Origin of the sequence: Agromyces sp. ISL-38 (genome assembly GCF_018613935.1) — a bacterium.
Lineage (GTDB): Bacteria > Actinomycetota > Actinomycetes > Actinomycetales > Microbacteriaceae > Agromyces.
This window is the reverse complement of record NZ_JAGGPF010000009.1, coordinates 396,867-452,829: the sequence shown is the minus strand read 5'-3', so window position 1 is coordinate 452,829 and position 55,963 is coordinate 396,867. Positions and strand designations below refer to the sequence as shown.

The window sequence follows — 55,963 nt, the reverse complement described above, 5'->3', positions numbered from 1 at the left end:
ACGATGCCGAACAGGTTCGTCCAGTGGTTCGGCACGGGGCGGCGGCGCAACTCCGCCCACCGGTGCGAAGCTCGTCGCCCGAACCTGGTCGCCGCCAGGCGCTCCGCGAGCCGATCGCTCACGGTGCGCCGCTGCTTGTGCTCGACAGTCATCGTTCCTCCTTGGCATCCTCACTACTAGTTAAGACACCGCAGAGAGCAGAAACGTGACATCCGTGCCGGGAAGGTTCTCCGCGGACTACCGTGGAGTCGTGTCCGTTCCTGCGACCGACGCACGGGCCGCTCACGCCGATGGCGTGCAGCGCCTTCTCGAGAGCTACCGGGCAGTGCCCGCGACCGCCTCGGTCCGGCTCGCCAAGCCGACGTCGAACCTGTTCCGTTCGCGCGCGGCCACCGGCGCTCCCGGTCTGGATACGTCGGGCCTCACGCGCGTCATCACGGTCGACGCCGAGGCGCGAACCGCCGACGTGGCCGGCATGTGCACCTACGAGGATCTCGTCGCGGCGGCGCTGACCTACGGGCTCGCGCCGCTGGTGGTGCCGCAACTGAAGACCATCACCCTCGGCGGCGCCGTGACCGGCCTCGGCATCGAGTCGACGTCGTTCCGCAACGGCCTGCCGCACGAGTCGGTGCTCGAGCTCGACGTCCTGACGGGCGCCGGCGAGGTGCTCACCGCATCGCCCGTCGAGCACCCCGATCTGTACCGCGCCTTCCCCAACTCGTACGGCACGCTGGGCTACTCGGTGCGCCTGCGCATCGAACTGGAGCCCGTGAAGCCGTTCGTCGCGCTCACGCACCTGCGGTTCCACTCACTCACCGACCTGGTCGCAACGATGGACCGCATCGTCGGGAGTGGCACCCTGCACGGGGTTCCCGTCGACTACCTCGACGGCGTGGTGTTCAGCGCCGACGAGAGCTACCTGTGCGTCGGCGTGCAGACCGCGACATCCGGCCCGGTCAGCGACTACACCGGCCAGCAGATCTACTACCGCTCGATCCAGCACGACGAGGGCGCCAAGCATGACCGGCTCACGATTCACGACTACCTGTGGCGTTGGGACACCGACTGGTTCTGGTGCTCGGAAGCGTTCGGCGCGCAGCATCCGCTGATCCGACGATTCTGGCCGCGGCGGTATCGGCGCAGCAGCTTCTACTCGAAGCTCATGCGCTACGAACAGCGATTCGACCTCGGCGACCGCATCGAGAAGCTCAAGGGCCGCCCGTCGCGTGAACGCGTGATCCAAGACGTCGAGGTGCCGATCGAGCGGTGCGCCGAGTTCCTCGACTGGTTCCTCGCCAGTGTGCCGATCGAGCCGATCTGGCTGTGCCCGCTGCGCGTGCGCGACGACGAGGGCTGGCCGCTCTACCCGATGCGGCCGCAGCAGACCTACGTCAACGTCGGCTTCTGGTCGACGGTGCCGGTTGGGTCGATCGCGGGGGAGACAAACCGGCTGATCGAACGCAAGGTCAGCGAAGTCGACGGGCACAAGTCGCTGTACTCCGACTCCTACTACTCGCCCGAGGAGTTCGACGAGCTCTACGGCGGGCAGACCTATCGGAACGTGAAGCAGCGGTACGACCCCGATTCACGGCTCCTCGACCTCTATGCGAAGGCGGTGCAACGACGATGACCTCGTTCAAGGAACACGCGGCGGAACAGGCTGAGAATGCGAAGAAGGCGGATGCCTCGGAGCCGGATGCCCCAGTGGGAGCGGATGCCTCGGAGAAGGCGGATGCCGCTGGCAAGCTCACCCTCGCCGAGATCCTCGAGATCCTCACCGCCGGCCGACTCCCGCTGAGATTCACGGCCTACGACGGCAGCTCGGCCGGACCACCGGACGCCACGTTCGGGCTCGATCTGAAGACGCCTCGCGGAACGACCTATCTCGCCACCGGCCGCGGCGATCTCGGCCTGGCCCGGGCGTACATCGCCGGCGACCTCGAGGCCCACGGCGTGCACCCCGGCGACCCCTACGAGCTGCTCAAGGCGCTCGCCGACGACCTTGTCTTCAAGCTGCCGTCGCCGCGGGTGATGGCCCAGATCTTCCGCTCCATCGGGGTCGAGCACCTGCGACCGATCGCGCCGCCGCCGCAGGAGGTGCCGCCACGCTGGCGCCGCATCGCCCGGGGACTGCGGCACAGCAAGACCCGTGATGCTGAAGCGATCCACCACCACTACGACGTCTCGAACACCTTCTACGAGTGGGTGCTCGGGCCGTCGATGACCTACACCTGCGCGTGCTACCCGCGCTCCGACGCGTCCCTCGACGAAGCGCAGGAGAACAAGTACCGGCTGGTGTTCGAGAAGCTTCGGCTGAAGCCCGGCGACCGGTTGCTCGACGTGGGCTGCGGGTGGGGCGGCATGGTGCGCTATGCGGCCCGCCGCGGCGTCAGGGCCCTCGGCGTGACGCTCTCGGAGGAGCAGACCTCGTGGGCGCAGCAGGCCATCGCCGACGAGGGCCTCACCGAGCTGGCCGAGGTTCGCTACGGCGACTACCGCGACATCGCGGAGACCGGCTTCGATGCGGTGTCGTCGATCGGGCTGCTCGAGCACATCGGCGTGCGCAACTACTCGTCGTACTTCACGTTCCTGCAGTCCCGGATGCGGCCCGGCGCGCTGTTGCTCAACCACTGCATCACGCGACCCGACAACCGGCACGAACCGTCGACCCGGGGTTTCATCGACCGCTACGTCTTCCCCGACGGCGAGCTCACCGGCTCGGGCCGCATCATCAGCGAAGCGCAGGATGTCGGCTTAGAGGTGCTGCACGAGGAGAACCTGCGCCCCCACTACGCGATGACTTTGCGCGACTGGTGCGCCAACCTCGTGGAGCACTGGGATGAAGCGGTGGCCGAGGTCGGGCTGCCCACCGCGAAGGTGTGGGGTCTGTACATGGCCGGGTCACGGCTCGCCTTCGAGACCGGTGGGATCCAGTTGCACCAGGTGCTCGCGGTGAAGCCCGGCGCCGGCGACGGCGACGGCGGGGTGCCGCTGCGACCGTGGTGGACGCCTTAGAGGAGCGTGGTCGCGACCTGCGAGAGGATCTGCACGATCGGGGATGCAAGCACCACGATCGAGACCGCCGTGAATACGGTCGCAAGTCCCGCCAGGGCAGTCACGCCCGCGAGTCGAGCGAGCGTCGAGTGAGGTGTGGAGTGGTTCACGTCGACGACGCTACCGACGGCCATTCTCGAGCGAATCAGTCTGCGGGAGCATCCCGCGTCAACCTTTCGGCTGACGGGCAGCAGCGGATGAGGCAGTTTCGAGCGACACGCCGGGTCGGATGCCTCGACGCGCCGCAGCGCCCGCGATTCTTCCTCATCCGCTGCCGAGGGTCACGACCGGGAGCGCTGCGAGGTCGGCAGGGTGCGCAGTGAGGCGCGTCGGGATCGGGGTGCCCCGGTCGGCGCGGATGAGGCAGTTTCGAGCCACACGCCGGGTCGGATGCCTCGACGCGCCGCAGCGCTCGCGAATCTGCCTCATCCGCTGCTGGGAGTCACGACCGGGAGACGAGGGCGGATGCTGCGGCATCCGCTGTCCCGATCACCCTGCGGCGCTCAGCCGGCGAGCACCGCGTCGAGACTCTCGCGCACGATCGCGAGGCCGCGCGCGAGCTCGTCTTCGGTGATGGTGAGCGCGGGCAGGAACTTCAGCACCTCGTCGAAGGCGCCGGAGGTCTCGATGACGAGGCCTCGCCGGAATGCCTCGGCCGAGATGCGGCCGGCGAGGCCGCGATCGCCGTCGCACGCGAGGCCGTACATGAGCCCGCGTCCGCGCACGACGAAGCCGAGCTCGGGGTGCGCGGCGGCGATCTGCTCGAGTTCGGCGGCGAGCAGCGCCGACTTCGCGGCCACGCCGTCGACGAGCGCCGAGTCGGCCCAGTAGGTCTCGAGTGCGACGCGTGCCGAGACGAACGCAAGGTTGTTGCCGCGGAACGTGCCGGTGTGCGCGCCCGGCTTCCAGACATCGACGTCGGGGCGCAGCAGCACGAGCGACATCGGCAGGCCCGAGCCCGAGATCGACTTCGACACCGTCACGACGTCGGGCACGATGCCCGCCGCCTCGAAGGAGAAGAAGGCGCCGGTCCGGCCGATGCCGGCCTGGATCTCATCGAGGATCAGCAGGATGCCGCGGGCCGCCGTGAGTTCGCGAAGGCGCTGCAGCCATGGCACGCTCGCGACGTTGATGCCGCCCTCGCCCTGCACGGCCTCGACGATGACGGCCGCGGGCAGGTCGAGTCCGCTGCCCGGGTCGTCGAGCATCTTCTCGAGCAGGTCGAGGGTGTCGACATCGGGGCCGAGGTATCCGTCGTAGGGCAGGCGCACGATGTCGTCGAGGCCGACGCCGGCCGCGCTGCGGTAGTGACTGTTGCCCGTCGCCGCGAGCGCGCCGAGGCTCAGACCGTGGAACGCGTTCGTGAAGGCGACGATGGTCGAGCGGCCGGTGGCCTGGCGAACGACCTTGAGTGCCGCTTCGACCGCGTTCGTGCCGGTCGGGCCGGTGAACTGCAGCTTGTGGTCGAGCCCGCGCGGCTCGAGCACGAGACGCTCGAACGCCTCGATGAACGCCTTCTTGGCCGAGGTCGCCATGTCGAGACCGTGGATGATGCCGTCGCGCTCGAGGTACTCGATGATCGCGCGGGTGAACGCGGGATTGTTGTGCCCGTAGTTGAGCACGCCCGCGCCGGCGAAGAAATCGAGGTACTCACGGCCGTCGACGTCGATCAGGGTCGAGCCGACCGCGCGATCGAACACGGTGGGGAACGCACGGATGTACCCGCGCACCTCGGACTCCCGGCGGTCGAAAACATCCAGGGCGGCGGCGTCGCTCATGGCAGGCGTGCTCCTCTTCGGGTGGGATGACGGTGCATCGAGCTTATGCGGCGTCGAGGGGTTCAGCTGGGCAGCACCCGTGAGAGGAAGTCCCGCATCCTCGCCGCCGCATCAGGGAAGCGCGTCTCGACGTCGACGAATGCGTGTCGAGCTGTCTGGTCGAGTGACGTCATGCGAACTCCTCCGTCGGCGTGTCTGCGATGAAGCGGTGCAAGGTCGATCCGCATGCAAACAGCAAATCGCGGATCGTCATCGATCTCAACGGCAACGGCACCGGCATGGCCGGCCGCGTGTTCCGCTCAGCTGGAACACTTGCAGTGTGCGTCTCCAACTCTTGGTCGTTCCGATCGTGGTCGCCGCCGTCGTCATGGGGTGGGCGGAGCTGGTGCATTGGCGGGCGAGTCGCCGACGACTCGGGACTGCTGCACAGCCGGGCACTTCGGAGGCCGTGGTCGTGCTCGGCTTCAAGAATCGCGGTACGCGCGCCAACTACGTGAACCGCTATCGAGTGCGTGCCGGGCTTCGCTCCCAGGAGCCGTCCGCGACCGAGAGCGTGCTCGTCTTGTGCGGCGGTGCAGTAGCAAGCGACATTTCCGAGGCGGAGCTGATGGCACGCTACGCCCGCGACGAACGCGGATACACCGGCCCGATCCGACTGGATCGCGACAGCTCCACCACGTGGGAGAACATTCAGAACGCCATCCCGCTGGTCGAGCACGCGGACACGATCAAGATCGTGTCCAACTCTCTCCACGCCGAGAAGGGCCGAGCCTACTTGTGGAGGTTGCGGCCGGACCTCGCCGAACGACTCGTGCGCGCAAGGGACTACCGGTTCGGAGAGCTCGCTCTGGTCAAACCGATCGCGGCCGTCATCGGGCTGAGGAATCTCCGCGGTCAGTGATCGCGCCGGTCGCGCTCGCCGGATTCGAAGCGCTCGCCGCCGCGACGCACGCCTCGAGGGCGACCCACGCGAGCATGGCGCACTTCACGCGCATGACGTATTTCGAGACCCCGTGGAAGGCGATCGCGTCGCCGAGGAGCTCTTCATTCGCCTCGCCCGCTCCCTTCGAGCGCATCATCGAACGGAACTCGTCGACGAGCGCCCGCACGCGATCGAGGTCGGCGCCGGTCGCGAGCTCGGTGAGGGCCGACGCCGAGGCCATCGAGATGCTGCATCCGTCGCCGGTCCAGCCGATGGCTTCGAGCACGGTTCCGGATGCGTCGAGGTGGATGCCCATGGTGATCTCGTCGCCGCACGTGGGATTCAGCTCGTGGTGGGTGGCGTGCGGTTCAGCGAGCTCGCCGTCGCCGAGCCGGCGGCGGGAGTGGTCGAGGATCAGCTCCTGGTAGAGGCCCGACAGGTCGCTCATGCGTCGACTCCGAAGAATCCGCGCACCTCGGCGAGTGCCGCGGCGAAGCGGTGGATCTCGTCGGAGGTTGTGTAGACATAGGCACTCGCCCGCGTGGTCGCCCGAAGCCCGAGGCGCCGGTGCAGCGGCTGCGCGCAGTGGTGGCCGACTCGCACGGCGATGCCTTGCGAGTCGAGGAACTGGCCGACATCGTGCGCGTGCACGCCCGGCACGTCGACGCTCGCGAGGGCCGCGCGCTCGATTCCGGCACCGGGACCGATGAGCCGGATGCCGGGAATCCGCGCCGTCTCGTCGACGAGCAACTCAGCCAGCGCCGACTCCTGCGCGTGCACCTGCTCCATGCCGAGCGTGTCGAGGTAGCGCACGGCCTCGGCCAGCGCGACGGCCTGCGACACCGGTTGCGTGCCGGCCTCGAACCGCTGCGGCGAGGGCAGGAACGACGCCGACTCCATCGTCACGGTCGTGATCGTCGAGCCGCCGGTGCGCGCCGGCGGCAGGGCGTCGAGCAGGTGCTCTCGACCGTAGAGCACGCCGATGCCGGTCGGTCCGAGCATCTTGTGCGCCGAGAACGCGGCGAAGTCGACCCCGAGCGAGGCGAAGTCGATCGGCCGGTGCGGCACCGACTGGCAGGCGTCGAGCAGCACGAGCGCGCCGTGTCGGTGGGCGAGCTCGACGACGTCGCCGACCGGCGCCACGAACCCCGTGACGTTCGAGACGTGGCCGAATGCAACGAAGCGCGTGCGCGGTCCGATGACGGATGCCGCGTCGTCGATGTTCCACGTGCCGTCGTCGTGCACGGGGATCCACCGCAGCGTCGCGCCGGTCTTCGCCGCAAGCCGCTGCCACGGGATGAGGTCGGCGTGGTGCTCGGCCTCGGTGACCACGATCTCGTCGTCGGCGCCCAGCCGGAAGACGCCGGCCTCGGGGCCGCCGAGGCCGGCCGCGGCATCCGCCATGCCGAGCGCGACCATGTTGATCGCATCGGTGGCGTTCGCGGTCCACACGATCTCGCGGGGCCCGGCGCCCACGAAGCGGGCCACCGTCTCGCGAGCCTCCTCGAACGCGGTCGTCGAGGTGCCCACGAGCGTGCTCGCTCCGCGATGCACGGCGGCGTTGGAGTGCTCGAGGTAGGCGCGTTCGGCATCGAGCACCGCGATCGGGCGCTGCGCGGTCGCCGCCGAGTCGAGGTAGGCGAGCGGATGCCCATTGAGCTCTTGGTCGAGGTACGGGAAGTCCTCGCGAATCGCCGTCGGCAGCAGATCGTCGACGGTGGTCGTCGGGTCGAGGGTCACGGTTCCTCCCGGAATGCCGCGGACGGAGGCGGATCTCCGAAGCGGCTACCTTCCAGTCTGACGCAGATCGGCCGAGTGAGTGCCGTATGCCGCATGCCGTATGCCCGTCGAACCTCGGGCGACTCGGAAGGCACAGGAGATCACCGCCACGTTGCGTTGGCGCCACGCGTCACTTCACGATGCGGAAGCGGAGGTGCGTCGCGGCATCCGTGACGGGGCACTCGGTGCGTTCGAGCCGTACGTGCTCAGACGGCGAGTCGCTCACCCCTGACCGGGCACCTCGAGGAGCTCGTAGATCTCGATCGAGGAGCCGTCCATCGTGAGGTGCGGGTGGTTTTCGAGCATGCGCTTGAGTGCGTCGGTCGAGTCGGCCTGCATGATCGAGTAGCCGCCGACGAATCCGCCCGCCGATCCGGCCGATCCCGCCGATCCGACCGCTGAACCCGCTGGACCGACTGACCCGACGGCGGTCGTCGGAGTTCCGAATTCGACTAGTGCAGAGCCGGCCCGGTTGGCCCACTCCGTCCACGCGTCCATGCCGGCCTGAGCCTCGTCGGGTGGTTCGTTCGCCATCTGTTCTTCAGGGGAGGTTGCTCGGTCGGCTCGCGGAATTTGCGGCATCCGGGTCGGCCGTGCGGCGGAGTCCGAGGCGGAAGCGGTCTGGTCCGTCATGAATCGGGATACCGTCGAGGTATGCCCCCCAGCGCGAGCGAGCGCGATGATGAGGTCGACCTGATCATCGACGCTTGGTCACGACGTCTTCCCGGTGTCGACCTGACGCCGCTCGACGTGATGTCGCGCCTCCGGCGCGTGGCGAACCGGCTCGGCCGGCTGCGGGCGAGCGTGTTCAGCGAGGCCGGGCTCGCTGCCTGGGAGTTCGACGTTCTCGCGGCGCTCGGGAGGGCGGAATCGCCGCATGAACTCAGCCCCGCCCAACTGATCGAGGCCACGATGATCGGCAGCGCGGCGATGACGAATCGACTCGACAACCTCGTGCGTCGTGGTCTCGTCGAGCGACTCCCGCACCCGCGTGACCGTCGCAGCGTGCTCATCCGCCTCACCTCCGAGGGGGCGACGCGTGTGGACGATGCCATGCGGCGTCTCGCCCACCGTGAGGCCGAGGAGTTGCGCGGCCTCAGCCGTGAAGAGCAGGCAACGCTCGCCCGATTGCTTCGTCGTCTCGTGCAGGAGTCCGTGCAGGACTCGGAGTAGGACTGACGGATGACGCTGCCGCTGGGTAGGGTGACGAGCATGTCGGAACAGAGCATGCCGGCGGCGATCCAGGCGTTCGTCGACGCGACCAACCGGGGGGACTCCGAGGGGTTCGTCGCCGCCTTCAGCGCAGACGCGTACCTCAACGACTGGGGACGCGAGTTCCACGGCCGTGACGGCGTCGCGAGCTGGAACGAGACCGACAACATCGGCAGGCAGGCGCACTTCGAGGTGCATGGCATTCGGCCGGGGAGGATCGACGGCCAGTACCTGCTGACCGTGACCGTGTCGGGCAACGGGTACAACGGACCCGGCACGTTCACGTTCCAGCTGAGCGACGGGCTCATCTCGCGATTCATCATCGCGTAGCGCTGGCGTCAGTCTTCGGTCTCGAAGTACAGGTGGGCGTGGAGGCGGCAGCGCTCGTTGAACGGCGCTCGGCAGTTCAGGCACTCGTTCGTCGCGAGGTAGGACTCGATCGTGAGCTCGGTTCCGCAGGCACCGCAGAGCACGGCCTCCTGGTTGCGTTCGCCGAGCGGCCACTGCTCAGCGGGGTGATCCGCCGTCTCGGCATGGCACAGGTGGCACGGGTAGTACTCGTTGCAGCACGCGAACTTGATCGCGACGATGTCGACGGCGGTCTGGTAGTGCACACACCGGGTCATCTCGTCGATGACCGGTCCGAGTACGCGCGGCGACACTCGCGACTCACGCCGGATTGATTCGGGCATGATGACCATCATCGCAGAGCACCCCATACGGCGGTTCAGGCGGAGTGGTACCACCGCAGTACCCGCAGGGCGCGGAGGGTGTTCCAGCGACTGGGCTCACCTTCCGGAGCGTCGACGGGGAAGTGCACCTCGCCGGGCCGCGGCATGCCGGCCCGCCATCGTCCGTCGTTGCCGCGCTCGCGGAGCACGAGCTCGATCGCGTCGGAGACTCGGCGGTCGGGGCGATCACCGGTGGCGCGGAAGTAGTCGAGCGCTCGCAGCACGTCGTAGTACCAGTACGGCGGGAATGAGAGGTTCACATATCGCGGCAGGACGATCGCCCCAGTCGACTGCCGCCGGAACAGGTTGCGTTGCAGCAGGTACTCCTCGCCGCGACGGCGGGCATCGGTGACCGCGGCATCCGCGTCTCCGACAGCACGCTCGTACTCCTGCAACCCCTCCAGCACGCACAGCGTCGTGTCGAATGACGACCGCTTCGATTTGGGGGCGTCGCAGTTCCAGCCGCCGTCGTAGAGCTGTTCCTGCAGCAGCAGCTCGACGATGCGGTCGCTGCCCTCGCCGAGCTCGCCGAAATACGTCGCGAGGGCGAGCACGCCGCCGTTCACGCACGGTTCGATCTCGCCGTGGAAGTACGGTCGGTCGTCCCACTCGCGCCAGGTCACGCCGTCGCGAACCCGGCTCACGGCCGCGCGAACGGGCGCGGCATCCGGATCGATGCCAAGCCGCCGCAGCAGGTGCAGTGTCCAGGTGACGCTGGTGCGCTCGCGATTCGCGCCGTACACGTCACCGCTCCAGTAGCCATCTTCGCGTTGCAGCGCGAGCAACCCGGCTGCCCATCCCTCGAGGGCGGCGCGGGATCGCTCTGCCGCAACCGCTTCGGCCGGCGCGTCGAGCAGGTCGTGCATGACCTGCCAGCGGATCGACGGATCGGCGTCGAGGAGCCAGTCGGTGACGTCCATGCGCCTATCGTGGCGAACTTCGTTCCGTGCGGCCAGAGGGTGGACAAGCCGGAGTTTTCGGCTTCGAAAATTGCGACATGAAGGACCAGCTCGAACGCCCGGAACCCGACACGCCAGGCGGCCGTCGGCGACCCGATCTACGATGGCAGTGTCACGCCCGATCCTTCGACGGGAGTCGCCATGGTCCAGGTCCGAGTCCTCGGCATTGCGCTCGATGCCGCGCAGCAGCACATCGTGCTGCTCAAGCCGCTGCTCGACGATGGCGCCGCTGCGCGCGTCCTGCCGATCTGGATCGGCGCTCAGGAGGCGACTTCCATCCTCATCGCCGTCGAGGGTGAGCAGGCGCCCCGGCCGTTGTCGCACGACCTCATGAAGACGCTGCTCGACACCGTCGACGCCACGGTGGATCGCGTGGAGGTGACCCGCATCGAGGACGGCACGTTCTACGCCGAGATCACCCTCACCACCACCTTCGGCACGCGGGTGATCGACGCGCGCCCGTCGGATGCCGTCGCGCTCGCCGTGCGCGCAGAGGCGCCGCTCTTCGTCGCCGACCAGGTGTTCGACGAGGCCGGGATCCCCGCCGAGTTCACGGAGCAGCCCGCCGAAGAGGAGGAGGAGGTCGACAAGTTCAAGCAGTTCCTCGACGAGGTGGATCCCGAGGACTTCCAGGGCTGACGCGCCGGCAGCGCAGGTCAGCGCAAGTCGAGCCGCATGAGCACGCGCGGAAAGCCGTTCAGCACCGAGTCGGTGTCGGCCGCCTTCGTGAACCCGGCCTTCTCGAACAGCTTGCGGGTGCCGGCGTAGGCCATCGTGAGGTCGATCTTCTCGCCTTTGTTGTCGAGCGGGTAGCCCTCGATGGCGGGTGCGCCGTGGTCGCGGGCGAACTCGACAGCGCCCTCGAGCAGGTGATGAGAGATGCCCTCGCCGCGATGCCCCGGACGCACACGGATGCACCACACCGACCACACCTCGAGGTCGTCGACGTGCGGGATCCTGCGGTTGCGAGCGAAGCTCGTGTCGGCGCGCGGGTGCACTGCCGCCCAGCCCACCACCTCGTCGCCGTCATAGGCGAGGACGCCGGGCGGAGGGTCTTGCTGCACCAGCTGCTGCACGAGCTCACCACGCGCAGGGCCTTTGAGCGCGAGGTTCTCCTTCGAGGGGATGCGGTAGCTCAGGCACCAGCACACGTTCGCATCGGGCCGCTTGGGCCCGACCATCGCCTTCACGTCGACGAACACGGTCGCGGGGCGCACCTCGATCGCCATGTATTCAGCTTGCCACCGGCATCCGACAGTCGCGCCGGTACTGGAGGTGCAGCGCAACGGCGTGCAGGGCGCATGCCACCATGGAATCTGACAGTGCGGGGGATCGAGTGAGGGGATCGCATGGCTGATCGCGCGGCGGTGGCGCGGTGAGCGACGCCTCGACGTTCCCGGGCGGCACTGCTGTCTCGTGGCTCGACGTCTACGACACCGAGTCGATCGACGGGCTCCGCGGCGGGAGCCCGCACATGCACCTCGTGTCGGCGGAATCCTACGTGGTCGTCGGCGGTCGGGGCCGGCTCCAGACGCTCAACCGTTCGGGTGTGCAGGAGACGCAGCTCGAGCCGGGCGTCGTCGTGTGGTTCACACCCGGCACCGTGCATCGAGCGATCAACGACGGCGACCTGCGCGTGCTCGTGCTCATGCAGAACGCCGGATTGCCCGAGGCGGGCGACGCGGTGATGACCTTCCCGGCCGAGCAGCTCGTCGACGCCGCGACGTATCTGTCGGTAGGTCAGCTGCCCGAGCGGTCGACGGAGTCCGAGCGCCAAGCGGATGCCGACCGGCGCCGGGATCTCGCCGTGCAGGGGTTCCTCGAGCTTCGCGCCGCGGCAGCGGTGGGCGACTTCGCGCCCTTCGAGGCGTTCGCCGCCGCGGCGGCTCGGATCGTGCAGCCGCGTGTCGGAGAGTGGCAGGACATCTGGGACGGCGTCGTCGGCGCGCAAGCCGACGAGACCCGGCGCTCGATGGCCGGCCTCGCGCAGGGCGATTGGAGCTCCTTGCTCGCGGCGGGCGTCTACGAGGCATCCGCGAACCCGGGTGATCGGCGATTCGGCATGTGCGGGCGACTCCGCACCTACCAGCTCGGGGCAGAGTCGCTCGGGTCGTCGCCGCTCGGTGCGCGACCGTAGGCAATGCTGTTCAGCATGACGATCACGTGGGAATGGCGCGGAGCCGTTCGGAACGAAGAGATCAACGGGCTGCACGCGGAGGGCTTCGACCATGCACAAGCCGCTGACGATTGGACTGACCGGCTTTCGCGCCTGAGCCTGGGTTGGGTCACCGCGCGCGACGATCAGGGGCTCGTGGGCTTCGTCAACGTGATCTGGGATGGTCACGCGCACGCGTTCATCGAAGACACTCTGGTGGCATCTCGAGCTCGCCGACGGGGCATCGGGAAGCGACTCGTCGCGGTTGCCACGGAGCATTCCAGGGAGGCAGGCTGCGAGTGGCTCCACGTCGACTTCGACGATCACCTGAAGAGCTTCTACTTCGATGCATGCGGGTTCCGACCCACGAGCGCTGGCCTGATCCAGCTCTCCGGACCCCGGTGATCGAGTAGCGCCGCGCGAAGCGCGACGCGTATCGAGATCACCTCGACGTGGTTTCGATACGCCTGCTTCGCTGGCTACTCAACCACCGGGTCACCGCGCACGTCTCTCACGAGCTGGTGCAGCTCGGGGAAGCTGCGCGACGCCGTGACCCACAGCGCGTGCGAGTCGACGCGGTCGTAGTGGTGCACCAGGAAGTCGCGGTTGCGGGCCGCCTGAGACCAGAGCGGGTCGTCGAAACGCGCCGGATCTGCGGCGGTCAGCCGCTTCGAGAGGTCGCCCACGCGGTTCGAGAGCGCCTCGAAGGCGAGTGGCAACGCAGGGTCGCGGTCGAACTCGTCGCGTCCGCGTGCGACCAGGAGAGCGGCGACGTCGAGCGTGGCCGTCAGGTCGCTGAGCCAGCGCTCCACGCGCTCGGCCGGCCTCACAGGTCGATTGCCTCGTCGAGCACCGCTCGATCGCGGTCGGCGTCGAGTGAGCGGCGCGAGACGACGTCGACCGCTCGCTCGAACAGCGACTCCATGTCGAGCTCGAACTGGGCGATGTCGAAGAGCGACGCGTCATCCTGCGGGTCGACCAGGAGATCGACGTCGCTCGACGGAGTCTCGTCGCCTCGGGCGACCGAGCCGAAGACTTGGACCGACGAGATGCGGTTGGCCCGCGCGAGGCGCTCGATGACTGCTCGGCGGCGGCGGAGGTCGTCGAGCAGGCGGTGTCCGCGCGGGCCTGGCCGGGCGGCGGTTTCCTGTCCAGCGGCGAGCTGGCTCGAGACGAACCGCTCGTAGGGAATCAGGACCGCCTCAGGCCGGCGGTGCGATCCGATGACAACCGGAGTGGCATCCGGTCCGAGTTCGCGGAAGTTGCGAAGCATGACCGAGAGCGCTGAGCGCGCCTCGGCAACCGGCAGGACGACGTCTGGGTCCGTCGGGGGAGCCTTGGTCATGGCATCAATGTTATCAAACATGTACATAAATATGTACAGCATCGCGATGTCGGTGGTTTCGATACGCGTCGGGCTGCGCCCGGCGCTACTCAGCCGCCGGGGGTGATGATCTCGACGTCGCTCTGGCGCAGGGCCTCTTCGAGGTCGGGCGGCGGGGCGGCATCCGTGATGAAGTAGTCGGCGCGGCCGAGCTCGGCGACCTGGGCGAACAGTCGCCGCCCGAACTTCGAGGAGTCGGCGAGCACCGCCACGCGCGTGGCGCGCGACATCATCTCGGCCATCATGGCCGCGTCGCCGAGGTTGCTCGTGGAGTAGCCGCCGGTCGGTGACACCGCGCCCACCGCGATGAGCGCGAGGTCGCACTGCAGGTCGATCTCGCCGCCGCCCGCGGCGACCTTGAAGCTGATCGGGCCGGTGGTGGCCTGCGTGATCGAGCGCACCGAGCCCCCGAAGACGTAGAGGTCTCGGAAGACCTTCGGCGAGATCTCGGCCGGGATGCGCAGGTTGTTCGTGGCGATCGTGAGCTCGCGGTGGTTGCGCAGATGCCGGGCGACGGCGAGCGTCGTGGTGCCCGCGTTGAGCATGATGACGGCGCCGTCGGGGATGAGCTCGGCGGCGAGCTCGGCGATGCGTTCCTTCTCCTCGGCCTGCATGTGCAGTCGCACGTCGAGGCCGCGGTCGGTGCGCGGAGTGGCCGTGGCGCTCACCGCGCCACCGTGGGTGCGCACGAGCACGCCCTCGGCATCGAGCTGGTCGAGGTCGCGGCGGATGGTGTCGATCGAGACGCCGTAGCGCTCGGCGAGCATGGCGACGGTCACCTGCCCGCTCGCCGAGACGTAGTCGGCGAGGTCGGCTCGACGGCCGGCTGGCAGATGTCGCACGTGTTCCCCCGGGGATTCGCTTCTGGGCGCTGCCATAAGCAACTTCTAGCACACTTGCGCCTTGTGAGCGCTTGTGTTGAGCGTATATCAGCAAGACAGAGCACAAAACAGCATCGCCGATTTGGCTCGCCTTGAACATGAGGGCCGCGGATGCACCGACTACGCGGCATCCGATCCCTATTGACCGATCCGTTCTGAGAGGACTAGCATCCAGAAGTCGCATCAATGCGCAAATAACAGCGCAATACTGCAAATCTCAGAATGGAGAATCATGAGCAAAGAGGCTCACGACCGGCGGCGGACCCTTCGGGTTCTCGGAACGTCGGTCGCAGCGGTGGCACTGTTCGCGACTGCGGGATGCAGCGCGAGCAGCGACAGCGGATCGGGCGACGGCGACGTCGTACTCGAATTCGCGCAATGGTGGGAGCCGGAACTACCCGACGGCGCCTTCCGTGAACTGATGGACGAGTTCGAGGCAGAGAACCCGGGCATCACGGTCGAATTGCTCAGCGGGCCGTACGCCTCCACGAAGGAACAGCTGTTCGCCGGCGCCGCAGCCGGCACCATGTCCGACGTCGTCGGCCTCGACGGCGCCTGGGTGAGCGACTTCGCCAACCAGGGCGCGATCGCCGACCTGACCGAACTCATGGGCGAGAGCGACTACGACGACAGCGAACTGGCAAGCCAGATCCAGGTCGATGGCGCCACCTACATGATCCCGGTCGTCAACTTCGTCTACCCGATGTTCACGAACGACGACCTGCTCGCCCAGGCGGGCGTGGCCGCCGCACCCACCAACCGCACCGAGTTCACGGCCGCCGCGAACGCCGTCGCCGGCCTCGGCGAGGACACGAGCGGCTGGATCCTTCCACTCTCGCTCGAGGCGCCCAACGGAATCCAGAACGACGTCATGTCGTGGGTCTGGGCGACCGGCGGCAGCATGCTCGACGACGACGGCCAGCCCGATGTCACCAACAGCGACGTGACGAGCGCCGTCGAGTACGTCAAGGGCCTGTGGGACGACGGTGCGATCGCGCCCGGCGCCTTCACCATGAAGGAGCAGGACAAGGTCGAGGAGTTCACCAACGGCCGAGTGGGCATGATGATCGACTCGCTCGCGCACATCAACCTCATTCGCGAGTCCAACCCCGACCTGAACTTCAGCATCTCGGCGCTGCCCGCAGATGACGGGTTCGACGGCGAGCGGGGCATCCCCTACGCCTCATGGGGCATCGGCGTGGCCGACAGCTCGGAGCACAAGGCCGAGGCGTTCAAGCTCGTGGAGTTCCTCATGAGCGAGAAAACGAACTCGAAGCTGTCGTCGATCGCGAACGCGTTCCCGGGCAACACCGAGTCGGTTCCCGACTTCGTTGCCGAAGACGAGCTCTTCGCGACGGCGTTCGAGATCTACCAGAACGGATACCCCGCCAACGAGTTCACCGGCCTGCCGGTGGCGGAACAGCTCATGCGGCTCTTCGACGAGCAGTTCCAGGTGCTCCTGGACGGCGGCCAATCGGTCGACGAGATGCTCGAGAAGACCCAAGAAGCATGGCTCGCCGAATTCTGACCCGTGCAGAGGCACGAGGCCGCGCCACGGTCACGCACCGTGGCGCGGTCTCCCCGCAGGAGGCTGACCTGATGATGATCACCACCACCACCACTCTCACCGAGAGCGCGGAACCCTCCGCGCCGCCACCGACACCCACCCCGATGCAGGGGCCCGCGCGACGACGTCGTCTCGGCCACCCCGGCGAGCCCTACGCCTTCATCGCCCCCACGGCGGTGCTCATGCTCGTGCTGATGATCGTGCCCATCGTGCTCGTCATCGGCTACTCGTTCATGGACAACGTCATCACGAAGAAGAACCCCGAGTTCGTCGGGATCGAGAACTTCGTGGAGGTGCTGACCGACGGGGTGTTCGCAACCGCACTCGGCAACACGCTGTTCTTCACGATCGTGAGCGTGGTTGCGCACCTGCTGCTCGGCCTCGGCTTCTCGATGCTGCTCAACAGCCCCCTCGTCAGCCGCGCGAGCCGGGCGGTGTTCCGGGTGATCTACATCCTGCCGTGGCTGTTCACCGCGGCGGTGATCGCCGTGCTCTGGCGGATGCTGCTGAATCCCAACGGCGTCGTCAACTACCTGCTCTCCAGCGATGTCGAGTGGCTCTCGTCACCGTCGCTGGCTCTCGGCGCCGTGACGTTCATCAACATCTGGGCCGGCTACCCGTTCTTCATGATCAGCCTGCTCGCAGGCCTGCAGGGCATCCCGGCCGACCTGTACGAGGCGGCGACGGTCGACGGTGCGAACGGCTGGCAGCGCTTCCGCAACGTCACGCTTCCGCAGTTGCGCCCGATCATCATCAGCATGACGCTGCTCGACCTCATCTGGACCTCGCAGCAGTTCGCGCTCATCTGGATGACGACCGGCGGCGGGCCCATCCACGTCACCGAGATGCTGAGCACCTTCACCTACAAGCTCGCCTTCAGCCGGTACGAGTTCGCGCTCGCCTCAACGAGCGCGGTCATCATCCTGCTGCTCTCGATGGTGCTGGCCTTCTTCTACGTACGACACCAGCGGGCGAGGGACTGAGCCATGACCACCACCACCATCTCGCGCACGCGGCAACGCATGACCAAGAAGGTCCTCGTGATCCTCGGACTCCTCGCCGGCGCGGCGTTCGCGGGCTTCCCCGTGCTCTGGATGCTCGCGATCTCGTTCAAGTCGAACACCGAGATCTTCGAGTACCCGCCGCGCCTCGTCACCGAGAGCTTCTCGTTCGACGCCTACGTGACGATTCTCACCGACCCCGAGAAGGTGCGGTTCTTCGTCAATAGCTACGTGGTGTCGCTCTCGGTCACCGCGTTCACGCTCGTGGTGGCGATCCTCGCCGCCTACGCGTTCAGCCGCTTCGAGTTCCGCTTCAAGCGCCCGCTCAACATGATCATCGTGAGCGTGCAGGCCGTGCCGCCGATCACCCTGCTCATCCCGTACTTCGGGCTCATGGTGACGCTCGGGCTCTACAACACCTACCCGGGGCTCATCCTCACGTACATGGTGTTCACGCTGCCCTACGCGATCATCATGATGACCGGCTACTTCAACACCCTGCCGCGCGAGCTCGACGAGGCCGTGCGCGTCGACGGCGCCGGCTCGATGACGGCGCTCTGGCGCATCCTCGTGCCGATCTCGGTGCCGGGCATCGTGTCGGTGGGCGTGTACACGTTCATGATCGCGTGGAACGAATACCTCTTCGCGCTCACCCTCACGAAGACGCAGGACATGCGCACCGTGCCGATCGGCATCCAACTCCTCATGGGACAGCACTCCTATGAGTGGAACGAAATGATGGCGATGAGCATCCTCGGTTCGGTTCCGGTGCTGATCCTCTTCCTCTTCTTCCAGCGCTACTTCATCGGCGGGCTGACCTCCGGGTCGGTCAAGAGCTGACGCCCGCCCACGACCAACTACCGAAAACAAGGAGACCCAGCAGTGCTCATCAATGGCAACGACCTTCTCACCGTGGCGAACGAGAACGACTTCGCGGTGCCCGCCTTCAACATCAGCGACTATGCGATGTTCAACGGCGTCATCGACATCAGCGAGGAGAAGAACGCGCCGCTCATCGTCGCGATCCACCCCGACGAAGTGAGCCACCTCGGGGTGGACCTCATCCAGGCCATCCGCGCGCGTGCCCATCGCGCCTCGGTGCCCGTCGTCATCCACTGGGATCACGGCGGCAGCTTCGAGCAGATGCTCACCGCCATCCAGAGCGGCTTCACCTCGGTCATGATCGACAAGTCGATGTCGCCGTTCGACGAGAACGTGGCGATGACGAAGCGCGTGGTCGACGCGGCGCATGTCGTGGGCCTCTCGGTCGAGGGCGAGCTCGGCACGATCGGCAAGACCGACAATGAGGCCGAAGACGGCACCGACGACATCATCTACACGGTTCCGGATGACGCGGTGCGATTCGTCGAGCAGACGGGCGTCGACAGTCTCGCCATCGCGATCGGCACCTCGCACGGCATCTATCCCGCGAGCATGAAGCCCGCGCTGAAGCTCGACCTGCTGCGCGAGATCAAGGCGGCCGTGGGGATTCCGCTCGTGTTGCACGGCGGCTCGAACAACCCTGATGACGAGATCGGGCGATCGGTGAAGCTCGGCATCAACAAGATCAACATCTCGAGCGACATCAAGGTGGCCTATCACGACAAGATGCGCGAAGTGCTGGCCGACACATCGCTGCGCGAGCCGAACTCCATCCAGCCGCCGTGCATCGCGGCGATGCAGGTCGTCGCAGCCCAGAAGATCGACTTGTTCGACGCGGCCGGCAAGGCTGCGCTGTACTAGGAGCGGCGCTGTGCTGTGTCGGAACGGCGAGGCGTCGACCCATCGGAGCGGAGGGCGATGAACGAGCGAGTACTCGGGCTCGGCGGCACCGTCGACTACGAGATCGCGTGGAACAGCGCGGTGATCGAAGACCTCGTCGACCTCTACGGAATCGGTGCCGCCGAGCTCGACGCCCGCCTCGCGGTGGTCGACGAGCGGAGCCTCGTCGTGACGTTGCTCGCATTCCTGCGCGACGGTGTCGGGGGAGAGCGATTCGTCGCCTCCTCCGACATCGTCGAGGCCTTCGCCGCCCGGTTCGACACGCGCATCACCCTCGGTGGCACGCCGGTGCGCGCGGCGATCGCCATGCACAGCCTCGGGATGACGAGTCTCGTGCACCTCGTGAGCATCGACGACCACGTGCGCGCGCTGCTGCCCGAGGGCATCGAGTACGTGTGCAGCGCGATCGCCGATTCCACGGATCCGCACCTCATCGTGCAGTACGCGCCAGGTGCCGCGGTGCGTCGCGGCGACCTCGACCTCGTGGCGCCGCATCCGAACCGCATCATCTACACGAACGACCCGCCGAACCGCGAGCTCGTGCTCAGCGACGCCCTCGCCACGACGCTCGCCGATGCCCGGGTGTTCCTCGTCTCGGGTTTCAACACGATTCAGGATGCCGCGGTGCTCGACGCACGCGTCGGGCAGATCCGCCGCCACCTCGCCGAGCTGCCCGCCGAGGCCGTGGCGATCTACGAGGACGCCGGCTATCACGAGCCCGCGTTCAGCCATGTCGTGCGCGACGCCCTCGTCGACGCCGTCGACGTGTACAGCCTCAATGAAGACGAGCTCTTCGCCTACCTCGGGCGCACCATCGACCTGCTCGATGCGTCGGCGATCGAGGCCGCGCTCGCCGAGGCATCCGCCCTCATTCCCGCCGCGTGCCTCGTGATCCACACCAAGTACTGGTCGCTCGCCCTCGGTGAGACCGCGGCCGACTACGCCGATGCCCTGCGCGGCGGCATCGTGATGGCGAGCACCCGCTACCTCATCGGCGACGGGCACACGGCTGCCGACTACGCCCGCACCGGCGCGCTGCCCGAGAAGCCCGAGGGCTCGGCCGTCGCGGCCGAGCTCGAGGCGCGCTTCGAAGGCCGCCTCGTCTGCCGCGCGGCGCTCGTGCTCGAGACCGACCGGCCCGCCACGATCGGGCTCGGCGACACCTTCATCGGCGGCTTCATCGCCGCCCTCACGCCGAGCCGGGTTCGCCTATGAGCGTGCTCGTCCTGCCCTCGAACCGACCGCCCGAGCGCTTCTATCGCGGCGGCCGGCGCATCACGGACTTCCGCGGCGAGCAGCCCGCCGGCGATCACGAGCCAGAGGACTGGGTCGCGTCGGTCACGACGCTCGCGGGGGAGTCGAGCCTCGGTCTCAGCACCCTGCCCGACGGGCGCCTGCTCGCCGACGCGATCGTCGCCGATCCGTTCGGGTGGCTCGGCGAGGCGCACGTCTCGCGATGGGGCGCCGACCCGATGCTGCTCGTGAAGCTCCTCGACGCCGGCCAGCGCTTGCCCGTGCACGCCCACCCGCCGCGCGACTTCGCCCGGCACCACCTCGGCCGCGCGCACGGCAAGGCAGAGGCGTGGTACATCCTGCAGGGCGGCGAGGTGCACCTGGGCTTGGTGCGCGACGTGGGCGGGATCGAGCTCTTCGGACTCGTGGAGCAGCGCGATGGAGATCGGATGCTGGGCCTCTTGCACTGCGTGAGCGTCGCGCCGGGTGACGTCGTCTACGTGCCGCCGGGCGTGCTGCACGCCATCGGCGAGGGCGTGCTGCTCGTCGAGCTGCAGGAGCCTGAGGATCTCTCGATCCTCGTGGAGTGGGAAGGCTTCGACCTCGACGGTGCTCGCGACGGTCACCTCGGGCTCGGCTTCCCGGTCGCCCTGCAGGCGGTAGAGCGTCGCCGCCGCAGCCCTGAGGAGATCGCGCGGCTCGTGCGGCCGGCGGGGGCGGGGGAGTCGGTGCTTCCGGCTGTGGCAGATCCGTACTTCCTCCTCGAGCGTGCGGCGGTCGATGGCGACGTGGAGCTCGAGCGGGGCTTCGCGGTGCTCGTCGTGACCGACGGCTCGCTCACGCTGGAAACCGCGGACGGCGGGCTCCCGCTGCCGCGCGGCACGACGGCGCTCGCCCCGTACGCGGCGGGACCGCTGCGCATCTCGGGTCGCGGCGAGTTGCTCGCGTGTCGGCCCCCGCGCCCCCCGGCGCTACTCAACCACCGGAGTTCACGCGAATGATCTCCTGCTGGTAGGGGGCGACGACGGCGCCGGAGATGCGGCAGTCGAGCAGCAGGAATCGGCGCTCGGCGACCGGTTCGCCGTTCCACTCGTCGAGGCGATCGAGGTCGGCGAGCGTGCGCACGACGACACCCTCGGCGCCGACCGCAGCCGCGAGCCCCGCAAAGTCGGTCTCGGGAATCCGCATCGGTGCCTCGGCGAGCCCCATGAGCCCGTAGAGGTTCACCTCGGCGCTGTACGCGGCGTCGTTCCAGACGACGGCGATGCCGCGGCCCGCGGCGGTGCGCACGGCGGTCTCGAGGTCGGCCAGTGCCATGAGCCCGCCGCCGTCGCCGGTCGTGAGCACGATCGCGGCATCCGGATCGGCGGCTGCCGCGCCCGCGACGCTCGGGAAGCCGAGGCCGATCGACTGGAACGCCGTGCCCACCATGATCATCCGGTCGGGTGAGGCGACGGGCCAGTACATGTTCGCCCAGCCGATGAAGTGCCCGCCGTCCGAGACGACGACGCGATCCTCGGGGAGCAGCTCGGCGAGCCGGGCGGCGACGCTGCGCGGGTCGAGGCGCCCGTCGGCGGCGAGGCCGTCGCCGGCCGGCAGGGCCGCGAGCGCAGCGACGTCGACCGACTCGCGCCATCCCGACGGGGCTGCGCCGAGTGCGAGCAGCTCGGCGACGAGCGCGCGGGCGACGATGGCGGCATCCCCGCGAACGTAGCTGCCGACGTGCGGATGCGTCGCGGCGGGCGCCACGTCGACCTGCACGACCCGCGTGCCGGGCGAGAAGAGCTCGCCGAAGCGCATCGTGAACTGGTTGAGCGAAGCGCCGAACACCACCGCGACGTCGGCCTGGCGCACGAGCTCCATCGCGCCCTCGGCGCCGAAGCCGCCAGTGACGCCGAGGTCGTGGCGGCTGTCGGGGAAGACGCCGCGCCCGAGGGCCGTCGACGCGGTGAAGGCGCCCGTGGCTGCGGCGAGTTCGCCGAGGGCCTCACCGGCGCCGGCGAGCCACGCGCCGCGACCGGCGAGGAGGAAGGGGCGCTTCGCGCCCGCGAGTGCCTGGGCCGCCTCGGCGACGGCGCGGGTCGCGAACTCGCCCGAGGGAGCCATCGGGCGCGGGAGCCGGGGCTCCGGGGCCGCGCCGGGCTCGCCTGCCTCGAGGCCGCCGACGTCGTAGGGGATCGCCAGCACCGCGGGCATGCGGTAGGCGAGGGCGTGCTCGATCGCGATGACGGTCGTCGCAGCGGCATCCGTTCGGCCGACGGTATAGGTGCGTGCACCCACGGCCGACGCGAGCGCGATCTGGTCGACGTCCCACGGGCGCCGTCCCGAAGTGGGCTCGTCGCCGACGACGAGCACGAGCGGCACGCGCGCCTGTGCGGCCTCGGCGAGCGCTGTGAGCGTGTTCGTGAAACCGGCGCCGTAGGTCGCGGTGGCGGCGGCGAGCCGGCCCGAGGCGCGGAAGTACGCGTCGGCCGCGACGACGCCGCCGACCTCGTGGCGCACGGCGGTGAACCGCGCGCCGGTCTCGCGTTCGAGCGCGTCGAGGAACCAGGCGTTGCCGTTGCCCATGACGCCGAAGACGTGGTCGACGTGGGCGGCGAGGGTGCGGGCGACGTGCGAGGAGACGGAGGGCATGACGAAGCCTTTCGAGACGATGACGGATGCGGGTTCCGTATGTGTCTCGCGCGAACCGCTCGTGGCGGGGTCGGCTTCGTGCCCATTTTTCGGGCACCGGCGCGTCGTGCGCCTGGACGGGACGAGTATACGACGAGGTGAACTCCCTGACCGAAGAGTCGGATTCAGGGTCGCCGGCGACCGGGAACGGAATCGCGAGCGCGGCTGCCCGGTTGCACCCACCATGAGAGCCATCGTCTACAGCCGCACCGGGGATTCGTCGGTGATCGAACTGTCGGAGCGGGAGATCGCGGAGCCGGGCCCAGGCGAAATCCGGGTGCGGGTCGTCGTGTCGGGCGTGAACCCGACGGACTGGAAGGCGCGCCGCGGGTCGGGGTCGGCCGCGGCGACCGGTGAGACCGTGCCCAACCAGGACGGCGCCGGCGTGGTCGACGCGGTGGGCCAGGGCGTCACCGACTTCGCCGTGGGCGACCGCGTGTGGCTGGCGATCTCGGGCTGGAAGCGTCCGGTGTCGGGCACCGCCCAGGAGGTCACGATCACCCTCGCCGAGCGGGCCTTCCCGCTGCCCGACGAGGTGTCGTTCGATGTCGGGGCGAGTCTCGGCGTTCCCGCGGTCACGGCGCACCGCGCCCTGACCGTGTCTGAGGATGCGCCGGCACGGCTGCACACCGGCGCACTGGATGGAAAGACCGTGCTGGTGGCCGGGGGAGCGGGCGCCGTCGGGCACGCCGCGATCCAGCTCGCCAGATGGGCCGGCGCGACGGTGATCACCACGGTGAGCGGCGAGGAGAAGGCGACCCTCGCCACAGCTGCGGGCGCCCACCATGTCGTCAACTATCGCGATGCGGATGCCGCGGGCCGGATCCGGGCGATCGTGCCCCACGGCGTCGATATCGTCGTCGAAGTGGCTGCCGGTGCGAACGCCGAACTCAACCATGCCGTGGCGCACGAACGCTCGACGATCGCCAGCTACGCCAACGACGGGGGCGCGCCGGTGGCGCTCGATTTCGGCCGGGCGATCATGCTGAACCTCCGGTACCAGTTCGTGCTGATCTACACGATGGGCGCGGATGCGTGGATCGCGGCCGGCGAAGACGTGACGGCCGCCGCGCGCGACGGAGCCCTGGCGATCGGCCCGGAGGCGGGACTCCCGCTGCATCGGTATGTGCTCGAGCAGACCGCGGCCGCCCACGACGCGGTCGGGGGCGGAGTCGTCGGCAAGGTGCTCATCGACGTCGCGCCGGAGTGAGGCCGACGCGCCGCGGGGACCGCGTCGCGTCGGCCCCGCAGCGGCGGTCGGGCTGACGCCGCTACGCCGGGCGCCTGCATTCACCCTCCGCGCGTGGGTCGGGCCGGGGCTCCGACGAGCTGCTCGATCCGGTCGGCGGCGAGCGGGGCGCCACCCTCGCGCTGCATCGCCTCGCCGAACGCCTTGGCGGCTGGCTTCAGTGCCCGCGCCCGGTGCACGGCGTCTCGCAGCGCCTCGGGCGTCAGCTTCTTCTTGGGCAGGAACACCCCGACGCCCGCCGCCTCAGCGCGGCGCCCGACCTCGGCCTGGTCGCGTCCCCACGGCACCACGACCACCGGCACCCCGGCGGTGAGCGCCTTCTGGGTGGCTCCCATTCCGCCGTGGGTCACGACCACCTCGGCATGGGGCAACAGGTGCGAGTGCGGCACGAACTCCTCGACCCGGGCGTTCACAGGCACCGGGAACGACCCGGCGCCCGCGGGCATGGTCGCGACCACCTCGACGTCTTCGTCGGCGAGGGCGGCGAGCGACACCTGCACGAGCGCGCCGTCGTCCTGGAACTCCGACGACGTGGTCACGAGCACGACGGGCCGACTGATCGAATCGATCCACGTCGGTCGCTCGGTCGGCGGATCCCAGACGATCGGCCCGATGAAGCAGAACGAGTCGGGCCAGTCGGTGCGCGGGTATTCGAACGCCTTCGACGTGAGGTAGAGCACGAGCGGCGACCGGGTGTACACGTCGGTGACGTCACGAATCGGCGGGACGCCCGCGTCCCGCCGAACCTCATTGATCGGCGGCAGGATGGCGCGTGCGAAGCCGGCGTAGATGATCGGACGCAGCAGGCGATCCCGGAGTCGGCCGATGGCCCGTTCGGCTGGCTTGAAGCCGGGACCGAATGGCGGCACTTCCTTGGACGGCAGTGGGCTCGGGAAGTGCTGGAGGATCGCCCACGGCCCGCCCCAGGCTTCGGCCGCTACGGCCGCACCCCAGGTGTTCGTGTCGATGAGGAGCGCATCGGGGGACTCAGCGTCGATCGCCCGTCTGATCTCGGGAATCTCGAGCACCGCCCTGCGAGTCATGACGTGGATCCCACGCTCGATCGCCTTCATCTGCGTCGGCGCGCGGTAGTCGTCATGGGTGATCGCCTCGATCTCGGGCGAGATCGGGTCGGCCGTGAAGCCGAGCTCGCGCATCCGCGGCACCTCGGCGGCGATCGTGCGCAATACGACCCTGTGCCCGCGACGTTGCAGCTCGAGCAGGATCGGCACGGTTGGGAACAGGTGCCCGCGGGCGGGCGAGGTGTAGGCGAGGACCTTCATGAGAGCACTCCCTTCAGGAGTCCGGTGAGCGCCAGTTCTGTCTGGCGCCGGGAGAGGCCCTGCTGTCGTCGCAGCAGGTACCACGTGAAGACATCGCACATCGCCAGCAATTGGGCGTGCAGGCGTTCGCGCCCGACTCCGATGCGGGCGTCGAGCCAAGGGGAGAAGACGGATCGCACCCAGTCGGAGTGGAACTGCTTGCCCACGGCGGTCGCCTCGGCGTAGGGGGGCACCCGTTCTTCCTGGCGCAGGAGCAGCATGGCCAGGTCGCCCATCCGCTCGTAGTGCTCTACGAGATTCGCAACCGTGCCGACGATGTCGCCCATCGGCGCGTCGCCACGCTGTGCCGACACCTGCGACGTGACCGGCGAGATGAGTGCCCGTACGAGGCCGTCTTTGGATCCGAACCGGCGGATCACCGTCTGCACGGTCACCTCGGCGTCGGAGGCGATCGCGTCGAGCGTTACATCGTCGTAGTAGCGGGTCGAGAGCAGTGCGAACGCCGCTGCCTGGATCCGCTCGCCGGTCTCCCGCGCCGCATCCGCCCGGGCCGTCATCGTGTACTGACGGGCTTTCATGTTAGTGATACTAATACGAAAATACGCCCAGCGAAAGAGCGGATGCCGCAGCCAGGCCACCTCGCACCGCGGGTGTTCGTCGGCGCCTAGGGGCGCCCATGTGAGGGATCACATTCGAGACCAGCGAAGCAGCGTCGCCGAGTTCAAGGGCTGCGACGCATCAACGACACAATGTTGTGCTTGCAGATTGTGAGCGATAACATCGCGCTTGTCATATCTGCGACCCCGTCCGCGATGCCGGGGCCCATCCGAAGGATTGCGCAATGAAGCACAACGTCGTTCGACGAACCCTGGCGGTGGTGACCTCCGCCCTCCTCGGCGTCTCGGTCGCGGTCACGGCCACCCAACCCGCGTTCGCAGTACCCGACGAACGTCTCGTCGCCCATTACACGCTCGACGAGACGAGCGGCGCGGTCGCCGCCGACCTGTCGGGCAACGGTCGGGACGCCACCATCGTGGGCGGCCCGACCCTCACCGGGGGCGAGGGCGTGCGGCTCGACGGGGTCGACGATCATGTGCGGCTGCCGAACAACATCCTCGCCGGCCTCACCTCCATCACCGTGAGCACCGAGGTGCTCATCCGCACGACGCAGTCCACGCCGTACTTCATCTACGGCATGGGCAACACCTCGTCGGGCACCGGCAACGGCTACCTGTTCTCCACCGGGAACGCCTACCGGTCGTCGATCGCGTCGGGCAACTGGTCGACCGAGCAGACCGTGAACAGCGGCGCGAACCTCGCGCGCGGCGTGTGGAAGACGATCACCTACACGCTCGACGACCCCTCGAACACGGCGCGGATCTACCTCGACGGCGTGCAGGTGGCGCAGAACACGAACGTGACGATCACGCCCGGTTCGATCGGGAACGGCGTCACGGCCGCGAACTACCTCGGCCGATCCGTGTACACCGCCGACCGGTACCTCGCGGGGAGCCTTCGCGACTTCCGCATCTACGACGTGGCACTCACCGCCCAGGAGGTGGCGGCGCTGCAGCCCGCCGACCAGGTCAAGGTCGACCGCGACCTCGCGGTGCTCGACCTCGGCGATCTCTCCGCCGTTCAGGGCAACCTGACGCTCCCCACGTCGGGACCGAACGGCGCCGCCATCGCGTGGGCGTCGAGCGACCCCGAGGCGGTCTCGGCGTCGGGCGTCGTCACGCGGCCCGCGGCATCCGACGGCGACGCATCCGTCACGCTCACCGCCACCGTCACTCGCGGTGGCGCCACCGGCACGAAGCAGTTCGAGGCGACCGTGATCGCCGAGGAGGACGACCAGGCCATCGTCGACGCGGCGGCCGCTGCGCTCGTGATCACGAACGTCGGCGACGTGCGCGGCAACCTCACGCTTCCCGGTGCGCCGGCCGGCACCCAGGTCGCCTGGGCGTCGCCGGCACCGGCGACCATCGCGACCGACGGCGTGGTCGTGCGCCCCGATTCCGACACCGATGTGACGCTCACCGCCACGGTCACCCGCAACGGGGCGACGGCCACGCGCGAGTTCGTCGCGACCGTGCGCGCAGCAGTGGCGCTCGAGCCGTTCGAGGGCTATGCGTTCTCCTACTTCACCGGCAACTCGATCGCCGGCGAGAACATCTACTTCGCCGCGAGCAACGGCAACAACGCGCTCGACTGGACCGAGCTCAACGGCGGACAGCCCACGCTCACCTCGAAGTACGGCACGAAGGGCCTGCGCGATCCGTTCATCATCCGCTCGCCCGAGGGCGACACCTTCTACCTGATCGCGACCGACCTCTCGATCGGCAGCGGCACCAGCTGGGACGCCTCGCAGCGCCAGGGCTCGTTGCACCTCGAGGTGTGGGAATCGCACGACCTGGTGAACTGGTCGGAGCAGCGGCACGTGAAGGTCTCGCCCGACACGGCCGGCAACACGTGGGCGCCCGAGGCGTACTACGACGAGTCGATCGGCGCGTTCGTGGTGTTCTGGGCATCGAAGCTCTACGCCGAGAACGACCCGGGTCACACCGGCAGCACCTACAACCGGATGCTGTACGCGACCACGCGTGACTTCGTGACCTTCAGCGAGCCGCAGATCTGGCAGGACGGCATGTCGCGCATCGACTCGACCGTGATCAAGGACGGTGACACGTACCACCGGTTCACGAAGGACGAGGGCGCCGGCAGCACCGGATGCAGTGACATCATCCAGGAGACGTCGACCGAGCTGCGCGCGCCTCTGACGTCGTGGACGATGATCGACTCGTGCATCGGCCGCGACGCGGGCACGAGCGCCGTCGAAGGGCCGACGGTCTTCCACTCGAACCCGGGCGACGTCAACGGTGACAAGACCTACCTCTTCGTCGACGAGTTCGGCGGCCGCGGGTACATCCCGCTCGAGACCGCCGACATCGCCACGCCCGACTGGAAGGTCGCGGCGAACTACGACCTGCCCGCGAGCCCGCGGCACGGCACCGTCCTCCCGGTGACCGCGGCCGAGCTCGAGCGGCTCACGGCCGGCCCGCCGCCGGTCGAGGCCAATGAAGACGGCGAGATCCTGCGCTACGACTTCACGGATGCCGCCGGCACGGTCGTGACCGACCGTTCGGGCAACGGCCACGACGGCACCATCGTCGGCGGAGCCGCCTGGCAGGGCGACGCGCTCACGTTCGACGGCACCGACGACTACGTCGACCTGCCCGATCACCTCCTGACGGGCGTCCAAGACGTCACGGTCGAAGCGGAGGTGAAGATCAGCCCCTCGCAGTCGGGCTCGTACTTCCTTTACGGCTTCGGCAACACCGACGCATCCGGTGTCGGTCAGGGGTACCTCTTCACGACGGGCAACAGCGCCTACCGCACGGGCATCGCGTCGGGCAACTGGACGACGGAGCAGAACGTGAGCTCGGGTTCGGCGCTGCCACGCGACAAGTGGGTGCACCTCACCTACACGCTCGAGGGCACGACCGCCCGGCTGTACCTCGACGGCGTCGAGGTCGCCAGGAACACGGGCGTGACGCTGGACCCCGGCGACCTCGGCGGCGGGAGCACGCTCGCCAACTACCTCGGCCGCTCGCTCTATAACGCCGACCCGCGCTTCCGCGGCCAGTTCCGCGAGTTCGCGCTCTACAACCGCGCGCTGAGCCCTGGCGAGGTGCTGACCCGGTCGGGCAACACCGGGGCGCTCGCCGGCGTCACGCTCGCTGACCCCTCGCAGCTGAAGGTCGCGCCGATCGTCGACGCCGCCGCACGCACGGTGGTCTTCCCGGTCGTTCCCGGCACGGATGTCGCGGCGCTCACGCCGGTCTTCGACACCGCCGACGGAGTGACGGCGTCGCCGGCCTCGGGTGACACCGTCGACCTCGGCGAACCGCTGGTGGTCACGCTGACGGCCCCCGACGGCTCGACGGCGACGTGGACGATGCAGGCGCGCGTGATGGCCAGCCCGGTGCTGCCGGGCCACTACGCCGACCCGAACATCGCGGTGTTCGGCGACACGTACTACATCTACGCGACCACCGACGGGTTCGCAGGGTGGGGCGGCAAGGAGTTCTACGTCTGGAAGTCGAAGGACCTCGTCGAATGGGAGCGCTCGGCGGAGCCCATCCTGACACTCGACGGTGCGAACGGCGACGTGCCGTGGGCGACGGGGAACGCGTGGGCGCCGACCGTCATCGAGCGCGACGGGAAGTTCTACTTCTACTTCAGCGGCCACAACGCGGCGCTCAACCGCAAGACGATCGGCGTCGCGGTCGCCGACCATCCCGAGGGTCCGTTCGTCGCGCAGCCGACGGCGATGATCACCAACGGGGAGGCGGTGAAGTCGGGGCAGGCGATCGACCCGGCCGCGTTCCACGACCCGGTGACCGGCAAGCACTACCTGTTCTGGGGCAACGGCAGCCCGCTCTACGCCGAGCTCAACGACGACATGGTGTCGATCAAGCCTGAGACCATCAAGGCGATCAGCGGCCTGACGTCGTTCCGTGAGGGCTCATTCGTCAACTATCGCGACGGGCTGTACCACCTCACGTACTCGATCGACGACACCGGCTCGGAGAACTACCGCGTCGGCTACGCCACCGCGACGAGCATCGATGGGCCGTGGACCTCCCGTGGCGTCATCCTGCAGAAGGACACGTCGCTCGGGATCCGCGGAACGGGCCACAGCTCGGTGATCAACGTGCCCGGCACCGACGACTGGTACATCGCCTACCACCGGTTCGCGATGCCCGACGGCAATGGCACCCACCGCGAGACGACGATCGACCGCATCGAGTTCGACGAGAACGGCCTCATGAAGACCGTCACGCCGACCCTCGAGAGCGTCGACCCGCAGACCGTGGTCGACCCGGAGCCGCTCGGCGTCGCGATCAGCGGCCAGGCGGAGGTGGGCCAGACGCTCACCGCCGCGGTGGCCGACCCGTGGACCGCATCGGCCTTCCAGTGGACGCGCGACGGCGAGGACATCGCCGACGCCACCGGCGTCGAGTACGTGCTCACTTCGGCCGACCTCGACGCGACGATCGGCGTCACCGTGACGGCCGGGAAACCGCTCTGGAGCCCGTCGACCGAGAGCGCCGAGGTCGGTCCGGTACGCCCGGCACCCTCGGTGCCCGCGCGGCCAGACGCGCCCAGGGTGACGGCCGGACCGGCGTCCATCACGGTGCGCTGGGAGGCGCCCGACGACGGCGGCCGGGCGATCTCGGGCTACACGATCACGCTGACCCCGCGTGGGACCGATCAGCCGACCCTCGTCAGGGAGGTCGGCGGCACCTCGGTCACGGTGACGTTCACCGGCCTGCAGCCGGGTGCGAAGTACCGCGCGACCATCGTGGCGCACAACGAGATCGGTTCGTCGCCCGTGTCGGCGCCGTCGTCGGAGGTGCTGGTGCGGAAGAAGTAGAAGCCGGGGCGGCGAGCCCTCAGCTCACCGCCCTCTTCACGAGCGCGGCGATCCTCGCCTCGACGTCGGCGGTCAACTTCGTCAGAACTGCTCGATACGCCAGGCCGGGGCGACGATGCAGGGTGCAGCTCGCGCGTCACGACCCGCTCGACGATCCGCTCACCCGAGGGAGTTCCGGGGTGTGGAGCCGGCTCAGCATCCGTTCGGTGTTCAGCGGCTTGCGGCGGTCGAGCAGCGAGACGGCGATCGTCGTCAGCGCGGCGGCGGGGATCGTCCAGGCTCCCGGTTGCGCGAGCAGCGCGGCGGCGGGGCCGGCCTGCGTCCCGAACACGGAGGATCCGATGAGCGCGGCCCCGCAGAGCGCCGCCCCGACGAGCATTCCGGCGATCGCGCCTCGAGCCGTGAGTGGACGCCACCAGATTCCGAGCACGATGACCGGCGAGAGCGCCGAGGCGGCGAAGACGAACACGTTGGCGACGGAGGTCACGAGGCCCTGGGGAACCGTCGCGAGCGCGAATCCCAGCGGCACGGCGGCGCAGACGACGGCCGCCCACCGGAAGGAGCGGACGGTGCCGTGGAAGAGGTCCTGGCTGACGACACTCGACAGCGACACGACGAGTCCCGACGACGTGCCGAGGAACGCCGCCAGGGCACCGGCGATGACCAGCGCGGTGAGCAGTTCTCCCGCAATCCCCGGGATCAGGCGCGAGGGGAGCAGGAGCGCCACGGTGTCGGCGATACCGGGTTGGGCGAGATCGGGTGCGGTGGCCCGGGCGACGAGGCCGATCGTGCCCGAGACCATGTAGAAGGCGCTGATCATGGCGATGACGATGACGGTCGTCCAGCGGGCCGAGCTCCCGGTCGGGCTCGTGTAGAAGCGCACGAGCACGTGCGGGAGGCCGATCGTGCCGCAGAGCAGGGCGAGCAGCAGCGACGCCGTCGTGTAGGCGTCGAGTCCGCTCGGACCGCGCTCGGCAGGGAAGACGAGCTCGGGGTCGATGCTGGGCTCGTGCCCGCCGATCGTGATCACGAAGAAGATGACGGGCACGAGGAGTGCGCCGAGCTTGAGCCAGAACAGGAATGCCTGCACGAAGGTGATGGATCGCATGCCGCCCGCCGCAACGGAGCCGCTGACGACGACGGCGACGACCACGGCGCCCACCCACGGCGGGATGTCGGCGACGACGTTGACCGCGAGTGCGGCACCGTGCAGCTGGGGCACGATGTAGAGCCAGCCGATGACGAGCACGAGGGCGCTCGTGATGCGGCGGGCGGTGATGGAGTCGAGGCGGGCGTGGACGAAGTCGGGGATCGTGTACGCGCCGCTTCGCCGCAGGGGAGCGGCGACGAACATGAGCACGAGCAGGTATCCGGCGGCATAGCCGATGGGGAACCAGAATGCGTCGGAGCCGGAGAGGAGCACGAGCCCCGACAGCCCGAGGAACGTGCCCGCCGACAGGTACTCGCCGCTGATGGCGGAGGCGTTCCAGATGGGACGCACCGTGCGGGACGCCACGAAGAAGTCGCTCGTGGTGCGGGAGATCCGCAGGCCGTAGACGCCGATGAGCGACGTGACCACCAGCACGAGCGCGATCGCGCCGACCGCGAGAATCGGGTTCATTCGTGCTCCACGAGGGCATTGAACCGGCGCTCGGTGCGCATCGCGGCGACCGCGAAGACCACGGCGTAGATGATGATGATCGGGTAGAAGCCGTAGGCCTGGATCAGCCACGGCAGCGGAACGCCGCCGATCGAGAGGTCGTGCAGCTCCGGTATCCGGCTGATCACGAAGGTGACGGATGCCACGACGACGACGAACGAGAGCACGCAGGCCAGCGCAAGGCGGCCTTGCGTGCGCATGAGGCTGCGGGTGAACACCGTCTCCGCCTCGCTGACCTGTGATGCCCCCACGCGCACCAATGGGTCGGCTCGATTCGACGGCTGGTCGGCGGAGCTCACTCGCTCGCGGATCGGCTTGCCCTGCCCGCGTCGAGGTTCGGCGGGCGGCCCGCCTCGCGAGGCATCCGGATCGGTCATCCTCGGCCCTCACGGGTTTGCAGGATCGCTTCGCGAACGGCGGCGATCGATCGGCGGCTGACCGGGATCTCCTCCGAGCCGACGCTGACCGAGGGGTGCGAGCCGGTGAGCTTGATCGTGGTGATGGCGTTGCGGTCGACGAGGTACGAGCGATGGACCCGGATGAAGCCAGCCTCGGCCCAGCGCAGCTCGAGGTCGGAGATCGACTCGCGGATCAGGTGGCTGCCGGTCTCGGTGACGAGTCGCGAATAGTCGCCCTCGGCCTGCACCCAGCGCACGTCGTTCCGGTGGACGACGCGGGTGATGTGCCCGACCCTCACCGGGATGCTCTCGTCGAGCGGGGCCTCCGGCTCGTTCGGCGTCTCTCGTCCGGCGATGATCCGCCCGATGGCGCGGTGCAGCCGTTCCCGCCGGATCGGCTTGAGGATGAAGTCGACGGCGGCGAAGTCGAACGCCTCGACGGCGCCTGCCTCGTCTGCGGTGACGAACACGATCGATGGCGGCTGGGTGAACCGCGACATCGCGCGCGCGAGGTCGAACCCCGAAAGCCCGGGCATGTGGATGTCGAGGAACGCGGCGTCGACCTGGTGCTCGGCGAGGAGGCGAACCGCTTCGGAACCGGAGGATGCTCGCCAGATCCCCCCGATGCGCGCATCACGTCGCAGGAGCTGTTCGAGTTCGTCGAGCACGGGCCGCTCATCGTCGGCGATGAGCACGTCGATCGTGCCGGCCGCCGCGTCGGCACCTGACTCGTCTGCGGCTGTCATCGATCGACCGGCCTTTCCGTGTCGTTGAACGGTTGCGACTTGGGGATGCGCATGCGCACCATCGTGCCCGCCCCGGGATTCGTCTCGACCACGAGGGCGTGGTCGTCGCCGTAGATGCGGCGGATGCGGGAGTCGACATTGCGCAGGCCGACGTGGTCGGTGACGTCGCCGGCGGTGAGCAGGGCCCGCAGCTCAGCCGGTTGCATGCCGACCCCGTCGTCGTCGACCGTGATCTCGGTGTGCGTGCCGTCGTCGCGCGCGGCGATGACGATGGTGCCGCCGCGTTCGCGCGGCTCGAGCCCGTGCCGAACGGCGTTCTCGACGAGCGGTTGCACGCTGAGGAACGGGATGACGGTCGCGAGCGTCTCTGGTGCGATCTGCAGCGTGACGCTCAGGCGCTCCTCGAAGCGGGCCCGCTCGAGCTCGACGTACGAATGGACGCTCTTGAGCTCCTCGGCGAGCGTGGTGAACTCGCCCTGCCGCCGGAACGAGTACCGGGTGAAGTCTGCGAAGTCCAGCACCAGATCCCTCGCCCGCTCCGGGTCGGTCGTGATGTACGACGCGATGGCACCCAGCGCGTTGTAGACGAAGTGCGGGCTGATCTGCGCGCGGAGGGCTCTCAGCTCTGCTTCGGCGAGGGCGGCGCGCGAGGTCTCGAGCTCGCCGAGCTCGATCTGTGCGCCGCACCACTTCGCGACCTCGGTGGTCGCCCGCACGAGCGGCGGGCGCACCTTGGGGGCGAAGGCGACGATCACGCCGACGACTCGGCCGTTCGCGACGACCGGCGCTCCGACTGCGGCAGGTCGTGCGTCGGAGGTCGGGGTGAGCAGTTGTCGCTGACCGGTCTCGATCACGCTCGAGGCCACCTGCCACGCGGCATCCGAGAGGCTCGGCCGCCCGTCGATGGAGACGACGCCCTGCCGGTTCGCGATGGCGATCGCGTCACTGCCGAGGAGGGAACGCAGCGCTCGCGACGCGCGGTGCAGGTCGCCGGTGTCGAGACCTCCCCGCAGGTGCACGGCCGCACGCGATGCGAGCGAGAGGGTGCGGAAGGTCGCACGCTCGGCATCACTGCCCAGGTCGCGTGAGCCGCGCATCAGTCGCCACACCAGCTGGAAAAGCAGCGTCACCGCGATGCCGATGCCGATGCCGGCGATGACGAGGGCCCACACGTCGTCGATCATGTGGGCTCCTCGTCACGTCGTCGTCAGCAGCAGCGCGCCCCCGGGTTGCGGTCCTGGTCATCCATTCTCTGCCGCCAGAACTGTCGCTCGCTCAGCGGCTGGTGTTCCTGGCCGTGATTCGAGCGGTGGTGTTCAAGATAGCGCTGATAGGAATTGTCGCCCATCAGGTCCTGGACGTACCAGGCGATGGCTCCGGGCGCACGCTTGAGGGCCTTGAGCAGCTCGGCCATCAGTGACGCACCGACTCCGGCTGCCGGTCAGCGGGGAGCGCCGCCCATTCGCGCTCGATGGTCTTCTCGGCCGTCGTGGCGATGAGTCCTGACGGAGCGAATCGGCGGGATGCCACGGGCGCATCTTCATGGTTGTCGCCCCCGCCGTTGCGCAGGGCCGTGACGGATGCGACGATCGACGAGATCAGCACGATGATCGCGAGGGTGACGAACACGATCGACAGCGTGCCCTGCACCGACGTGTTGCGAACGACCGCCTCCATCGCCTCGACGCTGGTGGCCGTGCCGAACGACGTCTCACCAGCGGCGAGGGCGTCGCGGAACGCGATGTTGTTGGCCCAGTAGCCCACTTGCGGCACGGCAGAGAAGATCTTGAACATCGACGCGGTGATCGTCACGACCGCGGCGAAGCCCAACGGCAGGGCGACGATCCAGAGCCACTTGAAGTAGCTTCTGCCGCGCTTGACGACGATCGCGAGCACGACGGCGAGCGCGATGACGGCGAGCAACTGGTTCGCGATGCCGAAGAGGGGGAAGAAGGTGTTGATGCCCCCGAGCGGATCGGTCACGCCGAGGATCAGGATGTAGCCCCATCCGGCGACCATGATCGCGGTCGAGATCCAGACCCCCGGCCGCCAGGCCGTGTTCTTGAACTTGGGGAACACATTGCCGATGGTGTCCTGCAGCATGAAGCGCGCGACACGCGTGCCGGCGTCGACGGCCGTGAGGATGAAGAGCGCCTCGAACATGATCGCGAAGTGGTACCAGAAGCCCGCCATCGCAGCGCCGCCGAGGAATTGCTGCATGATGTGCGCGAGCCCGAGTGCGAGTGTCGGTGCGCCACCGGTGCGGGAGACGATCGACTCCTCGCCGACGGCCGCGGCCGCCGAGGAGAGCATGTCAGGCGTGAGGTTCACGCCCATGAGGCCGAGCCCGTTGACGAACGCCACCGCGCCCTCGATGGTTCCGCCGGTCGCGGCGGGTGAGGAGTTCATGGCGAAGTAGATGCCCCGATCGAGGGAGATCGCGGCAACGAGCGCCATGATCGCCACGAACGACTCCATGAGCATGCCGCCGTACCCGATGAAGCGGCTCTGGCGTTCCTTCTCGATGAGCTTCGGTGTCGTGCCCGAGGCGATCAGGGCGTGGAATCCCGAGAGCGCGCCGCAGGCGATCGTCACGAACAGGAACGGGAACAGCGGACCGGAGAACACCGGGCCGAGCTCACCGCCGGCGAACTCGCTGAAGGCGGGCACCGTGATCTCGGGGCGCACGACGACGACCGCACCGGCGAGCATCACGATGACGCCGATCTTCATGAAGGTCGACAGGTAGTCGCGCGGGGCGAGCAGCAGCCAGACCGGGAGCACTGCGGCGATGAAGCCGTAGACGATGATGCCCCACGCGATGGTCGTGCGGTCGAGGTGGAAGAGCTCGGCGCCCCACGGGGTTGCGGCGACCCAGCCTCCCGCGACGATCGCGGCGATGAGCAGGACGAAGCCGATGAGCGACACCTCGGTGATCTTGCCCGGGCGCAGGTAGCGGAGGTAGACACCCATGAAGAGCGCGATCGGGATGGTCATCGAGACGCTGAAGACGCCCCAGGGGCTCTCGCCGAGGGCGTTGACGACGACGAGCGCGAGGATCGCGACGATGATGAGCATGATCAGCAGCGACGCGATCATGGCCGCGGTGCCGCCGATTCTGCCGAGCTCGTCGCGGGCCATCTGGCCGATGGTGCGTCCGCCGCGGCGCATCGAGAAGAAGAGCACGAGGTAGTCCTGCACCGCGCCGGCGAGGATGACGCCGACGATGATCCAGATCGTGCCCGGGAGGTAGCCCATCTGCGCGGCGAGCACCGGACCGACGAGGGGTCCGGCACCGGCGATCGCGGCGAAGTGGTGCCCGAAGAGCACCCGCCGATCGGTGGGCACGAAGTCCTTGCCGTCGGCCTTGACCTCGGCGGGTGTCGCGCGACGATCGTCGGGGCGAGCGATGAAGCGCTGGATCACCTTCGAGTAGAAGCGGTAGGCGATCAGGTAGCTGCACACGGCCGCGAAGACGAACCAGATCGCGTTCACGGTCTCGCCGCGCACGATGGCGATCATCACCCACGCGATCCCGCCGAGCAGGGCGACCGCCGCCCACAGGAGTGCTTTCGGCCAGGTCCACTTGCCCTCGCGTCTGAGCTCGTGCTCCGGCACCGCCGTGGGCGGAAGACTCGGATCAGGTTGGAGCTCGTCGCTGGATTCGGCTTCGATCGTCGTTCGCTGCAGCTCTGACGTCATGGGGATCCTCCTCGGGTCGCATCGTTGCGTACGGTCACCGTAGGAGCGATCCCGGGCGCCGAAATGCCGAGAACGGTCAATGGTCGCGTTGTGCGACAGGCGGTCGATTTCCGCGACGAACGGACGACCAACGCGACTTCCTGGCACCTCGTATCCATTCCCGATGATGGCGCCGGCTTCGTTAGGGTGGCGCCATGGCCACCCCCGACTTCGTACTCGAACTGCGCCGCCATGTCGGCACTCGACCGCTCGCGCTCGCCGGAGTGACGGCGGTGATCCTCCGTGGTGACGAGGTGCTGCTCGGCCGCCGCTCCGACAACGGCGCGCTCACGCCGATCACGGGCATCGTCGACCCCGGCGAGGAGCCGGCGGATGCCGCGCGCCGCGAGGCGCTCGAGGAGGCGGGCGTGCGCATCCGCGTCGATCGCCTCGCGTGGGTGCACCAGATTCCGCGCATCACGTACGAGAACGGCGACGAGGCCGACTACCTCGACCTCACGTTCCGCTGCACGTGGCTCGGGGGCGAGCCGTATCCCGCCGACGGCGAGATGACCGAGGTCGGCTGGCACCGGCTCGACGAGCTCGGCGAGGTGGGGGAGGAGCAGCGGCGGCGCATCCTGACTGCCCTCGACGATCGCGGCGAGGCTCGGTTCGAGGGAGGCGTCTGAGCACTCGCCGGATGCCGCGGCCGCGTGTCACTCGGGCCGGTTGCCGGCGGCGCCGTTGATGGTGAACGGCGTCGAGACGCCCTCGTACATGAGGTGGGCGACGAGGCCGTCGACCGCGTGCGCGAGCGTGTGGCAGTGGTCGCTCCAGATGCCCGGGTTGTCGGCGACGAAGGCGATCTCGTACGACTCACCGGGGTGGAGGTCGAGGGAGTCGACCCACCAGGGGCTGCCGGATGCCGCGTCGCCGTCGCGTGAGAGCACGACGACGTGGTGCCCGTGCAGGTGCATGGGGTGCACGTCGCCCGAGTCGTTGACGATGCGCATCACGACGACGTCGCCCTCGCGAACGTGGAACATGGGCACGTCGGGGAACATGCGTCCGTTGATCGTCCAGAAGTTGCCGGGGCGACCGTCGATGAGGCCGAAGCGCCGCGCGATGACGTAGTCGAACGAGCGGTCGGCTGACGCCGGGTCGAACGACAGCGGGGTGGGCGTGCCGTAGGCGAGCAGGTCGAGGGTCTCCGCGGGCTGCGGAGTCGGCGGAGCGGATGCCTCGGGGTCGCCGATCAGGATGCTGCGCGCGCCGCCGACGTGCAGCCGCACCGCATCGCCCTCGGGAGGAGCCTGCACCGCGACATCCGCTCGCCCGCCGGCCGGGATGAGCAGCCGCTGCCCGTCGACGTCGGTCGGCTCGTTCACGTCGTGCCCGTCCGTGGCGAGCACCCGGAACGGCGCTGCCGACCACACGGCGGCCGTGCCCTGATCGGTGTTGATCACGCGGACCCGCACGGTCGCACCAGGTGCCGCGTCGACGTGCTCGTCCGAGACCCGGCCGTTGAGCGTGTGCTGCCCGCCGTAGACGTGCAGCAGTGCGGTGGCCTCGAGGTCGGCCGCGGCATCCGTCGGCGACGCCGGCTCGATCACGATCGCGCCGAGCAGGCCGCCCTCGACCTGCTCGTGCGACACCTGGTGCGAGTGGTACCAGTACGTGCCGGCATCCGTCGCCTCGAAGCGGTAGACATGACGGCCGCCGACGGGCACGGCGTCCTGTGTGATGCCCGCGACGCCGTCGGCCGCGTTCGGCACGTCGATGCCGTGCCAGTGCAGCGTCGCGCCGTCGGTCACCGACTCGTTCACGAACGTGACCTCGACGAGGTCGCCCTGCCGCGCCCGCAGCTCGGGTCCGGGTGACGTGCCGTTCACGGTATAGCCCTCGATCGCCCGTCCGCCCGGCACGTCGACCGTGTCTTGACGAGCGACGAGCTCGACGCGCACGTCGGCGGGCCGTTCGGGATCGGCTGTCAGCGAGGTCACGTCGACCTCATTCACATTCACAGCGCCGGTGCTTCCGGATGCCGCGGACGGGTCCGCCCCGCTCGTTCCGTGCTCCGCGTGGCCGTCGTGGCCGGCATACCCGTCGCCGCTGTGCCCCTCGCCCATGGCCATCACCGAGTACTCGCCGAGCAGCGTGGAACTCCAGGCGAGGGCGCCGGCGCCGAGCGCGGTCGTGACTGCGACGCCGATCGCCACCCCCCGAAGGAGCTCACGCCGCGACGGCATCGGAGGTCGCCTCCTCAGCGCGCGTGCGCGACGGCGTGCGCCGCATGCGCAGCGCGGCGATCACCGCGGCGAGCACGATCGCGAGCGCGTTCGCACCGTGGATGAGGCCCAGGTAGGGCACGTCGGTGATCGAGACGCCGAGCGTGACCTGCAGTGACACCAGGCCGAGTGTGATCGCGGCCCACAGCTTCGCCCCTCGCACCCGCACGAAGAACGAGACGACGAGCAGCGCGACGGCGATGAGCGGGATGACGACGCCGCCCACGATCCCATGGATCCAGAAGCCGAGCTCGCCGGAGCCCCCGGCCCCGCCACTCTCGAGGAGCGCCTTGTCGACGACGTCACCGTTCGACACGCGGTTGAGCACGCCGCCGAACGCGAAGGCGATGGCGGCGGCCTGCACGACGACGCCGCCCGCGATGATCCAGGCCAGGCCTGCGTAGATCTTGCGCATGATGTCTCTCCCTGTTCGTGCGGCGCCTGGTCGCGGCATCCGCTCGACCCTCACCCTCTCGGTCGGGCGCGGATGCCGGAACGCAGCAGACCCGACCTCGCATGGCGGAGTGCCGCACATTCGATGGGGGCTAGCCGCTAAGGGCGGCCGGGGGTGACCCTCTCCCGCGAAACGCCCGGGAGGAGGACCATGGGACTGTGGAACGAAGATGGGTGTGCCTTGCGGTGCTCGGCCCGATCGGGGTCGCGTCACTCGTCTACATCGTCGTCGTCCGCGGATTCGTCGAGGGCGACGCCGATCACGGTCTCGCCTGGCCCTTGCTCGGCGCTCTGCCGTTGTTCGTGTTCGGCATGTGGTTGCTCACGGTGTCGTCGTCGCGCACCGCGGTGCTCGTCGCCCTCGCCGCCACCGCGATGCTCGCCGGCTCGGCCTACGAGACCTTCGTGCAGCGGAACATCGAGCTCCTCGGAGAGCCGTGGTTCCCGCTCTTCAACGTGGTGGGGCTCACCGCCGACGCGGTGGCCACCTCGGCGCTGCTGATCGTGTTCGCCACGTTCCCCGACGGTGTGCCCGAGCGGCGCTGGCAGCGGATGGCCGTCGTCTTCCTGTGGACGCCGATGCTCGTCGGGCCGCTGACCCTGCTCACGACTCCGCATGTGGTGATGCCGCCGTACATCGGCATCAGCGGCGACGCGCTCCCGAACCCGTACGCGGTGCCGTGGCTCGAGTGGGCGGCCACAGCCGTGCACTACCTCGTGTACCAGCCGTCTCCGGCTGTATTCCTCGGGCTCGCGGTGCTCGGCTTCCGTGCGCTGTTCGGCGAACCCCGGGTGCGAGCTCGCACGCGGGTCATGGCCATCACGGTCACCGCGTGCCTCGTGGCGTTCAGCCTGTGGACCTTCCTTCCGGGCCTCGTGCTCGTCGAGTTCGGCGTCTACGCGTCCCTCATCGCGCTGCCGATCGCTGCGATCCACGGCATCTTCCGTTATGGCGCCTTCGACATCGCCCCCGGCGACCGGGGCCGCCTCGTCGCGCGTTCCTCGAACCTGCTCATCACCGTGGTGTACGCCATCGGCGTGGCCACCCCTGCCGTGCTGCTTTCCGATCGACTCCGGGTCGTGCCTGCCGTGCTCATCACGACGCTGGCGGCCGTGGGCCTGCTGCCCGCTCGCACGTGGATGCAACGGTGGATCCACCGCGCGCTCTTCGGCGACCGCGACCGCCAGCTCCTCATGCTGGGCGAACTCGGCGCGCGCCTCGAGCAGGCCGTCGAGCCTCGTGAGCTGCTCACCCGGCTGGCCGAGGCGGTGCGCGAGGGGCTCGGCGCGTCGTGGGTGCGGATCCGGCTGGCGTCGGCGGATGGCGCGCTCGCCGCGTCGCCCGAGGGCGTCGCCGGTGAGGTGGCTGGGGCCGGCGAGCCGGTCGAGACGTGCGACCTCGTGCGCGGCGACGAGCGGCTCGGACGCATCGAAGTGGGCGCGCGTCGCCGCGGGGAGTACGGCGATGCCGAGCGGATGCTGCTGCGCACCGTGGCCGGCCAGGCTGCGGCATCCGTGGCAAACGTGCGGCTCACCGCGCAGCTCGCGGAGCAACTCGACGAGTTGACCGCCTCTCGCGAGCGCCTCGTCGCCGCACAGGACGACGAGCGCAAGCGCCTCGAGCGGGACCTGCACGACGGCATCCAGCAAACCGTGGTGGCGCAGATCGCCGGACTCCGCCTCGCCCGCAACCGACTGCAGCGCGGGGAGCTCACGCCCGAGGAGCTGACGGAATTGCAGGACCAGGCCCGGGAGACGCTCACCGACCTGCGCGAACTCGCCCGCGGCATCCACCCGCCCGTGCTCAGCGACAACGGCCTCGTGGCCGCGGTCGAGTCGAGCGTGGCGAGGTTCCCGATCCCGCTGACCGTCGAAGCGGACGACGGTGTGCGCGCCGAGCGATTCCCCGCTGACGTGGAGACGACGGCGTACTACGTCGTGCGGGAGGCGCTCGCGAACACGGCGAAGCACGCGAATGCGACCCGCGCCGCAGTGGGGCTCGAGCGAAGTAACGGCCACTTGCGGATCGCGATCAGCGACGACGGGGACGGCATCGGCACGCTCGCGGCGGCGAATGCATCGCGTGGCGGCCTGGCGAACATCCGCGACCGGGTGGCGGCGCTGCGGGGTACGGTGAGCGTCTCGGGCAACCACCCGTCGGGCACGACCGTGCTCGTCGACCTCCCCGTCGAGCGAGAGGCAGATCGCGTTGAGTGAACAGGGCATGCTGCGGGTCGTGATCGCCGAGGACAACTACCTGGTGCGCGAGGGAGTTCGTCGCCTGCTCGAGGACTCCGGCGAGATCGACGTGGTCGCCGGCACCGGCAACGCGACCGAGTTGCTCGACGCCGTGCGGCGCCTCAACCCCGACGCAGTGCTCACCGACATCCGGATGCCGCCCGGCCACCACATGGAGGGCATCGAGGCGGCCCGCGCGATCCGCACCGCGCACGCCGAAACGGGCGTGGTGGTGCTGTCGCAGCACGCCGACGAGAGCTACGCGCTCGCCCTCTTCGCCGACGGATCGGCCGGGCTGGGCTACCTGCTGAAGGATCGCATCGGCGATCTCGAAGACCTCGTGCACGCCCTCCGTGAGGTGCGCGCGGGCGGTTCCGTCATCGATCCGCAGATCGTCGACACGCTCGTGCGCCGCCGGAGCGCGGGCGCGACGAGTCCGCTCGCGGCCCTGTCGCCGCGCGAGCTCGATGTGCTGCGTGAGATGGCGCAGGGCCGCACGAATGCGGGCATCGAGCAGTCGCTCTACCTCTCGTCATCCACCGTCGAGAAGCACGTCAACGCGATCTTCACCAAGCTCCGCCTGCCCGAGACGGGCGTGCATCGCCGTGTCGCCGCAGTGCTCGCCTTCCTGCAGACCGACGGCGGGTAGCCCGCGACCCGCTGGAGGCGAGGTGCGAGCTACGCCTCGGGGATGGTGAGCGCGAAGGTCTCCGTCGTGATGTCGGCGGGGTTCGGTCCGCCGCGCACGCCGGTGTCGAGTCGGTCGATCGCCTCGAGCTCCGGCGAAGCGAGCTCGAAGTCGAACACGTCGAAGTTCTCCGCGATTCGCTCGGCACGCACCGACTTCGGGATGGCCGAACGGCCCTGCTGCAGATGCCAGCGCAGCATCACCTGTGCCGGTGTCTTGCCATGGTTCACGGCGATGCCGCCGATCACGTCGTCGTCGAGCGTTCCCTTGCCCTCACCGCGGTAGAACGTGATGCCGCCGATCGGCGACCACGCCTGCGTCAGGATGCCGTGCGCGGCATCCGCGGCCCTGACCTCGGGCTGCGAGAAGTACGGATGCACCTCGACCTGGTTCACCGCCGGCACCACCGAGGTCTGCTCGAGCAGCGACGCGAGGTGGTCGGGCATGAAATTGCTCACGCCGATCGCACGCACGCGCCCGTCGGCGAGCAGGCTCTCGAGCGCTCGGTACGCCTGCACGGTCGCATCGAACCGCTTCGGCATGGGCTGGTGCAGGATGAACAGGTCGAGCGCGTCGACTCCGAGCTTGCGCGTGCTCTTCTCGAAGGCGTGCAGCGTCTCGTCGTAGCCGTAGTCGCTGATCCACACCTTCGTCTCGATGAAGATCTCCGAACGGTCGAGGCCCGAGCGCCGAATACCCTCGCCGACCTCGCGTTCGTTCAGGTACGCGGCGGCGGTGTCGATGTGGCGGTACCCGATGCGGAGAGCGGATGCCACGGCCTCGACGGTCTCGTCTGGCGGCGTCTGGAACACGCCGAAGCCCAGCGCGGGCATCGTGATTCCGTTGTTCAGGGTCAGTGAGTTCAGCGTCGCTGTTTCAGTCATCTGTTCGAAGCTACGCGCACTAGCGGAAACGAGGGAGGACCTCTCAGTACACGTCAGCGCGACACGCCTACAGGATGCTCAGCAGGTCGACGCCGAAGCCGCGGAGGGCTTCGTGAGCAAGACCGTAGACGCAGTAGAGGGCGAGCACGAAGCCGAGGAGCATCTCCCTCACGGACCCGGCGTTCCCGAGAACCGGCATGGTGATGTAGCCGTTGGCCATCCAGACGCGGTTCATCACGGGCACTGTCTTCAGCGCCTCCGGGGGCTTCGGAACCCAGGGCCAGAGAAGTCCAGGCAGGCCGCCGGTCGTGAGGAAGTCGCCGGCAAGGTGCACCGCATATCCGAGCGTGACGGCGATCGGGAACCAGGCCAGCTGGTGTGGGGCGAAGAACACGATGAGTGCGCCGGCAATCGCCCCGAGAATCCACGCCGTGAGCCACGATTCCACGAGGTCTCGGGCTTTCAGCGCGAAACACACCAGCGCCATCGTCGCGATTCCAGGCCCGATTGCGAAGGTGCCGAGGTTCTCGGTCGTCATCGTGACGTGGCCGAGCGCGAACGACGCGAGAGCGACGGCGGCGACCGCGAGAACCGAGTGCGCCCCGTGCCGGTGACCGCCCGTGGCTGCGCCCACCGCGCCCGCGGCCAGTGACCCGACGATGGGGACGGAGTGTGCGATGGTCGCGTTGTGGTGGTCGGCGTCGGGCAGGAGCGCCGCTCCAGCGCAGACGAGGGAGCCGGCGATCACGCCGACCGAGTCGAGGGGGTAGTACCCCGTTGTGACGTACGGCATCGCCGCGGTCGCTGCGATCCATGCTGCAGCTCCGCTCGTGGCGTGATTGACGCCCATCATCTCGGCTCGGTCTCCTCGTGCTCGGGGTTCGGGTTCGGGTTCCGTCTGAGCGTACGGATCACCGAGGACATGAGCCGCCGGTGATGACGTCGAAGCAGATTCGGTTGCAGCGCCGCTCGCCGCCGCGAGCTGTTTCGCGTAGATTCGCGCTGGCGCTACCCCCGGCGTCGAGCGAGTGACGAGGAGACACCGTGACCTACCCGCTGTACCCCGCAGATCCGAATCGAGACCCGGCCGAGCCGTTCCGAAACCTGGACCCTGCGCCCACAACGGGCTCGCAGACGACCGTCGAGACGCCACCCGACGCCTGGGACGACGTCGTCGACTCCCGCCCGCTCACCACCGATGAGGTCATCGAACGCCAACGAGAGGAGTTCGGCGGCGTGAAGGTCGGCTCGGCGTTCTTCGGGTGGCTCACCGCCACGGGCACCGCGGCCATCCTCACCGGGCTCCTCGCCGCCACCGGCGCCGCACTCGGCCTCGGCGTGATGCTGGACCCCGGAGCATCCGCGGGCGTCGGCCCCTTCGATACCGAGACGATCGGCTGGATCGGCGCCGGCGCGCTGCTCGTGATCGTGCTCGTCGCCTACTACTGCGGCGGTTACGTCACCGGGCGCATGGCCCGCTTCAACGGCGTCAGGCAGGGGCTCGCCGTCTGGGTGTGGTCGCTCGTCATCGCGATCGTGGTCGCACTCGTCAGCGTCGTGCTGGGGAGCCAGTACGACGTCCTCGGCGAGCTGAACACGTTCCCCCGCATCCCGGTCTCCGAGGGCGTGCTCACGATTGCGGGCAGCATCACCGCGGTCGTCGTCGCCGTGGCAAGCCTCGGTGGCGCCATCCTCGGCGCCGTCATCGGGGTCCGGTATCACCGACGCGTCGATCGCGTCGGGTTCGACGGGTAGCGGCGCCTCCGCGCGGCCCGAGGTCCAGGCCATCGCGATCGAATCGGGTCATGCGCTCGGCAGCGACCCTTGACGGATGCCGGTGGCAGCACGAGGCTGAACGCATCCAGCATCCGCCGAAGCGCGGGCCACCCGCGCAGGAGGGCAGGCCCATGGACCTCACGAACGAGAAGATCGCCCGCGCGTTCTCGAGCCATCGCTTCGAGGTTGCGCTGCCGCACCTCGCCGGCGACGTCGTCTGGACGCTCGTCGGCGCCGAACCCGTGATCGGGCCCGAGGCGGTGAAGCAGGCCTGCGCGCGCACCTCCGCGGATCTCGCCGGTATCACGACCGAGTTCCAGCGCTTCCGCACCGTGGTCGGCAACGAGAGCGTCGTGGTCGGCAACGAGAGCGTCGTAGTCGCCAACGAGAGCGTCGTGGTCGACAGCCTCGCCAGGTATACCGACGCAGGGGGAGACGTCTCGGTCGTCGCGTCGTGCGACATCTACGACTTCGTCGACGGACGCGTCAGCGAGATCGTCTCCTATACCGTCGAACTCCCCAGTTGAGCACTCATCGTCAGTCACCCTCGTCGGCCGCTGCGCGGGGAAGCAGGGCGGTGATCAGCGTCTCGGACAGCCAAGACTCGTATGCTGCCTCCGTCCACCCGCAGTCGTCGACGAGGGCCAGGTAGTTGGCCTGGCCGCAGATGGCGTACACGATATCGCCGGCCCGCTCGGCGGTGACGCCGGCACTCAGCATCCCGCGCTGCTCGAGCATCTGCCCGAGCCCGTCTCGCAGGCCGTGCCGCCGGTCGGCAACGATCTGCTCCCGGAATCGGACCAGCGAGGCGTCACTATTGGCGGCGGCGTCGAGCACGCGCAGGAGGGGGCCGACGCGAGACCAGATCCCGGGTTGCGTCGCGGCGTAGAGCTGCAACTGTCGGACTGGGTCTGCCTCCTCGATGATCCGCCGGATCGCAGGCCGTTCGGTGATCGGAACGTCGGCGCGTTCGGCTCCACCCGCGACGGCGGCCCGCACGGCGTCGGCAAGGAGTCCGGCTTTGCCGCTCGACGCACGGTAGACGGTTTCCACGGCCACGCCGGCCTCGCCGGCGATTGCGGGGATCGTGGTGCCGGCATATCCACGTTCCACGAACAGCCGCCCGGCGACCTCGACGATACGAGCATGCGTGCGGGCCGCCTGTTGTCGCCGACGCGTTGCGTCGTACGTACGTCTTGACACCTCTGACATTAAGGAGAATGATACTGGCATCAATATAAGTCGGGCAAGGAAATGCCGACAATTGAGGAGAGTGGCCGCCATGAAGGTCATCGAATGCAGCACCGAGATCGCCCGGACTCCGCAGGAGGTCTTCGACTACGTCACCGACACGGCACGGCTTCCTGAGTGGCAGCCGTCGGTGGAAGAGGCCGGCGCCGAGCCGCCCGCAATTCGGCAGGTGGGGATGCGGGGGTACGAGGTTCGCAGGGTGCCGGGCGGCACGCAGAAGATGCGGTGGGAAGTCACCGAGTGCGCGCCCGGGGGTCGTTGGGCGGTCGAGGGTATCGAGGGCCTGGTCCGGGCCCACGTTGCGATCTCACTCCTCCCGGTCGACCCGACAGGCACGCACGTCGACTACCGCATCTGGTTCGAGGGTCGCGGTATCGGCAAGGTGATCCGGTTGATGGCGAACCGCGGTGCGCGCACTGAGATTCCCGCGAGCCTCGCCCTCCTCAAGCAACGGCTCGAGGTCGTCGACACGTAGTTGTCCGACGCGCGGGGCCGTCGGTGCTCGGGGAGTATGCCGATACCGAAGCGCAGCTCACATTGGTTTCCGGTTCCGAGCCAGGTTGCGGCGAGGTAGAGGTAGCTGGTGCCGTCCTCTCGCGGAATCATCGGCGTGGGGTAGCCGGGACACGATGGGACGCCTGAGCCGTAACCGCCGGTCGGGTTCACAGTGACCGGCGTTTCCGCCTCGGTCCAGTCGCCCGCGCCGAGATTCGTGTTCGCGAACAACACCGTGCCGGATTCAGCGAGTACCGCCTTGTTGCCGAGGCTCAGTTACGGGGAGTCGTGCCGATCGTGCTTTCTCGGGCGATGAGCCGGTGTGGAGCGACGATCTCCTGCGCGGGCGACGTCGGATCGTCGATTCGGGTCGTTATTCGGTGCACTGCCTCACGGGCGATGAACGGTGTGTCGAGGGAGACCGTGCTGAGCGACGGCCGTGCGAATCGGCCCTCTTCGATGTCGTCGATGCCGATCACCGCGATGTCGTCGGGAACGCGCAGGCCGGCGTCGAAGATCGCGCGCATGGCACCCATGGCGAGCAGGTCTGAGAAGCAGAAGATCGCGTCGGGGCGCGGGCTCAACTCGAGGAGCGCAGTGGCTGCGGCGTATCCGTCGCCGCGGCTGTAGTGGGCGGCAGACTTCTCGTAGCTGGGCTCGGGGTCGATTCCCGCGTCGCGCAGTGCAGCCTCGTAGCCGGCGGTGCGCTGCAACGGTGTCGCGTATTCCTCGAGCGGTTGTGTGCCGATGGCGGCGATGCGGCGGCGGCCGAGGCTGATGAGGTGCGAGACGGCGTCGTGCGCGGCACGCACATTGTCGATCGCGACGTGGTCGAACCGGCCGTCGAACTCGTGCTCGCCGAGGAGCACGAGCGGCATCCTGTCGGGCTGTTCATGGCGAGCAGCTCGGTCTTTGTCACCGTACCCCTGTCCGCAGGAGCCGACATCTTGCCGCCCACCGAGCCGTTCTCCATCGAGGTGCATGTCTCGCATCACGGCGAGTCGGCTCTGCACGCCACGGTGCACGCGGCGTGGGTTCCAGCCGGATCCCCAGTCGACGAACTCCCGAAACGCACAGACGCCTCCACCGATGTGATCCGGATCGAGCCGTTCACACTGTCCGACGCCGAGACGATCACCGTGCCCCCGAGCGGCGGCCCGGCACGCCTCGTACTCTGGCTCCTCGATGAGCAGAGCGCCGTCTCGGCGCGGTCATTCCTCGACGCGGCGGAGGTAGAGCCGCCGAACCGACGCGGCGCACGAGCAGGCGAGTTCCTGGGCGCTCCGCTCGTGGGTGAAGCATAAGTGCCTGGATCACCGAAGGTAGAGGCGTTGGATGACGCCCGCATCGCCGCCCAACGTGCTAACCGAACATCGATCGGTCCTCACCGGGCCGGGGTACGCTCGCACCGTGACACGTCGACCCTCCGAGCCCGGTGCTGCCGTGACGCAGTTCGCCGTGCTCGACGCCCTGCTCGCCGGCGCATACGAGTCGGGCCTGCCGGTCGCCGAAGCGCGTTCGATCGGTGACTTCGGCCTCGGCTGCGTCGACCACCTCGGCGGCGAGGTCGTCATCCTCGACGGTGCGGTGATCGAATGCACGCTCGACAGTCCTCCCGTCGCGATGGACGACGACGAGATCCTGCCGTTCGCCATCGTGTGCCGGTTTCCCGACCTCGCGCCGGTCAGCGTGAACGAGCGGGATCTCGCGGGATTCGCGGCATCCGTCGAGGGGGCGCTCACCAGCAGGAACCTCTTCCACGCCGTCCGGTTCGACGGCGTGCTGTCGGAGGTCCGCGTGCGAATCACGGCCCGGCAGCACCATCCGCTCCCGATGCTCGCCGAAGTGACGAGTCACCAGGTCGAGACGGTCGAGAAGGCGGTGCGTGGCACGTTGGTGGGGTTCTGGACCCCGGCCATCTACCAGGGCATCGCCGTCGCCGGGCTCCACCTCCATTTCCTCAGTGATGATCGAGGCTTCGGCGGACACGTGCTCGACCTCGCCGTCGACGCCGGCGACCTGCGGGTGGCGGCCTTCGCCCGTTTCGACCTGCGGTTGCCGACCGATGAGCTCTTCCTGCGCACAGAGCTCACCCACGCCGAGGATCACCGCATCGTCGCGGTCGAGGGAGGCGCGACGGCAGGAGCCGAGACGCCGCCGTCATCGGGCTGAGGGGGTTCTCCTTCACAGGCTCGGCCGCGACGCGCCGGGTAGAGTGGGCCCTCGCCCAACGCAAGGACACCCGTGAGCCTGATCCGCCTGAACGACGTGAGCATGGAGTTCGACGGGCGACCCGTGCTGCGGGAGGCGTTCCTCAAGCTGCGCCAGGGTGACCGCATCGGCCTCATCGGCAAGAACGGCACGGGCAAGACGACCTTCCTCGAGCTCGTGCTCGGGCGACAGGAGCCATCGGGCGGCACCGTCGACGCGACCCTCGGCACCACGATCGGGTACTTCTCGCAGTTCTCCGAGCTCGACGGCGAGCAGAGCACCCAAGAGACGCTGAGCGGTCACTTCGCTGCGGTGCACGAGACGCAGGCCCGCATCGACGCGATCGGCGTGCAGCTCGCCGAGCCGATGACGGATGCCGCGATGACGCGCCTGCTCGCCGAGCAGGGCGAGCTGTTCGAGCGTATGGACGCCATCGGCGGCTGGACCTACGAGAACACCATCGACACCGTGCTCACGAGCCTCGGCTTCGACGAGGAGCGGCGGCACCTTCCCGTCGACCGGTTGTCTGGCGGATGGCGCAACCGCGCCGCGCTCGCGCTGATCCTCGTGCAGGCGCCCGACGTGCTGCTGCTCGACGAGCCGACGAACTTCCTCGACCTCGACGGCGTGCGCTGGATCGAGGGCTGGCTGCAGGGCTTCGCCGGCGCCGTGCTCGTGGTCTCGCACGACCGGCAGTTCCTCGACGGGGTCGTCAACCGCATCGTCGAGATCGAGAATTACCGCCTGCAGGAGTACGAGGGCAACTACTCGGCCTATGTGCACGCCAAGCAGTCGCGGCTGAGGATGCTCGAGCGCCAGTTCGCGCACGAGGAGGAGTTGCTGGCCTACGAGCAGGCGGCGTCGACCGCGCGTCGCGAGGCGGCCCGCAACCCCGCGAACGCAGTGGCCCGCCGGCTCGCCGACATCAAGAAGCGTCAGGCGCCGCGCCCGATCGACCAGATCATCACCGCCATCTACGACGGGCTGCGCGTCAGCAACGACCTGCTCACGGTCGAGGGACTCACCAAGGGCTTCAACGGCACGCCGCTCTTCGAAGGCCTCACGTTCAGCCTGCACCGCGGTGACCGCGTCGCGGTGCTCGGGTCGAACGGCTCGGGCAAGTCGACGCTCCTCGACGTGCTCACCGGCGAGACCGAACCGGATGCCGGGACCGTGCGCTGGGCGAAGGGCGTGCGCTTCGTCTCGTACAACCGGGTCTACGCCGAGCTCGATCTCGAGGACACCGTCGGACACGCGGTCAACGCCTACCCCGACTCGCTCGCGTTCACGGCGACGAAGAAGAGCGTGAACCGGTTCCTCGCGATGCTGCAGTTCTCCGATGCCGACCTGCAGCAGAAGATCGGCACCCTCTCCGGTGGTCAGCGGGCTCGCGTCGCGATCGCGCAGTGCCTGCTCTCAGGCGCCGGCGTGATCGTGCTCGACGAGCCGACGAACCACCTCGACATCACCAGCACCCAGGTGATGGAGCGGGCACTCACGCACTTCCCGGGTGCGGTCGTCGTGGTCAGCCACGACCGGTTCTTCGTCGACAAGCTCGCCGACCGGCTGCTGGTGTTCGGCGACACGACTCGCGTGCGCGAGACGGCGGCGACCGGGGCGCTCTGACGGCGCTGGCTACTCGGGCCCGTCGGGCCCGCCGGGCCCATCGAGCTCGCCGAGCTCCTCCAGCAGGCGCAGGCCACGCTTCGCCCACGCGATCTCCTGTTCGGCGCGAGCCACCTGGCCCTCGTAGGCGAACAGCTTGAACTGACTGATGCGCTCCCACTGGTCTTCGGGATTGGCGGCGAGGCGTCGCGCGAGGGTGGGGCTCGTGCGGTTCTCGATCGCCGCGATCTGCTCGAGGGCCTGTGCCCGCTGATCGCGGAAATGCTCGATATGGGCGCGAAGCTGCGTGGCGGCGGCGCCCGGTGCGGCCCACTCGAAGTAGGCAGCCCGCAGATGCGCGGCATCCCGCTCCCTGACGTAGCCCTCGGGTTCGTCTTGCCATCGCCGAAGAGCCCGCTCGCCATCAGGCGTGATCGAGTACTCGGTCTTGGTGGCCCCGCGGCTGCCCCAGGGCACGGGCCTGCTCGAGAGGAGCCCCTCGGAATGCATCCGCCGAAGCTCGGGGTAGATCTGCGAGTCGGGCGCGTGCCAGACATGACCCACCGAGGAGCTGAACTGCTTGACGACGTCGTAGCCCGTCATCGGACCCGAGGACAGGAGAGCCAGCAGGGCCGAACGGAGACTCACTCGCGGGTCCTTTCTCGAGTCGGGCGCGGCGTTCTCACGAGCGTAACCGCGGCATCCCTTGCAAAATCACTACCGACATAGGTAGTGTATGCCCACAGCCGCGAATACCTATCGAGATAGTTATTCGCTGCTCTTGGAAGAACTCAGCAGAGGATGCCCCATGATCACGTCAATGACGACGACCACGACGAACAGCACGACCGCCAAGCTGCTGTCGTATCCCCTCAACGCGTGGTACCCCGCAGCGTGGGACCACGAGATCACCGGCAAGGGGATCCTCTCCCGCACCATCGCGGGCCGTCCGCTGGCCCTCTACCGCACGCAGGACGGCCATCCCGTCGCCCTCGCCGATGCCTGTTGGCACCGGCTCGCCCCACTGTCCCAAGGCAAGCTCGTGGGGCGCGACGAGATCCAGTGCCCGTACCACGGCCTGCGCTACAACGCCGCGGGGCGGTGCACCTCCATGCCCGCACAGGAGACGCTGAACCCCTCGGCCACCGTGGCCTCCTACCCAGTGTCGGAGCGCTTCCGCTACGTGTGGGTGTGGCTCGGCGACCCGACCCTGGCAGACCCGGCGCTCCTGCCTGACATGCACCAGCTGGAGAGCGACGAGTGGGCAGGTGACGGGGAGACGATTCAGGCACCCTGCAACTACCAGCTCGTGCTCGACAACCTCATGGACCTCACCCACGAGGAGTTCGTGCATTCGTCGAGCATCGGGCAGGAGGAGCTCAGCGAGTCCGAGTTCGAGGTCACCCACGATGAGAACACCGTCACTGTGACCCGCTGGATGCGCAATATCGACGCCCCTCCCTTCTGGCTCAAGAACATGCGCGACAAGTTCCCCGGCTTCGAAGGCAAGGTCGATCGCTGGCAGATCATCCATTACACGTTCCCGTCCACGATCTGCATCGATGTGGGGGTGGCCGAGGCGGGAACCGGCGCGCCGGAAGGGGACCGTTCGCGTGGGGTCAACGGCTACGTCATGAACACGATCGCCCCCGAGACCGATCGCTCGTGCCACTACTTCTGGGCCTTCATGCGCAACTACCGACTGGAGAGCCAGCTCATCACCACGCAGCTGCGCAACGGTGTGCACGGGGTGTTCGGCGAAGACGAGGCCATGCTGCAGGCCCAACAGGCGGCCATCGACGCGAACCCCGACCATGAGTTCTACAACCTGAACATCGACATGGGCGGGATGTGGGTGCGCAGGCTCCTCGAACGAGCGCTCGAGTCCGAGGGCCGCTCCGTCGCCGCTCCGGCCGCCGCGCCGGCGGCCTCTTCGAAGGGTTGAGGCGCGCTCGTGATCACCTCCCGAGACGACGTGTGGCAGAGCGCCGAGGTCACCGCCGTCGACGACGTCGCCGATCGCATCCGGCGGATCGTATTGCAGCCCGAACGACCCGAGCCGACGCGGCCGGGCGAGCACATCGATGTGCTCGCCACCGTGAACGGGGAGCAGCAGGTGCGTTCCTACTCCGTCGTGGAGGCTCCCGACAACGGCGGCCACCTCGTCATCACGGTGTTCCGCACCCCCGACTCGCGCGGTGGATCGGAGTTCATGCACTCGCTCGAGCAGGGGCAGGTGCTCAGGGTCACCAAGCCGCTGCAGAACTTCCCCCTTCGTGTCGGAGCGCCCTCCTACGTGCTGCTGGCCGGCGGCATCGGCATCACGGCGATCGCCGGAATGGCCGCGCTGCTCCGCCGGCTCGGCGCGGACTACCGACTCGTCTACGTCGCCCGCTCTCGCGCGGCGATGGCGTACCTCGACGACCTCGCCGCCCTGCACGGACATCGGTTCGAGGCGCATATCGACGACGAGGGCGGCTCCCTCGACGTCCCCGCCCTCGTTGCTGGCGTACCCGCCCACACCGAGCTCTACATGTGCGGCCCCATCCGGCTCATGGACGCGGTGCGCCGCACCTGGGCCGATCGCGGGCTCGACCGCACCAACCTGCGCTACGAGACCTTCGGCAACAGCGGTTGGTTCGACGCAGAGCCGTTCGTGGTCCGCATTCCGCGGCTGGGTGTCGAGGCCGCAGTCGGCTCCGGTGAGTCCATGCTCGAAGCCCTCGAGCGCGAGGGCGTCGACATGATGTCGGATTGCCGCAAGGGCGAGTGCGGGCTCTGCCAGGTGAAGGTCCTCGGCCTGGCCGGCCGCATCGACCACCGCGACGTGTTCTACTCCGACCGGCAGAAGGCCTCCGACTCGACGATGTGTTGCTGCGTCTCGCGGGCCGTCGCGGCCGCGCCGCCGACGAGCTCCGGCAAGCGGCCGGCCGTGCTCACCATCGAAGTCCCCTGAACTACTCGCGGCACGTAGTCTCGTCGGTATGAGCGACGACCCGTTCGTGACCAACCGCGGCCTGCTCTTCACGGTCGCCTACGAGATGCTCGGCTCCGCCGCCGACGCCGAGGATGTGCTGCAGGAGTCCTGGCTCCGGTGGGCCGACGTCGATCAGGCGAACGTGCAAGAGCCGCGCGCCTACCTCGTGCGGATCGTCACCCGGCAGGCGCTCAACCACCTGCGCACGGTCTCGCGCCGCCGGGAGGAGTACGTGGGGGAGTGGCTGCCCGAGCCGCTCTTGACGAGTCCGGATGTCGCCGACGACGTCGAGCTCGCCGAGAGCCTCTCGATGGCGATGCTCATGGTGCTCGAGACGCTCGGCCCGATCGAGCGCGCCGTATTCGTACTACGCGAGGTCTTCGACGTGCCCTACGACGAGATCGCTGAGGCGGTCGACAAGACACCGGCGGCGGTGCGGCAGATCGCCCATCGTGCGAAGGATCACGTGGCAGCGCGCCGCCCTCGCGTCCGGGTGGATGCGACCGAGCAGGAGCAGGTGGTCGAGCGCTTCCTCGCCGCGCTCAACACCGGCGACCTGCAGGGCCTCATGGACGTGCTCGCGCCCGACGTCGTGGCGGTCGCCGACGGCGGCGGACAGGTTCGCGGGGCGGCGCGACGACCGATCGTGGGCGCCGAGCGGCTGGCTGCCTACATCTTGGGCGGCATGGCGAAGTTCAAGGTTCAGCTCGTCGCCACCCCGGCGTGGGTGAACGGCGCGCCCGGCGCGCGGGTCGAGGTCGACGGGAACCTCATCGGCGCGATGAGCGTGACCATCGAGAACGGACGGATCACCCGGCTCTACTCGGTCGCGAATCCGCACAAGCTGGCAGGGTTCGACGCCGAGTCGGCACTTGCCCGCTGAGCCGCGTGGCGAACGGGCAGATACGCGACTATGTTTTCGGCGTGACCAACGACCGCGACATCGCACGATGGCGGCTGCATTCGCAACTGCTCGCCGCCCCGGTTGCGCAGGCCGAACAGGTGGTGTCCTCGCTCCTGGCCGTGCAGGCCGAGAACCCGTCACAGTCGGCGTGGGCGGTCGCGACCCGCACCGCGTCGCCGCGCCGGGGCGACCTGGCCGACGCCATCGCCGACGGTCGCGTTCTCCGCACCCACGTGCTGCGCCCGACGTGGCACTACGTACACGCCGAGGATGCGGGGTGGCTGCTCGAGCTCACCGCACCGCGGGTGCTGCCGACCGTCGACCAGCAGCTTCGGCCGCTTGCCGACCGCATGACCGCGCTCACCGACGCCGTCGAGGCGACCCTCGCCGCGGCATCCGATCGCACCCGAGCCGAGCTCGCCGCTGCCCTGGCCGACCGCGGCATTGAACTCGTCGGCCAGCAGCCCATGCTGCTGCTCGCGCATCTCGAGCTGCACGGTCTGGTGTGCAGCGGCGTGCCGCGCGACGGCGAGCACACGTACGCCCTCTTCGCCGACCGCGTGCCGGCGCCGAGGCGACTCGACCGCGACGCCGCGCTCACCGAGCTCGCCCTGCGTTACTTCACGAA

At 68.7% G+C, this 55,963-nt stretch carries 57 protein-coding genes (2 of these 57 only partly in view); 29 read left to right on the top strand and 28 right to left on the bottom strand.

Annotated features, from left to right (window positions below; translation table 11 throughout):
- A protein-coding gene (locus J7E25_RS09625; protein ID WP_214869903.1) for a cytochrome b N-terminal domain-containing protein crosses the window boundary here: on the bottom strand, positions 1-152 show its 5' portion. 1,453 nt of this gene lie to the left of the window's left edge; only the first 152 of its 1,605 coding nucleotides appear in the window; the start codon lies at positions 150-152; its stop codon lies off the left edge, out of view.
- Positions 153-250: 98 nt separating this feature from the next.
- Between J7E25_RS09625 and J7E25_RS09620 the strand changes: the two genes are divergently transcribed.
- Both J7E25_RS09620 and J7E25_RS09615 read left to right on the top strand, forming a co-directional pair.
- Positions 251-1,630: an FAD-binding oxidoreductase gene (locus J7E25_RS09620; RefSeq protein WP_214869902.1), complete on the top strand. Its 1,380-nt coding sequence runs from the start codon at positions 251-253 to the stop codon at positions 1,628-1,630.
- Positions 1,627-3,015, top strand: coding sequence for a class I SAM-dependent methyltransferase (locus tag J7E25_RS09615; protein ID WP_214869901.1), 1,389 nt, complete (start codon positions 1,627-1,629; stop codon positions 3,013-3,015). Before J7E25_RS09620 ends, J7E25_RS09615 begins: the two co-directional genes overlap by 4 nt.
- On the opposite strand, the gene J7E25_RS09610 is transcribed toward J7E25_RS09615, so the two are convergent.
- Both J7E25_RS09610 and ectB read right to left on the bottom strand, forming a co-directional pair.
- Entirely contained in the window at positions 3,012-3,188 is a 177-nt protein-coding gene (locus J7E25_RS09610) for a hypothetical protein (RefSeq protein WP_214869900.1), read from the bottom strand. The two genes, J7E25_RS09615 and J7E25_RS09610, sit on opposite strands and share 4 nt — an antisense overlap.
- A 369-nt stretch (positions 3,189-3,557) precedes the next feature.
- Positions 3,558-4,832, bottom strand: coding sequence for a diaminobutyrate--2-oxoglutarate transaminase (gene ectB / locus J7E25_RS09605; RefSeq protein ID WP_214869899.1), 1,275 nt, complete (start codon positions 4,830-4,832; stop codon positions 3,558-3,560).
- A gap of 454 nt (positions 4,833-5,286) precedes the next feature.
- Here ectB and J7E25_RS09600 point away from each other — a divergent pair, with 454 nt between their 5' ends.
- Positions 5,287-5,733 carry an ElyC/SanA/YdcF family protein gene (locus tag J7E25_RS09600; protein WP_308164476.1) on the top strand — a complete coding sequence of 149 codons (447 nt, stop codon included), beginning with the start codon at positions 5,287-5,289 and terminating at the stop codon, positions 5,731-5,733.
- Here the strand turns inward: J7E25_RS09600 and sufU are convergent.
- From sufU to J7E25_RS09585, 3 genes are all read right to left on the bottom strand, one after another.
- Positions 5,702-6,202 (bottom strand): Fe-S cluster assembly sulfur transfer protein SufU, encoded by a 501-nt coding sequence (gene sufU / locus J7E25_RS09595; RefSeq protein WP_214869898.1) that lies wholly within the window; start codon positions 6,200-6,202, stop codon positions 5,702-5,704. The two genes, J7E25_RS09600 and sufU, sit on opposite strands and share 32 nt — an antisense overlap.
- Positions 6,199-7,494 carry a SufS family cysteine desulfurase gene (locus J7E25_RS09590; protein ID WP_308164475.1) on the bottom strand — a complete coding sequence of 432 codons (1,296 nt, stop codon included), beginning with the start codon at positions 7,492-7,494 and terminating at the stop codon, positions 6,199-6,201. Before J7E25_RS09590 ends, sufU begins: the two co-directional genes overlap by 4 nt.
- 261 nt (positions 7,495-7,755) lie before the next feature.
- A complete protein-coding gene (locus tag J7E25_RS09585; protein ID WP_214869897.1) occupies positions 7,756-8,067 on the bottom strand; it encodes a YciI family protein in 312 nt (103 codons plus the stop codon).
- 120 nt (positions 8,068-8,187) lie between these two features.
- Between J7E25_RS09585 and J7E25_RS09580 the strand changes: the two genes are divergently transcribed.
- A complete protein-coding gene (locus J7E25_RS09580) occupies positions 8,188-8,706 on the top strand; it encodes a MarR family winged helix-turn-helix transcriptional regulator (RefSeq protein ID WP_214869896.1) in 519 nt (172 codons plus the stop codon).
- A gap of 39 nt (positions 8,707-8,745) precedes the next feature.
- A complete protein-coding gene (locus J7E25_RS09575) occupies positions 8,746-9,075 on the top strand; it encodes a nuclear transport factor 2 family protein (RefSeq protein ID WP_214869895.1) in 330 nt (109 codons plus the stop codon).
- Between the two features lie 8 nt (positions 9,076-9,083).
- On the opposite strand, the gene J7E25_RS09570 is transcribed toward J7E25_RS09575, so the two are convergent.
- A complete protein-coding gene (locus J7E25_RS09570; RefSeq protein ID WP_214869894.1) occupies positions 9,084-9,437 on the bottom strand; it encodes a CHY zinc finger protein in 354 nt (117 codons plus the stop codon).
- A gap of 35 nt (positions 9,438-9,472) precedes the next feature.
- Complete coding sequence (locus J7E25_RS09565; protein WP_214869893.1) at positions 9,473-10,396, bottom strand: hypothetical protein; 924 nt, start codon at positions 10,394-10,396, stop codon at positions 9,473-9,475.
- Between the two features lie 180 nt (positions 10,397-10,576).
- Here J7E25_RS09565 and J7E25_RS09560 point away from each other — a divergent pair, with 180 nt between their 5' ends.
- On the top strand, positions 10,577-11,074 hold the full coding sequence (locus tag J7E25_RS09560) for a bifunctional nuclease family protein (RefSeq protein ID WP_214869892.1): 498 nt from the start codon (positions 10,577-10,579) through the stop codon (positions 11,072-11,074).
- Positions 11,075-11,091: 17 nt separating this feature from the next.
- Here J7E25_RS09560 and J7E25_RS09555 read toward each other — a convergent pair whose 3' ends face one another.
- Positions 11,092-11,664, bottom strand: a complete 573-nt coding sequence (locus J7E25_RS09555) for a GNAT family N-acetyltransferase (RefSeq protein WP_214869891.1) — start codon at positions 11,662-11,664, stop codon at positions 11,092-11,094.
- A 146-nt stretch (positions 11,665-11,810) separates the two neighbouring features.
- Between J7E25_RS09555 and J7E25_RS09550 the strand changes: the two genes are divergently transcribed.
- Entirely contained in the window at positions 11,811-12,572 is a 762-nt protein-coding gene (locus J7E25_RS09550) for a cupin domain-containing protein (protein WP_308164473.1), read from the top strand.
- A 15-nt stretch (positions 12,573-12,587) separates the two neighbouring features.
- Complete coding sequence (locus J7E25_RS09545; protein ID WP_214869890.1) at positions 12,588-12,995, top strand: GNAT family N-acetyltransferase; 408 nt, start codon at positions 12,588-12,590, stop codon at positions 12,993-12,995.
- Positions 12,996-13,069: 74 nt separating this feature from the next.
- Here J7E25_RS09545 and J7E25_RS09540 read toward each other — a convergent pair whose 3' ends face one another.
- The 3 genes from J7E25_RS09540 to J7E25_RS09530 all read right to left on the bottom strand — a co-directional run bounded on the left by J7E25_RS09540 (position 13,070) and on the right by J7E25_RS09530 (position 14,816).
- Complete coding sequence (locus J7E25_RS09540; protein ID WP_214869889.1) at positions 13,070-13,420, bottom strand: HepT-like ribonuclease domain-containing protein; 351 nt, start codon at positions 13,418-13,420, stop codon at positions 13,070-13,072.
- Positions 13,417-13,935 carry a nucleotidyltransferase family protein gene (locus J7E25_RS09535; RefSeq protein WP_214869888.1) on the bottom strand — a complete coding sequence of 173 codons (519 nt, stop codon included), beginning with the start codon at positions 13,933-13,935 and terminating at the stop codon, positions 13,417-13,419. The genes J7E25_RS09540 and J7E25_RS09535 overlap by 4 nt, the downstream gene beginning before the upstream one ends.
- 89 nt (positions 13,936-14,024) lie before the next feature.
- Complete coding sequence (locus tag J7E25_RS09530) at positions 14,025-14,816, bottom strand: DeoR/GlpR family DNA-binding transcription regulator (protein ID WP_308164471.1); 792 nt, start codon at positions 14,814-14,816, stop codon at positions 14,025-14,027.
- Between the two features lie 271 nt (positions 14,817-15,087).
- Between J7E25_RS09530 and J7E25_RS09525 the strand changes: the two genes are divergently transcribed.
- The 6 genes from J7E25_RS09525 (at position 15,088) to J7E25_RS09500 (ending at position 21,439) form a co-directional block, all read left to right on the top strand.
- Positions 15,088-16,383: a sugar ABC transporter substrate-binding protein gene (locus J7E25_RS09525; protein WP_214869886.1), complete on the top strand. Its 1,296-nt coding sequence runs from the start codon at positions 15,088-15,090 to the stop codon at positions 16,381-16,383.
- Between the two features lie 71 nt (positions 16,384-16,454).
- Positions 16,455-17,405 (top strand): carbohydrate ABC transporter permease, encoded by a 951-nt coding sequence (locus J7E25_RS09520; RefSeq protein ID WP_215008977.1) that lies wholly within the window; start codon positions 16,455-16,457, stop codon positions 17,403-17,405.
- Between the two features lie 3 nt (positions 17,406-17,408).
- Positions 17,409-18,263, top strand: coding sequence for a carbohydrate ABC transporter permease (locus J7E25_RS09515; protein WP_214869885.1), 855 nt, complete (start codon positions 17,409-17,411; stop codon positions 18,261-18,263).
- A 42-nt stretch (positions 18,264-18,305) separates the two neighbouring features.
- A complete protein-coding gene (locus J7E25_RS09510) occupies positions 18,306-19,166 on the top strand; it encodes a ketose-bisphosphate aldolase (RefSeq protein WP_214869884.1) in 861 nt (286 codons plus the stop codon).
- Positions 19,167-19,223: 57 nt separating this feature from the next.
- Positions 19,224-20,420, top strand: coding sequence for an ADP-dependent glucokinase/phosphofructokinase (locus J7E25_RS09505; RefSeq protein WP_214869883.1), 1,197 nt, complete (start codon positions 19,224-19,226; stop codon positions 20,418-20,420).
- Complete coding sequence (locus J7E25_RS09500) at positions 20,417-21,439, top strand: class I mannose-6-phosphate isomerase (RefSeq protein ID WP_214869882.1); 1,023 nt, start codon at positions 20,417-20,419, stop codon at positions 21,437-21,439. The genes J7E25_RS09505 and J7E25_RS09500 overlap by 4 nt, the downstream gene beginning before the upstream one ends.
- Here J7E25_RS09500 and J7E25_RS09495 read toward each other — a convergent pair.
- Positions 21,414-23,072, bottom strand: a complete 1,659-nt coding sequence (locus J7E25_RS09495; protein ID WP_214869881.1) for a thiamine pyrophosphate-binding protein — start codon at positions 23,070-23,072, stop codon at positions 21,414-21,416. The two genes, J7E25_RS09500 and J7E25_RS09495, sit on opposite strands and share 26 nt — an antisense overlap.
- A 223-nt stretch (positions 23,073-23,295) precedes the next feature.
- On the opposite strand from J7E25_RS09495, the gene J7E25_RS09490 reads away from it, so the two are divergent.
- On the top strand, positions 23,296-24,321 hold the full coding sequence (locus tag J7E25_RS09490) for an NADPH:quinone reductase (protein WP_214869880.1): 1,026 nt from the start codon (positions 23,296-23,298) through the stop codon (positions 24,319-24,321).
- Between the two features lie 80 nt (positions 24,322-24,401).
- On the opposite strand, the gene J7E25_RS09485 is transcribed toward J7E25_RS09490, so the two are convergent.
- The gene (locus J7E25_RS09485; protein ID WP_214869879.1) at positions 24,402-25,643 is read right to left on the bottom strand and encodes a glycosyltransferase; all 1,242 of its coding nucleotides are present in this window, start codon (positions 25,641-25,643) and stop codon (positions 24,402-24,404) included.
- A complete protein-coding gene (locus tag J7E25_RS09480) occupies positions 25,640-26,221 on the bottom strand; it encodes a TetR/AcrR family transcriptional regulator (protein WP_214869878.1) in 582 nt (193 codons plus the stop codon). Before J7E25_RS09480 ends, J7E25_RS09485 begins: the two co-directional genes overlap by 4 nt.
- Before the next feature lie 263 nt (positions 26,222-26,484).
- Between J7E25_RS09480 and J7E25_RS09475 the strand changes: the two genes are divergently transcribed.
- A complete protein-coding gene (locus J7E25_RS09475) occupies positions 26,485-31,080 on the top strand; it encodes a family 43 glycosylhydrolase (protein WP_214869877.1) in 4,596 nt (1,531 codons plus the stop codon).
- Positions 31,081-31,216: 136 nt separating this feature from the next.
- Here J7E25_RS09475 and J7E25_RS09470 read toward each other — a convergent pair whose 3' ends face one another.
- The 6 genes from J7E25_RS09470 to J7E25_RS09445 are packed head-to-tail and all read right to left on the bottom strand — an operon-like array spanning position 31,217 to position 37,586.
- On the bottom strand, positions 31,217-32,701 hold the full coding sequence (locus tag J7E25_RS09470; RefSeq protein WP_214869876.1) for a cation acetate symporter: 1,485 nt from the start codon (positions 32,699-32,701) through the stop codon (positions 31,217-31,219).
- Positions 32,698-33,117, bottom strand: a complete 420-nt coding sequence (locus J7E25_RS09465; RefSeq protein ID WP_214869875.1) for a heavy metal transporter — start codon at positions 33,115-33,117, stop codon at positions 32,698-32,700. The genes J7E25_RS09470 and J7E25_RS09465 overlap by 4 nt, the downstream gene beginning before the upstream one ends.
- Positions 33,114-33,884, bottom strand: coding sequence for a LytTR family DNA-binding domain-containing protein (locus J7E25_RS09460; RefSeq protein ID WP_214869874.1), 771 nt, complete (start codon positions 33,882-33,884; stop codon positions 33,114-33,116). The genes J7E25_RS09465 and J7E25_RS09460 overlap by 4 nt, the downstream gene beginning before the upstream one ends.
- Positions 33,881-35,068 carry a sensor histidine kinase gene (locus tag J7E25_RS09455; RefSeq protein ID WP_214869873.1) on the bottom strand — a complete coding sequence of 396 codons (1,188 nt, stop codon included), beginning with the start codon at positions 35,066-35,068 and terminating at the stop codon, positions 33,881-33,883. The genes J7E25_RS09460 and J7E25_RS09455 overlap by 4 nt, the downstream gene beginning before the upstream one ends.
- Before the next feature lie 23 nt (positions 35,069-35,091).
- Positions 35,092-35,298, bottom strand: coding sequence for a YbdD/YjiX family protein (locus tag J7E25_RS09450; protein WP_214869872.1), 207 nt, complete (start codon positions 35,296-35,298; stop codon positions 35,092-35,094).
- A complete protein-coding gene (locus J7E25_RS09445; protein ID WP_214869871.1) occupies positions 35,298-37,586 on the bottom strand; it encodes a carbon starvation CstA family protein in 2,289 nt (762 codons plus the stop codon). Before J7E25_RS09445 ends, J7E25_RS09450 begins: the two co-directional genes overlap by 1 nt.
- 194 nt (positions 37,587-37,780) lie before the next feature.
- Between J7E25_RS09445 and J7E25_RS09440 the strand changes: the two genes are divergently transcribed.
- Positions 37,781-38,254 carry an NUDIX domain-containing protein gene (locus J7E25_RS09440; RefSeq protein WP_214869870.1) on the top strand — a complete coding sequence of 158 codons (474 nt, stop codon included), beginning with the start codon at positions 37,781-37,783 and terminating at the stop codon, positions 38,252-38,254.
- A gap of 27 nt (positions 38,255-38,281) precedes the next feature.
- Here the strand turns inward: J7E25_RS09440 and J7E25_RS09435 are convergent, their stop codons facing one another.
- Both J7E25_RS09435 and J7E25_RS09430 read right to left on the bottom strand, forming a co-directional pair.
- Positions 38,282-39,814: a multicopper oxidase family protein gene (locus J7E25_RS09435; RefSeq protein ID WP_214869869.1), complete on the bottom strand. Its 1,533-nt coding sequence runs from the start codon at positions 39,812-39,814 to the stop codon at positions 38,282-38,284.
- Positions 39,798-40,268, bottom strand: coding sequence for a hypothetical protein (locus J7E25_RS09430; protein WP_214869868.1), 471 nt, complete (start codon positions 40,266-40,268; stop codon positions 39,798-39,800). Before J7E25_RS09430 ends, J7E25_RS09435 begins: the two co-directional genes overlap by 17 nt.
- Positions 40,269-40,465: 197 nt before the next feature.
- On the opposite strand from J7E25_RS09430, the gene J7E25_RS18330 reads away from it, so the two are divergent.
- Together J7E25_RS18330 and J7E25_RS09420 are read left to right on the top strand one after the other, a co-directional pair.
- Positions 40,466-42,523, top strand: a complete 2,058-nt coding sequence (locus J7E25_RS18330) for a histidine kinase (RefSeq protein ID WP_214869867.1) — start codon at positions 40,466-40,468, stop codon at positions 42,521-42,523.
- Complete coding sequence (locus J7E25_RS09420; protein ID WP_251038898.1) at positions 42,516-43,193, top strand: response regulator transcription factor; 678 nt, start codon at positions 42,516-42,518, stop codon at positions 43,191-43,193. Before J7E25_RS18330 ends, J7E25_RS09420 begins: the two co-directional genes overlap by 8 nt.
- 29 nt (positions 43,194-43,222) lie before the next feature.
- Here J7E25_RS09420 and J7E25_RS09415 read toward each other — a convergent pair whose 3' ends face one another.
- Both J7E25_RS09415 and J7E25_RS09410 read right to left on the bottom strand, forming a co-directional pair.
- Positions 43,223-44,116, bottom strand: coding sequence for an aldo/keto reductase (locus tag J7E25_RS09415; protein ID WP_251038897.1), 894 nt, complete (start codon positions 44,114-44,116; stop codon positions 43,223-43,225).
- Between the two features lie 67 nt (positions 44,117-44,183).
- Complete coding sequence (locus J7E25_RS09410; RefSeq protein ID WP_214869866.1) at positions 44,184-44,969, bottom strand: metal-dependent hydrolase; 786 nt, start codon at positions 44,967-44,969, stop codon at positions 44,184-44,186.
- Between the two features lie 191 nt (positions 44,970-45,160).
- Between J7E25_RS09410 and J7E25_RS09405 the strand changes: the two genes are divergently transcribed.
- On the top strand, positions 45,161-45,871 hold the full coding sequence (locus J7E25_RS09405; RefSeq protein ID WP_214869865.1) for a hypothetical protein: 711 nt from the start codon (positions 45,161-45,163) through the stop codon (positions 45,869-45,871).
- Between the two features lie 50 nt (positions 45,872-45,921).
- The gene (locus tag J7E25_RS09400; RefSeq protein WP_214869864.1) at positions 45,922-46,419 is read left to right on the top strand and encodes a nuclear transport factor 2 family protein; all 498 of its coding nucleotides are present in this window, start codon (positions 45,922-45,924) and stop codon (positions 46,417-46,419) included.
- A gap of 10 nt (positions 46,420-46,429) precedes the next feature.
- Here J7E25_RS09400 and J7E25_RS09395 read toward each other — a convergent pair whose 3' ends face one another.
- Positions 46,430-47,095, bottom strand: a complete 666-nt coding sequence (locus J7E25_RS09395; RefSeq protein WP_308164469.1) for a helix-turn-helix domain-containing protein — start codon at positions 47,093-47,095, stop codon at positions 46,430-46,432.
- Between the two features lie 79 nt (positions 47,096-47,174).
- Between J7E25_RS09395 and J7E25_RS09390 the strand changes: the two genes are divergently transcribed.
- On the top strand, positions 47,175-47,618 hold the full coding sequence (locus J7E25_RS09390) for an SRPBCC family protein (RefSeq protein ID WP_214869862.1): 444 nt from the start codon (positions 47,175-47,177) through the stop codon (positions 47,616-47,618).
- Between the two features lie 292 nt (positions 47,619-47,910).
- Here J7E25_RS09390 and J7E25_RS09385 read toward each other — a convergent pair whose 3' ends face one another.
- Positions 47,911-48,507 (bottom strand): LacI family DNA-binding transcriptional regulator, encoded by a 597-nt coding sequence (locus tag J7E25_RS09385; RefSeq protein WP_214869861.1) that lies wholly within the window; start codon positions 48,505-48,507, stop codon positions 47,911-47,913.
- Between J7E25_RS09385 and J7E25_RS09380 the strand changes: the two genes are divergently transcribed.
- The 3 genes from J7E25_RS09380 (at position 48,466) to J7E25_RS09370 (ending at position 51,475) form a co-directional block, all read left to right on the top strand.
- Complete coding sequence (locus tag J7E25_RS09380; RefSeq protein ID WP_214869860.1) at positions 48,466-48,942, top strand: hypothetical protein; 477 nt, start codon at positions 48,466-48,468, stop codon at positions 48,940-48,942. The genes J7E25_RS09385 and J7E25_RS09380 overlap by 42 nt on opposite strands.
- Positions 48,943-49,048: 106 nt before the next feature.
- A complete protein-coding gene (gene budA / locus J7E25_RS09375) occupies positions 49,049-49,810 on the top strand; it encodes an acetolactate decarboxylase (protein ID WP_308164468.1) in 762 nt (253 codons plus the stop codon).
- Between the two features lie 72 nt (positions 49,811-49,882).
- Positions 49,883-51,475, top strand: coding sequence for an ABC-F family ATP-binding cassette domain-containing protein (locus J7E25_RS09370; RefSeq protein WP_214869858.1), 1,593 nt, complete (start codon positions 49,883-49,885; stop codon positions 51,473-51,475).
- Positions 51,476-51,484: 9 nt separating this feature from the next.
- Here the strand turns inward: J7E25_RS09370 and J7E25_RS09365 are convergent, their stop codons facing one another.
- Entirely contained in the window at positions 51,485-52,102 is a 618-nt protein-coding gene (locus tag J7E25_RS09365; RefSeq protein ID WP_214869857.1) for a PadR family transcriptional regulator, read from the bottom strand.
- Positions 52,103-52,262: 160 nt separating this feature from the next.
- Here J7E25_RS09365 and J7E25_RS09360 point away from each other — a divergent pair, with 160 nt between their 5' ends.
- The 4 genes in view from J7E25_RS09360 to J7E25_RS09345 are tightly spaced (at most 41 nt apart) and all read left to right on the top strand, a layout consistent with a single transcriptional unit that may run on beyond the window.
- Complete coding sequence (locus J7E25_RS09360; protein WP_374196204.1) at positions 52,263-53,399, top strand: Rieske 2Fe-2S domain-containing protein; 1,137 nt, start codon at positions 52,263-52,265, stop codon at positions 53,397-53,399.
- Positions 53,400-53,408: 9 nt separating this feature from the next.
- A complete protein-coding gene (locus J7E25_RS09355) occupies positions 53,409-54,410 on the top strand; it encodes a PDR/VanB family oxidoreductase (RefSeq protein WP_214869856.1) in 1,002 nt (333 codons plus the stop codon).
- Positions 54,411-54,438: 28 nt separating this feature from the next.
- Complete coding sequence (locus J7E25_RS09350) at positions 54,439-55,314, top strand: RNA polymerase sigma-70 factor (protein WP_214869855.1); 876 nt, start codon at positions 54,439-54,441, stop codon at positions 55,312-55,314.
- Positions 55,315-55,355: 41 nt separating this feature from the next.
- On the top strand, positions 55,356-55,963 hold the 5' portion of the coding sequence (locus J7E25_RS09345; RefSeq protein WP_214869854.1) for a winged helix DNA-binding domain-containing protein. 460 nt of this gene lie beyond the right edge of the window; only the first 608 of its 1,068 coding nucleotides appear in the window; it begins with the start codon at positions 55,356-55,358; its stop codon lies off the right edge, out of view.

Excerpts from the sequence above, each read along its gene's own strand:
- J7E25_RS09615 (WP_214869901.1), top strand. The coding sequence starts at position 1,627 with ATGACCTCGTTCAAGGAACACGCGGCGGAACAGGCTGAGAATGCGAAG.
- J7E25_RS09610 (WP_214869900.1), bottom strand. The coding sequence starts at position 3,188 with ATGGCCGTCGGTAGCGTCGTCGACGTGAACCACTCCACACCTCACTCG.
- ectB (WP_214869899.1), bottom strand. The coding sequence starts at position 4,832 with ATGAGCGACGCCGCCGCCCTGGATGTTTTCGACCGCCGGGAGTCCGAG.
- sufU (WP_214869898.1), bottom strand. The coding sequence starts at position 6,202 with ATGAGCGACCTGTCGGGCCTCTACCAGGAGCTGATCCTCGACCACTCC.
- J7E25_RS09585 (WP_214869897.1), bottom strand. The coding sequence starts at position 8,067 with ATGGCGAACGAACCACCCGACGAGGCTCAGGCCGGCATGGACGCGTGG.
- J7E25_RS09580 (WP_214869896.1), top strand. The coding sequence starts at position 8,188 with ATGCCCCCCAGCGCGAGCGAGCGCGATGATGAGGTCGACCTGATCATC.
- J7E25_RS09575 (WP_214869895.1), top strand. The coding sequence starts at position 8,746 with ATGTCGGAACAGAGCATGCCGGCGGCGATCCAGGCGTTCGTCGACGCG.
- J7E25_RS09570 (WP_214869894.1), bottom strand. The coding sequence starts at position 9,437 with ATGCCCGAATCAATCCGGCGTGAGTCGCGAGTGTCGCCGCGCGTACTC.
- J7E25_RS09565 (WP_214869893.1), bottom strand. The coding sequence starts at position 10,396 with ATGGACGTCACCGACTGGCTCCTCGACGCCGATCCGTCGATCCGCTGG.
- J7E25_RS09560 (WP_214869892.1), top strand. The coding sequence starts at position 10,577 with ATGGTCCAGGTCCGAGTCCTCGGCATTGCGCTCGATGCCGCGCAGCAG.
- J7E25_RS09555 (WP_214869891.1), bottom strand. The coding sequence starts at position 11,664 with ATGGCGATCGAGGTGCGCCCCGCGACCGTGTTCGTCGACGTGAAGGCG.
- J7E25_RS09545 (WP_214869890.1), top strand. The coding sequence starts at position 12,588 with ATGACGATCACGTGGGAATGGCGCGGAGCCGTTCGGAACGAAGAGATC.
- J7E25_RS09535 (WP_214869888.1), bottom strand. The coding sequence starts at position 13,935 with ATGACCAAGGCTCCCCCGACGGACCCAGACGTCGTCCTGCCGGTTGCC.
- J7E25_RS09525 (WP_214869886.1), top strand. The coding sequence starts at position 15,088 with ATGAGCAAAGAGGCTCACGACCGGCGGCGGACCCTTCGGGTTCTCGGA.
- J7E25_RS09520 (WP_215008977.1), top strand. The coding sequence starts at position 16,455 with ATGATGATCACCACCACCACCACTCTCACCGAGAGCGCGGAACCCTCC.
- J7E25_RS09515 (WP_214869885.1), top strand. The coding sequence starts at position 17,409 with ATGACCACCACCACCATCTCGCGCACGCGGCAACGCATGACCAAGAAG.
- J7E25_RS09505 (WP_214869883.1), top strand. The coding sequence starts at position 19,224 with ATGAACGAGCGAGTACTCGGGCTCGGCGGCACCGTCGACTACGAGATC.
- J7E25_RS09500 (WP_214869882.1), top strand. The coding sequence starts at position 20,417 with ATGAGCGTGCTCGTCCTGCCCTCGAACCGACCGCCCGAGCGCTTCTAT.
- J7E25_RS09495 (WP_214869881.1), bottom strand. The coding sequence starts at position 23,072 with ATGCCCTCCGTCTCCTCGCACGTCGCCCGCACCCTCGCCGCCCACGTC.
- J7E25_RS09490 (WP_214869880.1), top strand. The coding sequence starts at position 23,296 with ATGAGAGCCATCGTCTACAGCCGCACCGGGGATTCGTCGGTGATCGAA.
- J7E25_RS09485 (WP_214869879.1), bottom strand. The coding sequence starts at position 25,643 with ATGAAGGTCCTCGCCTACACCTCGCCCGCCCGCGGGCACCTGTTCCCA.
- J7E25_RS09480 (WP_214869878.1), bottom strand. The coding sequence starts at position 26,221 with ATGAAAGCCCGTCAGTACACGATGACGGCCCGGGCGGATGCGGCGCGG.
- J7E25_RS09475 (WP_214869877.1), top strand. The coding sequence starts at position 26,485 with ATGAAGCACAACGTCGTTCGACGAACCCTGGCGGTGGTGACCTCCGCC.
- J7E25_RS09470 (WP_214869876.1), bottom strand. The coding sequence starts at position 32,701 with ATGAACCCGATTCTCGCGGTCGGCGCGATCGCGCTCGTGCTGGTGGTC.
- J7E25_RS09465 (WP_214869875.1), bottom strand. The coding sequence starts at position 33,117 with ATGACCGATCCGGATGCCTCGCGAGGCGGGCCGCCCGCCGAACCTCGA.
- J7E25_RS09460 (WP_214869874.1), bottom strand. The coding sequence starts at position 33,884 with ATGACAGCCGCAGACGAGTCAGGTGCCGACGCGGCGGCCGGCACGATC.
- J7E25_RS09455 (WP_214869873.1), bottom strand. The coding sequence starts at position 35,068 with ATGATCGACGACGTGTGGGCCCTCGTCATCGCCGGCATCGGCATCGGC.
- J7E25_RS09450 (WP_214869872.1), bottom strand. The coding sequence starts at position 35,298 with ATGGCCGAGCTGCTCAAGGCCCTCAAGCGTGCGCCCGGAGCCATCGCC.
- J7E25_RS09445 (WP_214869871.1), bottom strand. The coding sequence starts at position 37,586 with ATGACGTCAGAGCTGCAGCGAACGACGATCGAAGCCGAATCCAGCGAC.
- J7E25_RS09440 (WP_214869870.1), top strand. The coding sequence starts at position 37,781 with ATGGCCACCCCCGACTTCGTACTCGAACTGCGCCGCCATGTCGGCACT.
- J7E25_RS09435 (WP_214869869.1), bottom strand. The coding sequence starts at position 39,814 with ATGCCGTCGCGGCGTGAGCTCCTTCGGGGGGTGGCGATCGGCGTCGCA.
- J7E25_RS09430 (WP_214869868.1), bottom strand. The coding sequence starts at position 40,268 with ATGCGCAAGATCTACGCAGGCCTGGCCTGGATCATCGCGGGCGGCGTC.
- J7E25_RS09415 (WP_251038897.1), bottom strand. The coding sequence starts at position 44,116 with ATGACTGAAACAGCGACGCTGAACTCACTGACCCTGAACAACGGAATC.
- J7E25_RS09410 (WP_214869866.1), bottom strand. The coding sequence starts at position 44,969 with ATGATGGGCGTCAATCACGCCACGAGCGGAGCTGCAGCATGGATCGCA.
- J7E25_RS09400 (WP_214869864.1), top strand. The coding sequence starts at position 45,922 with ATGCGCTCGGCAGCGACCCTTGACGGATGCCGGTGGCAGCACGAGGCT.
- J7E25_RS09390 (WP_214869862.1), top strand. The coding sequence starts at position 47,175 with ATGAAGGTCATCGAATGCAGCACCGAGATCGCCCGGACTCCGCAGGAG.
- J7E25_RS09360 (WP_374196204.1), top strand. The coding sequence starts at position 52,263 with ATGATCACGTCAATGACGACGACCACGACGAACAGCACGACCGCCAAG.
- J7E25_RS09350 (WP_214869855.1), top strand. The coding sequence starts at position 54,439 with ATGAGCGACGACCCGTTCGTGACCAACCGCGGCCTGCTCTTCACGGTC.